This is a genomic window from Candidatus Izemoplasma sp. (assembly GCA_036172455.1).
Classification (GTDB): domain Bacteria; phylum Bacillota_I; class Bacilli_A; order Izemoplasmatales; family Izemoplasmataceae; genus JAIPGF01.
The window spans coordinates 115343-173013 of record JAXKVY010000001.1; the positions used below are offsets into that span (position 1 = coordinate 115343).

58 protein-coding genes and 1 other annotated feature (2 of these 59 running past the window's edge) are annotated in these 57671 nt (G+C 35.2%); of the genes, 9 read left to right on the forward strand and 49 right to left on the reverse strand.

Features of this window, described 5'->3' with window-relative positions; translation table 11 throughout:
• The 18 genes from UMR38_00550 to parE all read right to left on the reverse strand — a co-directional run.
• Positions 1–279 carry the 5' portion of a dCMP deaminase family protein gene (locus UMR38_00550; GenBank protein ID MEC9484346.1) on the reverse strand. The gene continues 210 nt to the left of window position 1, outside the view, so 279 of the gene's 489 nt are visible here — the first part of the coding sequence; it begins with the start codon at positions 277–279; its stop codon lies beyond the left edge, outside the window.
• A 22-nt stretch (positions 280–301) separates the two neighbouring features.
• The gene (gene msrA / locus UMR38_00555) at positions 302–787 is read right to left on the reverse strand and encodes a peptide-methionine (S)-S-oxide reductase MsrA (GenBank protein MEC9484347.1); all 486 of its coding nucleotides are present in this window, start codon (positions 785–787) and stop codon (positions 302–304) included.
• A gap of 11 nt (positions 788–798) precedes the next feature.
• The gene (locus tag UMR38_00560) at positions 799–1494 is read right to left on the reverse strand and encodes a ThiF family adenylyltransferase (GenBank protein MEC9484348.1); all 696 of its coding nucleotides are present in this window, start codon (positions 1492–1494) and stop codon (positions 799–801) included.
• Positions 1495–1539: 45 nt separating this feature from the next.
• The gene (locus UMR38_00565; GenBank protein ID MEC9484349.1) at positions 1540–1962 is read right to left on the reverse strand and encodes a hypothetical protein; all 423 of its coding nucleotides are present in this window, start codon (positions 1960–1962) and stop codon (positions 1540–1542) included.
• Positions 1962–3089 carry an AI-2E family transporter gene (locus tag UMR38_00570; protein ID MEC9484350.1) on the reverse strand — a complete coding sequence of 376 codons (1128 nt, stop codon included), beginning with the start codon at positions 3087–3089 and terminating at the stop codon, positions 1962–1964. Before UMR38_00570 ends, UMR38_00565 begins: the two co-directional genes overlap by 1 nt.
• A gap of 55 nt (positions 3090–3144) precedes the next feature.
• Complete coding sequence (aspS, locus tag UMR38_00575; protein ID MEC9484351.1) at positions 3145–4896, reverse strand: aspartate--tRNA ligase; 1752 nt, start codon at positions 4894–4896, stop codon at positions 3145–3147.
• Between the two features lie 8 nt (positions 4897–4904).
• Complete coding sequence (hisS, locus tag UMR38_00580) at positions 4905–6212, reverse strand: histidine--tRNA ligase (GenBank protein ID MEC9484352.1); 1308 nt, start codon at positions 6210–6212, stop codon at positions 4905–4907.
• Between the two features lie 43 nt (positions 6213–6255).
• Positions 6256–6463 (reverse strand) — a binding site (T-box leader).
• A 19-nt stretch (positions 6464–6482) separates the two neighbouring features.
• Complete coding sequence (locus tag UMR38_00585) at positions 6483–7088, reverse strand: GNAT family protein (GenBank protein MEC9484353.1); 606 nt, start codon at positions 7086–7088, stop codon at positions 6483–6485.
• Positions 7085–7879, reverse strand: a complete 795-nt coding sequence (locus UMR38_00590) for a GNAT family N-acetyltransferase (GenBank protein ID MEC9484354.1) — start codon at positions 7877–7879, stop codon at positions 7085–7087. The genes UMR38_00585 and UMR38_00590 overlap by 4 nt, the downstream gene beginning before the upstream one ends.
• Positions 7876–8322, reverse strand: a complete 447-nt coding sequence (dtd, locus tag UMR38_00595) for a D-aminoacyl-tRNA deacylase (protein MEC9484355.1) — start codon at positions 8320–8322, stop codon at positions 7876–7878. Before dtd ends, UMR38_00590 begins: the two co-directional genes overlap by 4 nt.
• Complete coding sequence (locus UMR38_00600) at positions 8322–10493, reverse strand: bifunctional (p)ppGpp synthetase/guanosine-3',5'-bis(diphosphate) 3'-pyrophosphohydrolase (GenBank protein ID MEC9484356.1); 2172 nt, start codon at positions 10491–10493, stop codon at positions 8322–8324. Before UMR38_00600 ends, dtd begins: the two co-directional genes overlap by 1 nt.
• An 11-nt stretch (positions 10494–10504) precedes the next feature.
• Positions 10505–11017 (reverse strand): adenine phosphoribosyltransferase, encoded by a 513-nt coding sequence (locus UMR38_00605; GenBank protein ID MEC9484357.1) that lies wholly within the window; start codon positions 11015–11017, stop codon positions 10505–10507.
• A gap of 61 nt (positions 11018–11078) precedes the next feature.
• Positions 11079–12650: a single-stranded-DNA-specific exonuclease RecJ gene (gene recJ / locus UMR38_00610; GenBank protein MEC9484358.1), complete on the reverse strand. Its 1572-nt coding sequence runs from the start codon at positions 12648–12650 to the stop codon at positions 11079–11081.
• A 34-nt stretch (positions 12651–12684) separates the two neighbouring features.
• A complete protein-coding gene (gene argS / locus UMR38_00615) occupies positions 12685–14337 on the reverse strand; it encodes an arginine--tRNA ligase (GenBank protein MEC9484359.1) in 1653 nt (550 codons plus the stop codon).
• Between the two features lie 16 nt (positions 14338–14353).
• Positions 14354–15175: a hypothetical protein gene (locus UMR38_00620; GenBank protein MEC9484360.1), complete on the reverse strand. Its 822-nt coding sequence runs from the start codon at positions 15173–15175 to the stop codon at positions 14354–14356.
• 9 nt (positions 15176–15184) lie between these two features.
• Positions 15185–16255: a hypothetical protein gene (locus UMR38_00625; protein ID MEC9484361.1), complete on the reverse strand. Its 1071-nt coding sequence runs from the start codon at positions 16253–16255 to the stop codon at positions 15185–15187.
• 131 nt (positions 16256–16386) lie between these two features.
• A complete protein-coding gene (parC, locus tag UMR38_00630; GenBank protein ID MEC9484362.1) occupies positions 16387–18912 on the reverse strand; it encodes a DNA topoisomerase IV subunit A in 2526 nt (841 codons plus the stop codon).
• Between the two features lie 13 nt (positions 18913–18925).
• Positions 18926–20851, reverse strand: a complete 1926-nt coding sequence (parE, locus tag UMR38_00635) for a DNA topoisomerase IV subunit B (protein MEC9484363.1) — start codon at positions 20849–20851, stop codon at positions 18926–18928.
• A gap of 146 nt (positions 20852–20997) precedes the next feature.
• Between parE and plsY the strand changes: the two genes are divergently transcribed.
• A complete protein-coding gene (gene plsY, locus UMR38_00640; protein ID MEC9484364.1) occupies positions 20998–21603 on the forward strand; it encodes a glycerol-3-phosphate 1-O-acyltransferase PlsY in 606 nt (201 codons plus the stop codon).
• A gap of 52 nt (positions 21604–21655) precedes the next feature.
• On the opposite strand, the gene UMR38_00645 is transcribed toward plsY, so the two are convergent.
• Positions 21656–21877, reverse strand: a complete 222-nt coding sequence (locus tag UMR38_00645) for a YneF family protein (protein MEC9484365.1) — start codon at positions 21875–21877, stop codon at positions 21656–21658.
• A 186-nt stretch (positions 21878–22063) separates the two neighbouring features.
• On the opposite strand from UMR38_00645, the gene UMR38_00650 reads away from it, so the two are divergent.
• On the forward strand, positions 22064–22231 hold the full coding sequence (locus UMR38_00650; GenBank protein MEC9484366.1) for a 4Fe-4S binding protein: 168 nt from the start codon (positions 22064–22066) through the stop codon (positions 22229–22231).
• A gap of 31 nt (positions 22232–22262) precedes the next feature.
• Here the strand turns inward: UMR38_00650 and UMR38_00655 are convergent, their stop codons facing one another.
• The 11 genes from UMR38_00655 to rpsU all read right to left on the reverse strand — a co-directional run bounded on the left by UMR38_00655 (position 22263) and on the right by rpsU (position 31809).
• Positions 22263–23036, reverse strand: coding sequence for a Nif3-like dinuclear metal center hexameric protein (locus UMR38_00655; GenBank protein MEC9484367.1), 774 nt, complete (start codon positions 23034–23036; stop codon positions 22263–22265).
• Positions 23018–23686, reverse strand: a complete 669-nt coding sequence (locus UMR38_00660) for a class I SAM-dependent methyltransferase (GenBank protein MEC9484368.1) — start codon at positions 23684–23686, stop codon at positions 23018–23020. The genes UMR38_00655 and UMR38_00660 overlap by 19 nt, the downstream gene beginning before the upstream one ends.
• A 1-nt stretch (position 23687) precedes the next feature.
• The gene (rpoD, locus tag UMR38_00665; GenBank protein ID MEC9484369.1) at positions 23688–24926 is read right to left on the reverse strand and encodes an RNA polymerase sigma factor RpoD; all 1239 of its coding nucleotides are present in this window, start codon (positions 24924–24926) and stop codon (positions 23688–23690) included.
• Positions 24919–26682: a DNA primase gene (gene dnaG / locus UMR38_00670; protein ID MEC9484370.1), complete on the reverse strand. Its 1764-nt coding sequence runs from the start codon at positions 26680–26682 to the stop codon at positions 24919–24921. Before dnaG ends, rpoD begins: the two co-directional genes overlap by 8 nt.
• A 9-nt stretch (positions 26683–26691) precedes the next feature.
• Positions 26692–28071, reverse strand: a complete 1380-nt coding sequence (locus UMR38_00675) for a glycine--tRNA ligase (GenBank protein MEC9484371.1) — start codon at positions 28069–28071, stop codon at positions 26692–26694.
• An 80-nt stretch (positions 28072–28151) separates the two neighbouring features.
• Entirely contained in the window at positions 28152–28874 is a 723-nt protein-coding gene (gene recO, locus UMR38_00680) for a DNA repair protein RecO (GenBank protein MEC9484372.1), read from the reverse strand.
• A gap of 8 nt (positions 28875–28882) precedes the next feature.
• Positions 28883–29782: a GTPase Era gene (gene era, locus UMR38_00685; GenBank protein ID MEC9484373.1), complete on the reverse strand. Its 900-nt coding sequence runs from the start codon at positions 29780–29782 to the stop codon at positions 28883–28885.
• Complete coding sequence (cdd, locus tag UMR38_00690) at positions 29782–30174, reverse strand: cytidine deaminase (GenBank protein MEC9484374.1); 393 nt, start codon at positions 30172–30174, stop codon at positions 29782–29784. The genes era and cdd overlap by 1 nt, the downstream gene beginning before the upstream one ends.
• A 7-nt stretch (positions 30175–30181) precedes the next feature.
• Positions 30182–30598 carry an rRNA maturation RNase YbeY gene (gene ybeY, locus UMR38_00695; GenBank protein ID MEC9484375.1) on the reverse strand — a complete coding sequence of 139 codons (417 nt, stop codon included), beginning with the start codon at positions 30596–30598 and terminating at the stop codon, positions 30182–30184.
• On the reverse strand, positions 30570–31556 hold the full coding sequence (locus UMR38_00700) for a PhoH family protein (GenBank protein ID MEC9484376.1): 987 nt from the start codon (positions 31554–31556) through the stop codon (positions 30570–30572). Before UMR38_00700 ends, ybeY begins: the two co-directional genes overlap by 29 nt.
• A gap of 82 nt (positions 31557–31638) precedes the next feature.
• Positions 31639–31809 carry a 30S ribosomal protein S21 gene (gene rpsU, locus UMR38_00705; GenBank protein MEC9484377.1) on the reverse strand — a complete coding sequence of 57 codons (171 nt, stop codon included), beginning with the start codon at positions 31807–31809 and terminating at the stop codon, positions 31639–31641.
• 155 nt (positions 31810–31964) lie between these two features.
• On the opposite strand from rpsU, the gene UMR38_00710 reads away from it, so the two are divergent.
• Positions 31965–32735, forward strand: a complete 771-nt coding sequence (locus UMR38_00710; protein MEC9484378.1) for a hypothetical protein — start codon at positions 31965–31967, stop codon at positions 32733–32735.
• Between the two features lie 5 nt (positions 32736–32740).
• Positions 32741–33292 (forward strand): hypothetical protein, encoded by a 552-nt coding sequence (locus tag UMR38_00715; GenBank protein ID MEC9484379.1) that lies wholly within the window; start codon positions 32741–32743, stop codon positions 33290–33292.
• A 14-nt stretch (positions 33293–33306) separates the two neighbouring features.
• Here the strand turns inward: UMR38_00715 and mtaB are convergent, their stop codons facing one another.
• From mtaB to rpmG, 9 genes are all read right to left on the reverse strand, one after another.
• On the reverse strand, positions 33307–34599 hold the full coding sequence (gene mtaB / locus UMR38_00720) for a tRNA (N(6)-L-threonylcarbamoyladenosine(37)-C(2))-methylthiotransferase MtaB (protein ID MEC9484380.1): 1293 nt from the start codon (positions 34597–34599) through the stop codon (positions 33307–33309).
• A complete protein-coding gene (locus tag UMR38_00725; GenBank protein MEC9484381.1) occupies positions 34596–35327 on the reverse strand; it encodes a 16S rRNA (uracil(1498)-N(3))-methyltransferase in 732 nt (243 codons plus the stop codon). Before UMR38_00725 ends, mtaB begins: the two co-directional genes overlap by 4 nt.
• 54 nt (positions 35328–35381) lie before the next feature.
• Positions 35382–36500, reverse strand: a complete 1119-nt coding sequence (gene dnaJ / locus UMR38_00730; protein ID MEC9484382.1) for a molecular chaperone DnaJ — start codon at positions 36498–36500, stop codon at positions 35382–35384.
• Positions 36501–36558: 58 nt separating this feature from the next.
• The gene (gene dnaK / locus UMR38_00735) at positions 36559–38394 is read right to left on the reverse strand and encodes a molecular chaperone DnaK (protein ID MEC9484383.1); all 1836 of its coding nucleotides are present in this window, start codon (positions 38392–38394) and stop codon (positions 36559–36561) included.
• A 12-nt stretch (positions 38395–38406) separates the two neighbouring features.
• A complete protein-coding gene (gene grpE / locus UMR38_00740; GenBank protein MEC9484384.1) occupies positions 38407–39015 on the reverse strand; it encodes a nucleotide exchange factor GrpE in 609 nt (202 codons plus the stop codon).
• Between the two features lie 7 nt (positions 39016–39022).
• Positions 39023–40036 (reverse strand): heat-inducible transcriptional repressor HrcA, encoded by a 1014-nt coding sequence (hrcA, locus tag UMR38_00745; GenBank protein MEC9484385.1) that lies wholly within the window; start codon positions 40034–40036, stop codon positions 39023–39025.
• Between the two features lie 117 nt (positions 40037–40153).
• Positions 40154–40774, reverse strand: a complete 621-nt coding sequence (locus tag UMR38_00750; protein ID MEC9484386.1) for an MBL fold metallo-hydrolase — start codon at positions 40772–40774, stop codon at positions 40154–40156.
• Entirely contained in the window at positions 40774–41700 is a 927-nt protein-coding gene (locus UMR38_00755) for an ROK family glucokinase (protein ID MEC9484387.1), read from the reverse strand. Before UMR38_00755 ends, UMR38_00750 begins: the two co-directional genes overlap by 1 nt.
• 46 nt (positions 41701–41746) lie before the next feature.
• Entirely contained in the window at positions 41747–41896 is a 150-nt protein-coding gene (gene rpmG / locus UMR38_00760) for a 50S ribosomal protein L33 (GenBank protein MEC9484388.1), read from the reverse strand.
• A 108-nt stretch (positions 41897–42004) separates the two neighbouring features.
• On the opposite strand from rpmG, the gene ispG reads away from it, so the two are divergent.
• Entirely contained in the window at positions 42005–43066 is a 1062-nt protein-coding gene (gene ispG / locus UMR38_00765) for a flavodoxin-dependent (E)-4-hydroxy-3-methylbut-2-enyl-diphosphate synthase (GenBank protein ID MEC9484389.1), read from the forward strand.
• 14 nt (positions 43067–43080) lie between these two features.
• On the opposite strand, the gene UMR38_00770 is transcribed toward ispG, so the two are convergent.
• The 8 genes from UMR38_00770 to UMR38_00805 form a co-directional block, all read right to left on the reverse strand.
• Positions 43081–43653, reverse strand: a complete 573-nt coding sequence (locus UMR38_00770; protein ID MEC9484390.1) for a hypothetical protein — start codon at positions 43651–43653, stop codon at positions 43081–43083.
• Positions 43643–44227: a hypothetical protein gene (locus UMR38_00775; GenBank protein MEC9484391.1), complete on the reverse strand. Its 585-nt coding sequence runs from the start codon at positions 44225–44227 to the stop codon at positions 43643–43645. The genes UMR38_00770 and UMR38_00775 overlap by 11 nt, the downstream gene beginning before the upstream one ends.
• A gap of 1 nt (position 44228) precedes the next feature.
• A complete protein-coding gene (gene pilM, locus UMR38_00780) occupies positions 44229–45170 on the reverse strand; it encodes a pilus assembly protein PilM (protein MEC9484392.1) in 942 nt (313 codons plus the stop codon).
• A 15-nt stretch (positions 45171–45185) separates the two neighbouring features.
• Positions 45186–45950: a prepilin peptidase gene (locus UMR38_00785; protein MEC9484393.1), complete on the reverse strand. Its 765-nt coding sequence runs from the start codon at positions 45948–45950 to the stop codon at positions 45186–45188.
• An 85-nt stretch (positions 45951–46035) separates the two neighbouring features.
• Positions 46036–46533, reverse strand: coding sequence for a prepilin-type N-terminal cleavage/methylation domain-containing protein (locus UMR38_00790; protein MEC9484394.1), 498 nt, complete (start codon positions 46531–46533; stop codon positions 46036–46038).
• Positions 46534–46650: 117 nt separating this feature from the next.
• Positions 46651–47874 carry a type II secretion system F family protein gene (locus UMR38_00795; GenBank protein ID MEC9484395.1) on the reverse strand — a complete coding sequence of 408 codons (1224 nt, stop codon included), beginning with the start codon at positions 47872–47874 and terminating at the stop codon, positions 46651–46653.
• A 9-nt stretch (positions 47875–47883) separates the two neighbouring features.
• Entirely contained in the window at positions 47884–49572 is a 1689-nt protein-coding gene (locus UMR38_00800) for an ATPase, T2SS/T4P/T4SS family (protein ID MEC9484396.1), read from the reverse strand.
• A 22-nt stretch (positions 49573–49594) separates the two neighbouring features.
• The gene (locus tag UMR38_00805) at positions 49595–50758 is read right to left on the reverse strand and encodes a hypothetical protein (protein ID MEC9484397.1); all 1164 of its coding nucleotides are present in this window, start codon (positions 50756–50758) and stop codon (positions 49595–49597) included.
• A 199-nt stretch (positions 50759–50957) separates the two neighbouring features.
• Here UMR38_00805 and UMR38_00810 point away from each other — a divergent pair, with 199 nt between their 5' ends.
• From UMR38_00810 to UMR38_00825, 4 genes are all read left to right on the forward strand, one after another.
• Positions 50958–52130 (forward strand): IS256 family transposase, encoded by a 1173-nt coding sequence (locus tag UMR38_00810; protein MEC9484398.1) that lies wholly within the window; start codon positions 50958–50960, stop codon positions 52128–52130.
• A 139-nt stretch (positions 52131–52269) separates the two neighbouring features.
• The gene (locus UMR38_00815) at positions 52270–52842 is read left to right on the forward strand and encodes a hypothetical protein (GenBank protein MEC9484399.1); all 573 of its coding nucleotides are present in this window, start codon (positions 52270–52272) and stop codon (positions 52840–52842) included.
• Complete coding sequence (locus UMR38_00820; protein ID MEC9484400.1) at positions 52835–53410, forward strand: prepilin-type N-terminal cleavage/methylation domain-containing protein; 576 nt, start codon at positions 52835–52837, stop codon at positions 53408–53410. The genes UMR38_00815 and UMR38_00820 overlap by 8 nt, the downstream gene beginning before the upstream one ends.
• A gap of 22 nt (positions 53411–53432) precedes the next feature.
• Positions 53433–55343: a hypothetical protein gene (locus UMR38_00825; GenBank protein ID MEC9484401.1), complete on the forward strand. Its 1911-nt coding sequence runs from the start codon at positions 53433–53435 to the stop codon at positions 55341–55343.
• A 62-nt stretch (positions 55344–55405) separates the two neighbouring features.
• Here the strand turns inward: UMR38_00825 and lpdA are convergent, their stop codons facing one another.
• Complete coding sequence (lpdA, locus tag UMR38_00830) at positions 55406–56749, reverse strand: dihydrolipoyl dehydrogenase (GenBank protein MEC9484402.1); 1344 nt, start codon at positions 56747–56749, stop codon at positions 55406–55408.
• A protein-coding gene (gene gcvPB / locus UMR38_00835) for an aminomethyl-transferring glycine dehydrogenase subunit GcvPB (GenBank protein ID MEC9484403.1) crosses the window boundary here: on the reverse strand, positions 56746–57671 show its 3' portion. It continues 517 nt past the right edge of the window; the window shows 926 of its 1443 coding nt (coding positions 518–1443); its start codon lies beyond the right edge, outside the window; the stop codon is at positions 56746–56748. Before gcvPB ends, lpdA begins: the two co-directional genes overlap by 4 nt.

Below are 57671 nucleotides of genomic sequence, written 5' to 3' on the forward strand. Positions count from 1 at the left end.
CGCTCCTTCGAGGGGGACTGTCGCATTTAATATTGCATTGGGTTCGGCATGAACGACATATGGATATTTAGATTCAAGCCAAACTTCATTTTTATCCCACGGAAAATCATCATCATCAACGCCATAGGGAAAGCCATTATAGCCAATACCCACAATGCGCTTTTGTTCATTCACAATACACGCACCAACTTGCGTTCTTGGATCTTTACTTCGCATAGCACTTAAACTTGCCACACCCATAAAATAGGTATCCCAAGAAATATAATCTGTTCGTTTCATTATATGCTCCTTCTTTAGCGGGTTATTTTACGTTTTTATAAGAGTCTAAATCAATATGGCAATACCCATGTTTATTTTTCTCTAAATAATCTTGATGATACTCTTCTGCAGGGAAAAAGGTTAGATTTGTTTTAAGTTCTAACGCAAGTGGTTTTTGATACTCCTTGGCACGAATATTAAGATAGTTTTTAATAAATGGGATTTCGTCACTCGCATAGTTATAAATCCCAGTCCGATACTGAACACCAACATCATTTCCTTGTTTATTCACACTTGTAGGATCAATAATGTTAAATAAATGATCTAATAATTTCTTCAGTGAAATAATCGATTCATCATAGCGGATTAACACAGCTTCTGCATGCCCACTTCCAGAGCATACTTCTTCATAAGTCGCTTCTCCTGTTCCGTCAATATAGCCCACTTCTGTGTGGTCGACACCGTCTAATTGTTTAAAATAGGCTTCTACACCCCAAAAGCAACCTCCGGCAAAAACAATTGATTTCATGTTATTCTCTCCTATCGTTTTATTTTTTCAAGTAAGTATCTTGTGACATAACTACTGGCCATAAGTCCAGCACTCGCAGGGACAAATGCATTAGACGTTGGTGTACGGCCTTCCTTATTAATCGCACTTGGTTGTTCAAATGAACACACTGTCTGAAGCGTTTTATATCCAGGATGTGTTTTAAGCTTGCGGCGCATCACACGCGCAATGGGGTCTGTTTGTGTTTTATAAAGAGGCATAATATTTAGGTTTTCTGGGCCTAATTTATCCCCTGTACCCATGACAGCTATATGACCAATATCCCGGTTTAAACATTCCTTTGCAAGATCTATTTTATAGGTGATTGTATCGATTGCGTCAACAATGAAATCAATCTTGTGTTCAAATAGTTTCGTTTTTGTATCCGCATTATAAAAAACAGGATACACAGTAATCTCTATTTCTGGATTGATATCAGTTATACGTTTCTTTAAAACATCCACCTTAAGATTACCTATCGTTGAGTGTAAAGCAACTATCTGCCGATTTATGTTACTTGCTTCAACAGTGTCGTGATCCACTAAAATTAAATGTTTGATCCCAAATCGTGCAAGCGATTCAGCAACATAGCCACCAACCCCACCAAGTCCGACAATCATGATCGTGTGGTTGATTAGTTTTTGATAGGTTTCTTCACCAAATTGTCTTTGTGTTCTTGCGTGTATCATGACATCACCTTTTGAAAAAGGCTACAGGGTAGCCTTCATATAAATTTAACGAAAATTGTCAACGTTAAAGTATCGTCTACCAATAAAGAATAATGCTGCATAAACACCTAAAAACAATGGAATAACGACATGCGGAATGTATTTGGCAGGACCACCTAGATAGGTAAAGATAATACCCAGTCCAAAAACACCTAACGCTGAAATAAATAATAAGTAACTAAATTCTTTGTGATAGGATGCTTTAACAGCGCGATAATTACGTTGTCGTTGGAAGACTAACAACAACATGCCCATACCTATAAAGATGCCCAGTCCAGCTGCCCCAATAAGCAAAATCGTTAATGGATCAATCATTGTTTGTAAATCAAAGATAAAAGCAAATACAACAATAATTGGGACAAACATCACAGATGTAATAATAAACAAAATGATATTTATCTGGTGAACGGTATAAATATTAGGCTTCATCACGCATCACTGGCGACAACTTCCTCGCCACTTTTTTCATGTTGTTTTTCTTTATAAAATTGATAAAGGACACGTATCGACGCGGCAATTGGTGATGCAAAGACAACACCAATGGTGCCAAATAAGCTACCAAAGAATAAGATGGATACGATAATAACAATCGGATGCATTTCTAACTGTTTTCCCATAATGATTGGTTGGAAGATATTTCCTTCAATCATTTGCAATCCGATATTCACCGCAACAACTAACAGTGGTGCTGGTCCAGTATCACGTGTAATAACAGCATAAATAACTACCGGTACCATCGCAATAATGGCCCCGAAATAAGGTATAATGTTTGTTAATCCAACAATAATACCAAAGATAAAGAAATATTGTAATCCAATCAATTTATACAGGATTGTCGCAACAATGCCAATCGCAAGCATTAAGACAAGCTGTCCCCGAAGGTATGCACCAACGGTATGGTTGAAACGACTTCCGAGTTCTGATGTCGACTTTTCAAAGCGCGCAGGAATCAGCGAACGCATTGAGTCATTAATTAATTCATAATCTAATAGATAGTATAATAATAAGATTGGCAATACGATAATAACCGTAAACACATTAATCAAGGTGCTCGATAGTGAGGCAGTAACATTATCGACGAAACTTGATATCGTATCTTCAATAATGGTTGAATTATTAATCGTTTCAATAATCCAGTCGTAAATCTCTGTCCCAAAAATAAACTCATTACGAAAATCATTCTCAAAATATAATTGAATCATGACCCAATCATTTTCAAAGAAACTTCTAACTTGGCTAATCAAAAATGGCCATAAGTAATAAATAACAAGCAAGAATACACTGATACTACCAATGTAAACAACACTGACACTAAGCCCTCTAGAGCCAACACCACGTTGTTCTAAAAGTCGAATAAGTGGGTACATTATCAGTGATATTAGCCACGCTAATGCCACAGGTACCAATACTGAACGTAATGCATCCATAAATTTAAACCATAAGGCATTAAATTGTGATGCCAATAGCAAAATCGCAAGCGATAATAAAATAACAACAAGCACACGAATTGCCTTGTTCAAAAATTGGTCACTTAAGAATTTATTTTGTTTATCCACCTTAATCACATCCTTCAATCCACTTTATTATACCATAAAGTTGTCTTTTTGAAAATTATTTCAGCGTTTTGATGTGTAAATCTTTTAACAATGACGGGTCAATCACACTTGGCGCTTTGGTAAGTAAGCATTGTGCACTATTTGTTTTTGGAAATGCGACAACATCACGGATATTATCTGTGCCTGCTAAAATCATCACTAAACGATCAAATCCAAAAGCAATACCACCATGTGGCGGTGTGCCGTATTTTAAGGCATCTAATAAGAAACCAAATTTCTTTCTCGCCTCTGCTTGGCTAATACCGAGTACATCAAAGACGGTTTCTTGTACAGATTCTTTATGGATACGAATACTTCCACCACCAAGTTCTTGTCCCTGAACAACTAAATCATAAGCGTATGCTAAGGCGTTTTCAGGGTCATCTTTTAAAGAATCTAAATAGTCTTCTTGAACCATTGTAAAGGGATGGTGTAATGAGAAAAATTTGTCAACATCAGCACGATATTCAAACATTGGCCAATCAACAACCCATAAGAAATCATAGGTATCATTATCATATAATACAAGATCTTTTGCGATATGACGACGTAATTGGTCTAGTGATTGATGGACAACAGCTCGTGAATCAGAGACCATTAATATTAAATCTCCATTCTCAGCATCCATCCTATCGATTAAAGTAACTTGCTGTTCTTCTGTAAAGAACTTTTTAATACCACCAGATAAGCCATCTTCTTTCACTTTTAGAGTGGCTAAACCTTTGGCTCCAAACTTTTTCACAAAGTCAGTTAACTGATCGACATCTTTATTTGAGTAATGAGATTGTCCATTTTTAACAGTAATCCCTTTAACAATTCCACCTTTATCGATGTTATTGGTAAAGACACCAAAAGTTGTATTTTTTGCCCAGTTTGTTAAATTAACAAGTTCCATACCAAAGCGTGTATCAGGCTTATCCGTTCCATAACGTTCAACCGCTTCTTTGTAAGTCATAATTGGAAACGCATCATTAAACACAGCACCTTTCACTTTTTTCATGATATGTTTGATTAACCGTTCACTAATATCCATAATATCAGATTGATCTAAGAAACTTGTTTCAATATCAATTTGGGTGAACTCAGGTTGACGATCACGACGTAGATCTTCATCACGAAAACATTTAGCTATCTGATAATACTTTTCAAACCCACCAACCATCAACAATTGTTTAAAGATTTGTGGTGATTGTGGCAAGGCGAAAAACTCCCCTTCGTTTATGCGGGAAGGTACTAAGTAATCTCTTGCCCCTTCTGGGGTAGATTTGGTTAATATCGGCGTTTCTATTTCTAAAAAGCCTTCTTGGTTTAAGAATTCACGAGTCGCTTGCGCTGCTTCATGTCGAATTTTAAAGGTTTTTTGTAAGACGGGTCTGCGTAAGTCTAAATAACGGTATTTTAAGCGAATTTCTTCTAGTGCATCGGTCTCATCTTTAATTAACATAGGTGATTGTTCAGCAGTGTTTAAGATGTTTAATGTTGTGACATCTACTTCAATATCACCGGTTGGAATCTCTTTATTTTTACTGCTTCGTTCAATGACTGTTCCTTCAATTTCTAAGACATACTCACTTTTAATGGCTTGGATAATATGTTTAAAATCAGAGTCTTGGTTAAAAGCAAGTTGGGTAATACCAGTACGGTCTCTTAAGTCAATAAACGTCAGTTTACCCAAATCACGTTTTTTAGCAACCCAGCCTTTTAATACAACTGTGTCACCTACATTTTCTATTCGTAATTCACCATTTGTATGTGTTCGTTTCATCATTCGCTCCTCTATTCGCAATTGCAGTCGTCACAACCGCAATCTTTACTTGGTTTCATGAGTTCTGTCATGACATGTTGATATAGATCATTGGTTGGTATTTCAACCTGTTCACCAGAAATCTGATCTTTCACAGCAATCACATTCTTTTCACGTTCTTGATCACCGTAAATTGCGACAAAACGTGCATTATATCGGTCAGCTTCTTTCCATTTCGCTCGCATACTGCGATCTAAATAATCAATGTCAGCCGTTAAGCCTCCTTGGCGACAGCGATGTAATAATTTAATCCCATCTGCCTTTTGTTTATCACCAAGAATCATAATGTATAAATGAATCATGTCTTTTTTTGGTGTGTAGTTACTGTGTTCTAATGCGAACAGTAGACGTTCAAGTCCAAAGGCAAATCCAACCCCTGGCTTATCCGGACCATCTAGTGAACTGACTAAATGGTTATAGCGTCCCCCTGCACAAATTGTATTTTGTGCACCCAAGGTAGGCACGTTCGCATCCAGTTCAAACACAGTATGGGTATAATAATCGAGCCCACGCACTAAATTAGGATCTACTTCATAATTTAAATCCATACTGTCAAGAAAAGCAATGACTTGATCAAAGTGTGCTTTACTTGTTTCATTCAAGTAATCAATGGGTTTTGGGGCAGATTGTAATAAGGGATGATCTTTATCGACTTTACAGTCTAATATCCTTAAGGGGTTTGTGTCATAGCGTACTTGACAGTCATGACACAACTCAGTAATGTCATCCTTTAAGTGATCTAGTAACGCGTCACGGTAATTGTCGCGGCTTTCTTCATCCCCGATCGAATTGATTCTTACAGTAACATTTTTGAGTTTTAAAGCTTTAAGAATTGTTACAGCATAATCTATTAATTCGGCATCCATTTCTGGTAATGGACTGCCAAAACTTTCTGCGCCAAATTGAACAAACTGGCGATAGCGTCCTTTTTGGGGACGTTCATAACGAAACATTGGTCCTAAGTAATACAGCTTTTGAACTTGATTCGCATCCGCATATAGTTTATTTTCAATATAGCTTCTTACGACACCAGCGGTTCCTTCAGGGCGCAATGTATTATCACGCTTTCCACGATCACTAAAGTCATAAGTCTCTTTTGACACAATATCAGAACTTTCACCTACACTACGGTGAAAGAGATCAGATGATTCTACAATAGGGGTTCTAATTTCTTTGAAATGATAGAGTTTGCTTACACTGTGAAGTACTTTTTCAATGTGTTGCCATGTACTTACTTCATCTGGTAAAACGTCATACATACCTTTCATTTTTCGTATCATATTGATATTTCCTCCTTTATATAAAAACGTCCCTAAACACATGTTTAAGGACGAATCAGTTTCTCCGCGGTACCACCTTAGTTCCTAGCAAGCTAGGCCCTTTCCTCTTAACGCGAGGGAACGTCTTTTTTTACTTTGTTCAAAAAAGCCCTTGAAAGTGTCTTTCAATAGTGATCATAAAGATGCTTACACCAACCATCCTCGCTTATGTTATGATCTATTTATCTACTCATCTTTCGCATTGGTTTTCTATATGTGATTATACAATGTTTATGACATACAGTCAATACAAACAGTCTCTTTTATTTTAGATAACCAAGGGATATTGTCATTCTCGTAATCATCATCAATTAATGAATAGACTACATCGTCTAATAATCTACCATCATACATTTGAAACTTTTTGCGTAACACGCCTTCAAAGACAAAGCCTAGTTTGTCACATACACGTTTTGAAGCAAAATTATGATGAAAGTGACAATACGCTAGACGTTTGAGCTTTAACACCTCAAATGCATAGATTATAATGGCTTGTGCGGCTTCTGTAATAATGCCTTGGTTCCAATAATCTGGATGTAATACAAAACCAATTTCACCTCGTGTGTTATGCACTGAATGAACTTCAATTGTACCAATTAAGGTGTCATTCTCTTTGAAGGTAATCGCATAAACACCTGGTTGGCCTAAGTCACGCTTCTTTATTGAATATTGAATAAAAGCCAGTGAATCTTTCATATGTGCATGCGGCGCCCATCCTGCATTGGGTCCTACATCATCCCGTTTCGCATAATCGTATACCGCCCGTTGATCTGTTTCTTTAATCGGTCGTAAACGTAGCCTTTTAGTTGTAATAATCGGCTGTCTAAATGCCATCATGATGCCTGCTTCCGAAGCATCATCCACTGTCCAATTGTCTGGTATCCTAAGCGATGATAGATGGATCCTGCTTGTGGATTATCATAAAATAGACACAGGGATTTATGTTTCTGAGCGATGAAAATTGTATTCAGTGCTTGAATCAACTCACTCGCATATCCTTTATTTCGATAATCTTTGTGTGTTGCAACACCAACTAACATCCCGTTTTCACTTGTTTCACTGGTGACTGTCGCTGTTGCAATGGCTTGATTATCTTTTTCAATATATAGTTTAGTATGACCTTTTGTCCATTTTAAATGCTTTTTGACATAGTCTTCTTCTGATTGATTTTTGATATCAAATTCATCAATCGTTTTAAGTAATTGATATACTTTTTTAAAGTCCTCTTCATCTGTGGCATATGTAATATAAGACGGTACAGTCGTTGCTTGTAACTGATCTTTGTTCTCGCAAAAATATAGTAACTGTTCACTAAAATTTGGATGACTGGATTTAAATTGTTGAATTATGCGCGCTTCACCAGATATATGGCGATAGGTATGGGTATTTAAAATGGGTAAGAATTCATCATTAAGCTGTGACTTTTGACTATAATAACAGACATTATCATGATAAATTAACATCATACTAACTAAAGTATCTGCTTCAAATTCACCATAAATTGTTTGAAAAGGCTTATCGAAGCCAAACATTTCAATATCACCAATCATGAAAATATTGTAGGTACTGTTACGTTTTAGAAATGTTTGTGTCTTTTTTCGATCAGATTCATTTAATTGGCGTATCATGTCTCTTCACGCTCCATTATAATCGTTACTGGGCCATCGTTTATGAGGGCAATGTCCATATGCTCACCAAATACACCTTCTTTGACGGTAATCCCTTGTTTACGTAATAGGGTATTAAAGCGTGTGTAGAGTATTTTGGCTTGATCCGGTTTCATCGCGTTCACAAATGACGGGCGATTTCCTTTTTTGGTATCGGCGTATACTGTAAATTGAGAAATGGATAATACGGGCAGTGATTTATCCTTTAATGCAATATTTAATTTCTCATGATCATCTTCAAAAATCCGTAGTTTTGCAATTTTTTTCGCTAGATAGGCACATGTATTTTCTGTATCGGAATGGGTAAAACCTACCAATAGTAAAAACCCTTGATTGATTGAGGATACAATCTCATCATTGACTGTGCAAGACGCTTTTTTTACGCGTTGAACAATGACTCGCATTATTTCATCAACCGTTCGATAGAAATAATATTTTTAATGTTTTGAACACTAATAATAATGCTTTCTAACTCTTTTTTATTTGCGATACTCACTTTTACTTTTATGACACCTTCTAATCGTTTATTGGTTGAGGCAGCAACTTGTGTCACTTTACCTTTTTTCGCTGTGATAGTATTTATGATTTCAGCTAAAATGTTATCTCTATTTGATGCGATGATCTTTAAGTTGACAGTATAGGATTTAGTTGTATCTGTTCCCCAATAAACATCAATTAAACGGTTTTGATCGAGTGATTTTAAATTATTACAGCGTACTCTATGAACGGCAATTCCAGATCCTTTAGAGATATACCCTTTAATCCGGTCACCTGGAATTGGGGTACAACAATTAGACAGTTTGACACTTGGATTGTCAATCCCTTCAACGATGATGTTTGAGTCACTTTCCTTATCGACATACACACTATCATTAATCCGTTGGATGAGTTCTTCTTCGGTATATTCGGACTCGCCAACTAATAAGTTTACTGCTGACTTAGGACTGATTGTGTTTTTGCCAATTTCATAATATAAACCTTCAACAGTTTTAGCACCTTTATTAGTGAAAAAATCAGCTATCATATCGTCTGTTAATTTAATTTCAACATTTCTGCGTGAAAGTTCTTTTTGGAATTCTTCGCGTCCAACATCAATCAAGTAGTTCTTTTGACGTTTATTTAAAAAGTTCTTTATTTTCGATTTTGCATTTGATGTTTTAACAATCTTTAACCAGTTATCGTTTGGTCCAAAAGAATTTGTGCTGGTTTTGATATTACAGACATCGCCTGTTTCTAATTGATAATCAAGTGGAACAATTTTACCATTGACGATTGATCCAACTGTCCTTATACCTACTTCTGTATGAATTCGAAACGCAAAATCGATGGGTGTTGATCCTTTGGGTAAGTCAATGATATCCCCGTCTGGGGTAAAAACATAGACGTTTGATTGAAAGATATCATCACGTAATAAATTAACAACATCACTTTCATTATCAGCTTCTTTAGTGAACTCAACTAAGTCACCAAACCACCGTAATTTTTTAGAGATTTCATCGGTCATTTTAATGCCAGGGGCCCCTTCTTTATATGCCCAGTGAGCCGCAACCCCGTACTCTGCGATTTCATCCATTTGTGGGGTTCTGATCTGAATCTCATAAATTTTACCATTCGCAATCACACTGGTATGGAGTGACTGATACAAGTTAGGTTTTGGCATTGCGATATAGTCTTTAAAACGATTAGGGATTGGTGTCCACTTGGAGTGAATAATCCCAATGGTACTATAACAATCTTCGACACTATTCACAATAACGCGTAGCGCTAATAAATCAAAGATATCTTCAAATTCTTTATTGCGACTAACCATTTTTTTATGTACAGAATAGATATTTTTAATGCGCCCTTTTACACTACATTCAACATTATTCTCACCAAGTAAATATTCTAAGTTGGTTTTCATAATGTTTAAATCACTTTCGCGATTTTGTTTGGTATCAGAAATCATTCGTGCAATACGACGATACCGATCACGATTAATATATTTAAATGAGGTATCTTCAAGCTCTGCCTTCATTACATACATCCCTAAGCGATGTGCAAGAGGAGCATAGATTTCCATTGTCTCTTTGGCAATTCTCTTCTGTTTTTGTTCACTTAATGAACTCAAAGTACGAATATTATTTAAGCGATCTGCAAGTTTAACGATGACAACACGTATATCTTGGGCCATCGCAAGCAACATTTTTTGATAGTTTTGTGCTTGGGCCATTTTCTTTTCGGTTTCTGTGTTCATCCCTTTAAACTTATATTGACCTAATTTGGTAACCCCTTCAACAAGTAACGCTACTTCGCTACCAAAGCGTTCTTCAACATTAGTATGAGTCGCAGTCGTATCTTCTATAACATCATGTAACAACCCAGCAACAATTGTTGTCGGATCAGTTTTATATTCACTTAAAATAATCCCTACATCAAGGGGGTGAACGATGTATTCTTGGCCACTTTTACGCATTTGTCCATCGTGCATTCTTTTGGCATACAAATACGCATCTTTAATGGATTTAAGATGTGTTTTATCGGTTATGTAAGTTTCAACATTGTTCATTAAGACATCAATTCTTGATGTAGACATATAATCACCTTCTAATAACTCATTAATGTTTTAACATTGTAGCCTTTCAGTTTTTCACGTCCGTTTAAAGCAGTAAGTTCAATTAAAAATGCAATCCCAACGACTTCTGCGCCAGATTCTTGAACTAAGTTAATGGTGGCTTCAATCGTCCCACCTGTCGCCAATAAATCATCAATGATTAATACGCGTTCTCCGGGTTTGATATCGCCTTTATGTAGACATAAAGTATTTGACCCATACTCTAAGTTGTAGCTGTATTTGATGGTCTCACGTGGTAGTTTGTTAGGTTTTCTTACCGGGATAAATCCAAGTCCAAGTTGAGTGGCAACTGGACATCCAAAGATAAATCCACGAGCATCAGGTCCAACAATAATATCGGCGTTGATTTCTTGTGTAAAATCAACAAATTGTTGCGTGGCATATTGAAATGCTTTCCCATCTCCAATTAAAGGAGTAATGTCTTTGAATTGAATGCCTTTCTTGGGAAAATCTGGTACATTTGCAATATAGTCTTTTAAATTCATGATACGCCTCCGTTTATTTTTCGTAGTTTTATTATATCAAAGTTTACTTAAAAAGTAATTGTTAAATCAGTTCAAAATCTTCTATTATGATTTGTTTTTTTGTGCGCCCTCTAAAGGTATTGTAGTCAAGACGCCCTAATAAAGCAACATAACGATGATCTTTAATAGCGTGATATAAAGCTTTATTATTAAAGAATATCGCTTCGCAATCATTATTGATGATGAGTTTTGTATGCTCGCCTTTAATTAAATAGGCTTGATGGGCATACAAGTTATCAAACACAAATAAGGCATCTTTTAAGTCATATTGTTCAAGTGAGTAAATAGTATCTAGTGTTACTTCATCAATCTGTAGTTTTCCTTCAGCTTCAATGATGTGATGTGTTTTTGCTTTTGGAATATAGGAATTAAAATCTTCGATAAAAGTATTTAAATGTTCTTTCTTAAATTCGAGTCCGGCAGCACTTTGATGTCCGCCATAACGTAGTAATAATCCACTTAATTCGGTAAGGATATAATAGACATCAACGCCTGTATACGAACGAATACTCCCTTTATAGGTAAATTCTTCTTCCTTAAGTACGACTGCTACTTTACCGTATTCATTAGCCAATCGACTAGCCACAATACCGACAACACCTTCGTGCATTTGTGGTGAGTGTACAATAATGGCTGGCTTATTTGTATCAACTGTACGTTTTGCTAAATCATATAAGCGTTTTGTTAGGGCTTTTCGGTTAGTGTTGATGTCTTCAATACGTTGAATCGTATTCAATGCTTCTTTTTTTGTTTTACTTTGTAACAATTCAACGGCAATTTTAGCTGATTTCATTCGCCCACAGGCATTGAGTCTTGGAGCGATTAGAAACTGAACATCAGCAACACTTGGTTGCTGAATGTGTAAAAATTCCATTAAGGTTCGTAGGCCAATATTACTTGAATGTCCTAAATGTCTAAGGCCGACATTAACAATTGCTCTGTTTTCATCAATTAATGGCATCATGTCCGAAATTGTTCCGAGAGCAGCTAAATCGGTATACTCAAGTGCATCTTCACCGAGTAGGGCCATACTCAATTTAAAGGCAACACCCACACCCGCAAGTGGTTTAAATGGGTAATCGGATAAATCTGTATGTAATACAGCTGTGGCATGGGGTAATGTCGTTTCTACTTCATGGTGATCTGTCACAATCACATCAACATTATTTTGTTCAAAAATGTCAATTTCATCATGTGATTTAATGCCATTATCAACGGTGATGATTAAATCAACATCCTCATTAATAATATCATATGTTTTGGTTTGTGTTAACCCATACCCATTGACAAAGCGATTAGGGATATCATAACTGACATTTCCGCCTAATGTACGGATAGTCTCATACATCAAATAAGTACTCGTAATACCATCGACATCATAGTCGCCATAAACTAGAATTGTTTCTTTTTGTTCAATCCCTTGCATGATTCGATCTACCGCCACTTGCATATCATTAATGGCGTAAGGATCATTAAAGTCTTGTTCGTTTAAGGCGAACAATTGTCGGTAATCACTGACCCCTCGAGCGCTATAAATTGTTTTGACCAGTTCGCTAACATTTAGATCTGGATTTTTAATTTTCCATTTACTCATAGTATTCTCCTAACTTAGGAAAGATGTTGACTCCTTACATTTGTTCGGGGGCTGAAACACCAATTAAGTGTAAGGCATCCTCAAGGACAATTTGTAAGGCTTTAATTAAGGTTAAATGTTCGATTGTTTTAGTTGTGTCATCTGTGATGAATTTTTCACTATTATATAGACTGTGGAATGCGGTTGCTAATTTGTGAATGTAGGTCGTAACTTTATGAGGGCTTTTAGTTTTTGCGCTAGATTCAATCACTTCAGGATAAGCAGCTAATAGAGATAATAACTCATTGATTTTATCATTATCAAGTGTTGTGAATGTTGTGAGCGTGTCATCATAACTGAGATTTTGTTTCTCAGCTTGTCTGAAGATGCTATGAATCCGTGCACTTGCATACTGTACGTAATATACAGGGTTTTCCGTTGTCTTACGGATGGCTAAATCTAAATCTAGGTCCATTTGTGTGTTTAAACTTCTTGCCGCAAAGAAATACCGAATCGGGTCTTTACCGACTTCATCAAGCAAGTCTCTGAGGGTAATTGCCTTACCACTACGTTTGCTCATTTTAACTTCTTCACCATCTTGGATCACTTTAACCATTTGTAAGATTTCAACATCTAAGATATCTTTCTTACCACTGACAATTTCTATGGCTGCTTGTAGACGATCGATGTAACCATGGTGATCGCCACCTAAAATATCGATTAATTTGTCATATCCACGTTTTATTTTATTATGATGATAGGCAATATCTGGTGTTAAATAGGTGAAAGAGCCATCACTTTTAATAATAACGCGATCTTTTTCATCGTTAAATGCCGTGGTTTTTAGCCAAACAGCACCATCTTTTTCATATGTATAACCGTTATCTTTTAACAGTTTAACAGTTAATTCAACATCATGATTTTTATATAGTTCTTTTTCGTGAAACCAGACATCAAAAGAGACATCAAAATGGTTTAAATCAACTTTTAGTCTCTCTAGTAAGGTCTCAACACCAAATGTTTTGATGATCTCATACCCGTCTTCTTTGATGTATTTATCACCGTACATGTTTTTAAAGGCTTTTGCGGTTGTGATGATATCTTCTCCATGATAGCCATCTTCAGGTATTTTGGCATCGATATCAAACAATTGTTTGTACCGTGCTTCTATACTTTTTGCTAATGTATGAATTTGATTTCCGCCATCATTAACATAATATTCTTTTGTGACATCATACCCTGCTTTTTTCATGATACGTGCTAAGCTATCACCTGCTGCGGCACCTCTGGCATGACCGATATGTAATGCCCCTGTTGGGTTAACACTTACAAACTCAATATTGACCTTGGTGTTCTTTCCAAGGGTTAAGTTTCCGTAGGTGGTACCTTGTTTAAGAATGGTTGGAATCACGTTATGTAAAGCCGTATCTTTTAAGTAAAAATTAATGAATCCAGGCCCGGCAATATCGGTTTTATCAATCGGGAGGTTAGTCATATCCATCGTTTCAATGATGTCTTCTGCGATGTTGCGTGGTGCTTTTCGGGCGACACGCGCATATTGCATTGCGACATTGGTTGATAAATCACCATTGCTTTTATCTTTTGGCGTTTCAATAGTAATCATGATTGTATCATCATAATACTTTAGGTCTTTTAAGGCTTTAATAATGCTATTTTCTAATGTGTTTTGAAGTTTTAATAAATTCATTTAATGTGCACCTCTTTTATTGAATTTGGACAGTAATGTTAAATAGTGTATAGTCTTCAGTGATTTCTGGGATCATAATAAACTTAATCCCGCTATGACCAATATCGTTTATGAGAGTATCTGTATTTTCATGCGTTGCGATTAATAGCTTATCGTGGGCATAATCAAGACATTTCTCAACCATCTGAGCCGACATATTATGGATTCTGATAATATCACATGCCGTCTTTGAGGCAGCTATATAATCCTCTATTGTTTCAACAACTACTTCAACTTTCACATCTGTGGACAAGTGTTTTAAGACATGTGAGACGGCAGCTTCGATGGTTGAATATTCTTTTAAGTGATCTTTTGTAATCACACAGTAATCACTTAATGTAAAACGGTGATTAATCCCACCACCATCAATTACAGCAGCTTTTTCAAATACTCTAAAGTTAGGCGTCGTTAGACGATTATCTAATAAAAGAGTATCCGTATGCTTCAGTAAGTTTACATAATGATGTGTTAAGGTCGCAATACCACTTAGACGCTTAAGGAAGTTTTTCGCAATGCCTAATCCTTTTAGTACATCACATGCCGGTCCATGAATAATCATGATAATCGTACCTGAATCAACCCATACGCCGTGGTCATTGATCACTTTTAAGACAATCTCAGGGTTAATGATCTCATACAATCGTTTGATAAATTGTGTTCCACTTACAATTCCGTTACTATTCGCATGAATGGTTATTTCAGCTGTAGAATGAAAGAGTAATAGTTCTGATGTAATATCACCATTAGGGACCTCTTCTTTTAAGGCGTTTTCTAATAGTCGATCAACTGTTTTATCCATCATCTTACCCTATATTTTTAAATCAAGTTGCTCAAACTTAAATTGTTGTTTTTTTGGTTTTGTAAGTCGCATCCATTTCGCACTTCGGCCTTTACCAATTGGCCTAATTGCACCTTCATCACGCAATCGTCTTAATGTTCTATTAATAGTTGAGTCTGAGACGAATGGATGTTTTTGTCTGAGGTCATCTTTACTGAATATCTCTTCGAACTTGAGGATTGTATTTTCAATATTATTGGTTTTATTTAAGTGTTTATCGAATTCGTAATCTCTAACTAAGTACCGTAAGGTTTGATAAGATTCAATCGCTTGCTTGAGTAAAAAGCGGTGTAATGGCAATACTTGAGCTAACCCTTCAGAGTAATTAAAAGATGACTGTAAAACAACTTGTTTAAGTTGTTCTTGATGTTGATGTATATGTTTCATAAAGCTCACATATTCATACACTTCATAGCCATTTGCAAGTAATAAAATATAAATGAGAAGCATACCAATTTCTTCATTTTTATCATAAAATGGCTTAATATGAATAAAATCGATATAGAAATTTACAATCAGATAATTGACTTCATAGCTTTCTTCTTTGAGTGCTTCATTGAACAAATCGACAGCCTGATCGAGTACGTCACGTGTATTTCGATAGGTTTTGTCTAATAAGGTTGGAGCTTTAATGTCATCATTTAGTTTCCGGAATTGACAATGTTTTTTAGGGATGATATCAGTATATAAAAACTGCATTAAGTCTTGAATTTCATTGGTTAAAAGTTCAAATGTCGAGATATCATCATGAATTTTGTGAAATGCTAATTTCAAGTTTTTAATGAGTTGTTCATCTTTGTTTTTGGGTTTAACGTCTTTAAATACCAGTGATTTAAAACGTCGATTAGAGACATCAATATCAAACATTTTGGCAAAGAAATAAACATCATTTTTAATTGTTTGGATGACAATTGTTTCATAATCATCACTTAAAATTTGGTGTGTTTCTTGGTTTGTACCAATTGATTGGTACACCTTAATATACTGCATAATAATATCATTCGGAATTTGTGTACGATCAATGTTTCTAAGGCATTTCATTAGATGTCCTCCAATCTTTTCATTGATATTAATAGTTTACTATATTTAGGCTGTTTTTGGAAGAAATTCAACCTTATTTGTAGTCATTACTATAAATTTGAGTATAATCAGTACAAAAAGTAGCGGAATCGCTACTTTTCGTTTTCTTCATCAAATAATTTTTGTTGAATTGTTTCGTGGTCATCTTCTTTTTCGTAATCACTTAATGGTGGGATCGTGTCATCTTCTTCTACATCCTCAATTTGCATGTAGAGCGGTTCACCATCTTCAGGGTTTAAGAAGTGGCGACCATTCTCTGTCCGATCAACTTTAATGTCAAATGCACTGATATCAATAAAGCCTGTATTTGTATTAATACGGATCATTGCACGGTTTTTGTACTGTGTTGCATTCATTAAGCACGCATCAACCACAAGATATGGATTTGATTTAACCACTTTGTAAAGTTGAACACCTTTATTGGTGCGTTTTTTCTTCTCAATTGTCGTGAGATCAACCCGTTTAATGGTGCCTCTGTTAGTAAGGATTAACAAATCATGATGGGCTTTTAGAATAATACCGGTACTGAGTTTATGTTTTGGTGCAATATTCATTGCTTTTACCCCTTTTGCGGAGGTTGATGTAACGGGTATTTCATCTAAGTTCATGCGCAATCCAAGGCCACGTTCACTTAAGATTAAGACTTCACGATCTTGTGTTTCAGTGGTATCAATAGACACAACTTCATCACCTTCATTTAGTGATAAGGCACGGATTGTTCTTGAATATCGAGAGACATCGAAATCACTTAGCTCAGTTTGTTTGATTAAATTGTCACGTGTAACAAATAACAGTTGCATTGAGACTTCAAAGTCCGGGACAGCTAAGACTTTAATGATATGTTCATCATTTAATTGAACAATATTATTAATATGCGTTCCTAACTCACGCCATTTATAGGTTGGAACTTTGAAGACAGGAAGATAAATATAATTCCCTTTATTAGTAAACAGTAATAATGTATCGATAGTTGATACTTCTTCTTCAAAGAGTAAAGAATCTGTTTCTTTTAGATTTTGATTTTCTGTCGCACGGTATGAACGAATTGATGTTGATTTAATATATCCATCTTTACTAACACCAACAACCACTTGTTCATCAGCAACAAGTTCTTCTTCTTGGATGGTAATTTTTTCAATCTCATCCTCAATTTCTGTTAATCGATCGGTTTGTAATAGCTTGCGTGTTGCACGTAGTTCTTTGATGATAACATCTTCAAGTTCAGATTCGTTCTTTAATATTTTATTTAATTGATCAATTGTTTCATTTAAATCTGCTTTTTCGCCTTCTAAAGCTGTAATATCCGTTGTTGATAAACGATATAATTGCAATGTAACAATTGCTTCTGCTTGTTCTTCTGTAAACTCAAAACGCTTAATCAATTGTTTCTTAGAATCCTTTTTATTTTTCGAAGCACGGATGATTTTGATAACCTGATCAACGATATCAACCATGCGGATAATACCATCAACAATATGAAGTCGTTTTTTCGCTTTATGAAGCTCATAATTACTACGGTTTGTAATAACTTCTTTTTGATGTAAAATATACGCATCGATAATTTCGAATAATCCCATTAATTTTGGTCGTTTATTACTAATCGCAACCATGTTATAGTTATAGGATTTTGTTAAATTCGTTTTTTTATGTAAAAAGTTTTCGATGACTTCCGGATCAAATGTCTTTTTAACAGTGATGACAATCCGTAAACCATGACGATCCGATTCATCGCGAACTTCTTCGATCCCATCGATATGTTTTTTTATCCGGATATGATCAATTCTCCGTACAAGATTAGCTTTATTCACTTCATAAGGTAATTCAGTTACGATAATTTTTTGATCTTCAATATGTGTTTTTGATTTAATAATGATTCGTCCTCGACCCGTTTCAAAAGCTTTTTTGATTTGGTCTTTTCCTTGTACTATTGCACCCGTTGGAAAATCTGGACCTTTCACGATTTTTAACGCTTGTTCCATCGTAAGTTCGTGGTCTTTAAGTCGTTTAATAACAAGGTTGATAATTTCTTTTAGATTATGGGGGGGGATTTCAGTTGCGTATCCTGAACTAATCCCTTGTGCTCCATTACACAATAAGTTAGGGTACCGTGATGGGAGAACTGTTGGTTCATATTCTTCATCATCAAAGTTTGGGATAAAGTCAACTGTACGTTTGTCGATGTCGCGAATTAACTCTTCACTGGCTTTGCTCATACGGGCTTCAGTATACCGCATTGCAGCAGCACTATCACCATCGATAGAGCCTTTATTACCATGCATATCAACAAGTAATGTACGCGTCTTCCATGGTTGTGATAGTCTTACCATCGCATCATACACAGAGCTATCACCATGTGGGTGATACTTCCCGATAACGTCACCAACGATACGCGCAGATTTCTTATAAGGTTTGTTATGAAACATTCCAAGTTTATACATCGCATATAATATACGGCGTTGTACAGGTTTCAATCCATCTCTGACATCTGGTAATGCACGGTCTTGAATTATGTACTTTGAATAACGTGCGAAGCGTTCACCAACAATATCTTCTAAGTTTTCTTTGAGTATGTTTTGATCAATAAAATCGTCTAATGCTTTTAATTTTGATTTTGCCAATGTTGTTCACCGCCTAAATTTGAAAGTCATCTTCAGAAGAGAAAGTTACATTATTTTCAATCCACTCACGACGTGGTTCAACTTTATCTCCCATTAAGATTTTTATTCGTTGGTCTGCATCAGCTAAGTCATCGATGGTCACTTGAATTAAGGTACGCGTGTTAGGATTCATGGTTGTTTCCCATAATTGATCGGCGTTCATTTCCCCTAATCCTTTAAATCGTTGAATGCTGAAGGAATTATGTTCTTTTAGTAAGGCATCCATTTCTTCATCAGTCCATGCATACTCAATGATATTCTTATTACGATACTTCCGCGTTAATTTATATAACGGTGGCAAGGCAATAAAGACCTTATTTGCTTCAACCAATTCACGCATATAGCGGAAGAAAAAGGTTAATAATAAGACTTGAATATGAGCACCATCCGTATCAGCATCGGTCATAATAATAACTTTATCATAATTACATTTGTCAAGATCAAAATCCGGTCCTAATCCAGCTCCTATGCTATGAATAATGGTGTTAACTTCTAAGTTCTTCAAGACATCTTCTATTTTAGCTTTTTCAGTATTAATTACTTTCCCACGTAGTGGTAATATCGCTTGAAATCGTCTGTCACGACCTTGTTTTGCGCTGCCGCCGGCACTATCGCCCTCAACTAAATACAGTTCATTGCGTTCAGGATTTTTACCTTGAGCAGGTGCGAGTTTACCTGATAAATTGGTCTCGCGACGTTTGGTCTTTTTCTCTAGACGGGCTTCTTCACGCGCTTTACGAGCCGCATCACGTGCTTGTTTAGCTTTTAAGGCTTTTTCAATTAACGTATAGGTTAAATTGTTGTTTTCCTCAAAAAAGTAAGTCATTTTCTCAGATACGACCTGTTCGACTGCGGAACGTCCTTCAGGGGTACCTAATTTATTTTTGGTTTGTCCTTCGAATTGTAGCAACTGTTCAGGAATACGGATGGAAAGGATGGTTGTAAGTCCTTCTCTTATATCTGCACCTTCTAACCGCATACCGTTTTTAATGAGGCCAACGCGTTGGCCGTAATCATTGAATAGTTTTGTTAAAGCGGATTTATACCCTGTCACATGAGTTCCACCATCACGTGTACGGACGTTATTTACAAAGGATATGATTTGGTCTGAATATGATTTTGTAAATTGAAAGGCTACTTCAACTTCTATATCTAAGGCAGTACCTTCTAAAAAGGCAGGATCATGAATGGCTTTTTTGTTTTCATTAATGACATCAACATACGAAATAATCCCATCATTATAATGGAATGATTCTGTTGTGTCTGAGCGTTCATCAATAAGTTCTACTTGAAGACCTTTTAAAAGAAATGCATTCTCACGAAGACGTTCTTTAATAATCTCAAAATTGAACACTGAGGTTGAAAAGAGTTCACTATTTGGCTTGAACCAAACAATGGTTCCTGATTTACGGGTATTGCCCAGTTCTTCTAGAGGTGTCACTTTGGTGCCACCCTCACTAAAGCGAATATGATGAATTGTTTGGTTACGATAAATCGTAACATCGACAAATTCACTCAAGGCATTCACAACACTTGCCCCGACACCATGTAGACCGCCAGAGACTTTATAGCCACCAGATTGTCCAAACTTACCACCAGCATGTAACCGTGTGTATATAATTTCTACAGCACTTTTCCCACTGGAATGGGCACCGACTGGCACACCGCGACCATTATCTTCAACGACGACACTATTGTCCTCTTTGATGATGACTGAGATCTTATCTCCGTAGCCAGCTAATACTTCATCAATGGCATTATCAACAATTTCCCAAACTAGATGGTGTAAGCCACGGGCATCTGTACTACCGATATACATCCCTGGTCGTTTACGCACTGCCTCTAGTTCTTCAAGAATTTGAATTGACTCTGCATTGTACTCATTTGTTGTGTTATTCATCTTCTGCACATCCTATTCAATATTAACTCTTACTAATTATATCAAATCTTAGTCATTATATCAAAATGAAATATATTTTAGTACTGTATTTTTTATTTTCATATGATATAATGATGTATAAATGACTTCTGGAGTTGATTTTGGTTATGGAAATAGTATTAAAATATGGCTTATTATTTATTGCTTACTTAATTGGAGCAATCCCTTTTTCAGTAATTTTAGGGACGAAAATTAAAGGGATTGATATTCGCCAACATGGGAGTGGTAATCCTGGCGGAACAAATGCTTTACGCTTTTTAGGAAAACATGTAGGTATTTTAATTATTCTTTTAGATGGTTTAAAGGGTGGGCTTCTTGTACTGCTATTAATGCATACAAACTTTTTGGGTGGCTATGATTTATTACACCCATTAGCTTATGGGGTTGCGGCTGCGATTGGGCATGCATTCCCTGTTTACTTGAAATTTAAAGGAGGTAAAGCTGTAGCTTGTACAGTTGGTATTGCCATTGGATATAATGTATTATTTGCATTCATTATGTTTTTAGGTTTTATGTTGGTCTTAAAACTATGGAAGTATGTTAGTTTAGCATCTACAGCTGCGGCAGTTACAGCGGTTCTTATCGCACTCGTTGTACAGGATTATCAGATGTTACTGTACTTTGGTCTCTTGATGCTACTGATTATGTTCCGTCATAAAAAGAACTACCATAATATATCTCAAGGGATTGAACCAAAAGTTAGTTGGATATAAGGTAAAAACAAAAACGATACAATGCATAAGGTGCAATGTATCGTTTATTTTATTATTTTGCTTGGTTCATTGATTGCATTACTTGACGAACTTGTTTTTCAGATGGTTTACGTCCCATTTGTGTCATCATAGCGCGAATCATTTTTTCATTGACAGGTGGGTTATCTTTTAAATATTTTTTAAAGTAACGTTGTGATAAAAAGAATCCTAAAGCAGCACCTAAAAGCAATGCGCCAACTAAAGATAATACAAATCCTAATACACTAATAGTCATATCTTTCACTCCTTTGATTTTCTCTATTTTATTTTACAGTATATACTAGATAAAAACAAGTCTAATCATATAATCTTTCAACAAATATAAACATTGTAAATAAGGTAAAAAAATACAAATATAGGTTTACAAACAGCGGATAATTTCGTAAAATAATAAATGAGATAGGAAAAGGAGGAATATATTATGGCTAGAAGAATTACAGAAGATTGTATCGCTTGTGCTGCATGTGTCGCTGAATGTCCAGTAGATTGTATCAGCGAAGGAGACATTTTCGTTATTGATGAAGATGCGTGTATCGATTGTGGTGCTTGTGAGGTAGTTTGTCCAGTGGAGGCTATCATCGAAGTTTAATCATATAAAAAAGAGGCGTTTGCCTCTTTTTTTATAGGTTTTTATACGGATTGGTATCTATTTGACTAAGTATTATGGTGTGTTCAGGTAATGCATCAATCAACATTCTTTCCATTTGGACGACACCATATTGTTCAATATTATGATTTACATTAAGTAACGCGAGTCCAAGCGCTTTAGCTTCTAATGCATGGTGATATGTCACATCACCTGTAATGAACAAATCAGCGCTTTTTTGATGGGCTAAATCAATAAAACTTGACCCACTCCCTCCAACAATCGCTACTGTTTTGATTGCTTTATCGGTGTCACCGACATACATTACACTTGGTAAATTAAAGGCATCTTTTACCTCTTCAATTACATCTAAGACGGGTAATGCTTTGTCAATAGTACCAATAACGCCAATCCCATGTGTCTCTTCAATAGGATCTAAGACAGTTTGATTGTTTAGATGCAACAAATTAGCTAATGTCGTATTCATACCATTTGGTAATAGATCAAAATTAGTATGGGCAATGTATAACGCAATATCATTTTTAATAAGCGCATGAACAATTGCTCCTAAAGGGGTATTGTTTAATACCTTTTTTTGTGGTTTAAATAGTAAGGGATGATGCGCCACAATAAGATTACAGTTATTTGTAATAGCCTCATTGACAACATCTAAAGTGACATCGAGTGTCACTAATATATTTGTGATATTATTGAGTCCTCCAACTTGCAAACCAACATTGTCCCATTCATAGGCAATCTCGGGTTTAAAGAGTTGATCGAGGATTGTTTTTAATGTGGTTCTTTCCATGCGAGAGCCTCCTTTAATGACTGATGTCGTTGGAGTAAGTCTGGATGTTCGTCAGGATTATCTAAATGATTGATAACAGTTGTCAGATATGACAGTTCTTTGTTGATTTTTTGTTCAAAGAAATGTGGTTTTTGGCGTAAATTGATAGGACCAAATTGATATTCTAAATCGGTATATTCTGCTTGGCCTGGTTCAATCACAATCAGGTCGTACAACTTATCCTTGTCCGCAAACACAAGTTCATCGACAATTGTATAATCGATTGATTGTAATGAACGGCGCAAGGCTTCTGTGTTATCATTAGGCTGTAAAATAAAGCGTTTAATGTTATATCTTGGACCATTTAAGATGATATCACGAATGGTGATACCGCCCATCCCACTGATAATAACCACATCAGTATCCTGTTCAATATCGGCTAAGCCATCTGATAATTTGACCGTGATTCGGTCTAATAAGCCTGCCTTTTTAACATTGCTATAAGCAATGACATAAGGGCCGTGTTTATTGTCAATGGCTTGCGCTTTAACGACATATCCTTTATTTACTGCTGCAATCGGAACTTTGGCATGATCTGTGCCAATATCAGCTAGGTGATAAAATCCATCCGTATATTTAAGACAGATATTAAGCCGTTTACTTAAACGCATATTATCCCATGAAGTCTTTAAGTTTTTTACTACGAGATGGATGACGTAATTTACGTAATGCTTTGGCTTCAATTTGACGGATACGTTCGCGTGTAACACCAAATTCACGGCCAACTTCTTCTAATGTTCGACTATGTCCATCTAGTAGACCAAAACGCATTCTTAAGACTTTTTCTTCACGGTCTGTCAATGTTTCTAACACTTCTGCAAGTTCACGTTTTAACATTTCTTTTGACGTGAATTCCATTGGTGTTGGGGTATCTGGATCAGCAATAAAATCACCTAATGAGGAGTCTTCTTCTTCACCAACAGGTGCTTCTAAAGAAATCGGCTCTTGGGCTACTTTTTGAATGATTTGAACTTTTTCTACACTAATACCCATTCGTTCTGCGACTTCTTCTGGATGTGGTTCACGTTTTAATTCTTGAATTAATTGTCGTTGTGTACGAACAAGCTTATTGATTGTTTCAACCATGTGAACAGGGATACGAATCGTTCTTGCTTGATCGGCAATTGCCCGTGTAATAGCTTGTCTAATCCACCATGTTGCGTAGGTTGAGAATTTGAATCCTTTGGTATGATCAAACTTCCCGACAGCTTTCATGAGTCCCATATTTCCCTCTTGGATTAAGTCAAGAAACTGCATACCACGACCAACATATCGTTTTGCTATTGAGACAACTAACCGTAAGTTGGCTTCGACTAATTTATTTCTCGCGAGTTCACCTTGAAAGATTGTTTGTTCAACTTCAAGTTTGTATTCAGGGCTTATATCTTCCCCTTCTTCAACCATTTTGTCATATTTTTCTTTAGCTTCCTCAGCGTTGACAATGGCTGTGGCAAGTTCAACTTCTTGTGAACTATCAAGTAAGTCAACCCGTCCTATTTCTTTTAAATACATTCTTACTGGATCATCAACTTTGACAGAAACTTGCGATTCAAATGATTTATCATTCATTAACTCTTCTTCAATATCTTTAGTGAAATCTAAATCAAGTACGATGCTTGGATCTAATCCATCATCTTCATCATCGTCATCATCACCATCGATCGTTGGTAATGTATAGGTCACCATTTCTTCTTCACTTACAACATCGATATCTTTTGCTTCTAATGCATCAATAATTTCATCAAACTCATCGGTATCGTCACTGACAAATTTTTCAACCTCTTTGACTGTCACATACCCTTTGAGTTTACTAACACCTACTAATTCTTGAATAATCTTGTTTTTATCCATTTAAATCCTCCTTTAATTTCTGTCTTTCTTTGGCTAACTTAATTTTTTCTTCAATTGTTAGCGCTTCTTTAATTCGAGTATTATAATCTTCAATTCGCATTTTGATTTCATATTCCTTCAGGGTTGCGATGAAATCAAAAAATTCATCTTCTGATTGGATTTCTTTATCGTATGCGATTTTGTTTTCATAATATGCGATTTGGTGTGGCTCTAGTGCGTGATATAATTCTTCTAGTGTAATCGATGTATAGTTAGGATCCTCACTAAAATAGTATAAATCTTCAATCGCATGACGTATATCACGTGTAATTTGATTGATATAAAGCATATCATCTAAATCATGTTGGAATCGGTTTAAATACTTTTCATCAGTAATGAAATAATTAATAAGTTTTCGTTCTGCAATTTCATATTTGCTATCAATTGGTATATCATTGCGACGTTGTCTTTGAATGTTACTGACTTGTCGTTTAGTATACTGAGTAAAGTCTTGTTTGATGGATTCTAGTTTTAAGTCCGCATCTTGACTCAGTTTTTCTAAATACGTATCAATTGTTGTATGTGGCAAGGTTTTAATTAAGTTAAAGACATCTTTTTTAAAGCGTTCAATTTCTAACATTTTTGTAAAATCAGTTTGTGCTTGGAAACGATTATAGCGAAATTCAATCGGATCTATCCAATCATCATTAATCGCTTTAATAAGAGCTTCTTTAGAATGTACTTTAATGTAATCATCAGGATCTAAGCTATCAGCTAACACAACCACCTTGACAGACACATCTGCCTCATGTAACAGTCTAATAGCCCGTTCTGTGGCATCTAAACCAGCACTGTCACCATCATAACAAATCGTAACGTTGTTTGTATAGCGTTTTAATAAGTTAACTTGTTCTTTAGTAAGACTTGTCCCCATACTAGCAACACTTTCTTTTATGCCAATACGATAAAGAGCAATCACATCCATGTATCCTTCTAGTAGGATAACTCGATTATGTCGTTTTATCGCAGAAAGTGCGTTATTTAAGTTATATAAGACTTGACTTTTTGTAAAGATTTTTGTTTGTGGTGAGTTGATATATTTTGGTTGGTTTTCTTCTCCATGATAAAGTCTTCCGGAAAACGCTAAAACCTGTTGTTTATCATCAATAATAGGAAAGATGATCCGTTTTCTAAAGAGATCGTAAAACTGATCGTTTTTGCTTTCTTTAGTTAAGCCTAAATCCATAAGGTCTGCTTCTAAGAAGTTTTTACCCACCAATGTTTTGGTTAATAAGTCATATTCATTTGGGGCAAGACCTAATTGGAATGTTGTCATAATGTCTTCAGTGATACCACGGTTAGCCAAATACTGTTTAGCTTCATTACCTGATTTTGTGCTAGATAAATAAAATTGATAAAATTGCTTTGCTTCTTGATTGATGTTGTATAACGTTTGATGTGGGTTAACAAAAGCTTTGGTATCAATATCTAATGTAATATTTGCCCGATCTGCCAAATCTTTTACCGCATCTACATAATGCATATTTTTGGTTTTTTGTAAAAACGTAATGGCATTCCCTTTTTCACCGCATGAAAAACAATTATAGATTTTACGTGTCGGTTCTACGGAGAAAGATGGGGTATTTTCTTCGTGAAATGGACACAAGCCAAAATAACTCTTTCCCTTTTTAGAAAGAGCTACGTGTTCACCAATCACATCCAAGATGTCTGTCTTATCTAAAATCTCTTGGATTTTCGTTTGGTCAATTCTGGCCATATTGCCTCCTTAGTAGTGTAACTTTGTGTGTAGATATGTAATCAATTGATCTTTACTTAATGAAATTTGTTCCATCGTGTCGCGGTCTCTAATGGTAAAAACATCATTCTTAACACCATCATCATCAACAGTTAGTACAAATGGTGTTCCAATGGCGTCTTGACGGCGATACCGTTTTCCGATTTTGCCACGTTCATCATAGGTAACTGAGAAATAACCACTTAAAAAGTCAAACATTTCTTTGGCTTTCTCACCATGATATTTTTTAATTAATGGTAATACCGCAACGCTATATGGCGCTAAAAATGGTGCTATACGTAAATTGATGCGCGTTTCATTGTTGTCTAAGGTTTCTTCTGTATAGGCGTCATTTAATAGAGCTAAGAATAGGCGTTCTACCCCTAATGATGGTTCAATGACATACGGCAGATATTTTGTATTATCGTCTGGGTCATGATAGGTTAAATTCTGCGATGAATACTCTTGGTGTTGTCGTAAATCATAGTCGGTTCGTGATGCGACACCCCATAATTCATCAAATCCCCAGTCAAATCGATATTCGATATCCGTTGTAGCATTTGAATAATGAGATAACTGTTCTTTATCATGGTCACGCATCCGAATGTGATCCGAATGGATGCCTAATGTTTTCAAAAAATTGAACGAATAGTTTTTCCAATAATCAAACCAATCTAATTCGGTACCTGGTTTACAGAAAAATTCAAGCTCTAATTGTTCAAATTCGCGTGTTCTAAAAATAAAGTTTCCAGGTGTAATTTCATTCCGGAATGATTTTCCAACTTGTCCGATACCAAACGGTACTTTCTTACGTGAACTACGTTGAATGTTTTTAAAGTTTAAAAAGATTCCTTGCGCTGTTTCAGGACGTAAGTATATGTCACTATTAGAATCTTCAATAACGCCTTGTGAGGTTTTAAACATTAAGTTAAACTCTCTGATATCAGTAAAATTATCACTGCCACAATTTGGACATGTGATTTCATGTTCTTCCATATATGACATCATTTGTTCATTACTCCATCCATCGGCAACAATATCGCCATCTGAGGCATCTTCAATTAATTTGTCAGCGCGATGACGGGTATTACATTCTTTGCAATCTATTAATGGATCTGAGAAACCACCAACATGGCCACTTGCTTCCCATGTTTTTGGATTCAATAAAATCGAACTATCTACCCCAACATTTAGGCGATGTTCCTGAATAAATTTTTTCCACCATGCATTTTTAATATTCTGTTTTAACAATACACCAAGTGGACCATAGTCCCATGTATTCGCAAGGCCGCCATAAATCTCACTACCTTGATAAACGAATCCATAATTCTTGGCATAATTGACTAGTTCTTCCATAGTAATACGACTCATATTAACCTCCTGATTGTTAAGTAGACATAATACTGCAGTTTATATTATAGCACACCTTTTAAAAAAAAGAGACAAGCTCTTTAGATTTTTTGCATTTGTTCTAAGATTTTACTCGATTTTGTGTGAAAACCAACAAATTCATCATAGAGTAACGTAATAATCTCTTTTATTTGGATGCGTTGTTTGTGTGTTAAGTTTCGTGGACTAGCGTGATCAACATCAATATAATAAAGATGCGCTAATAACTCATAAATATCATACGGGTAACTCACTGAAAAATCTTTCACATGTTGTTTGCAAATAACGCCGCCACTACTTGGATGAAAAACTAAGTTTGTTTTTTTACCACATATACTACAGGCTTTAAAATTCAATCCATAGCCGATAAAATGGAGTAGTTTCAACTCAAATATATATTGGTAAAGCTCACTATCTAGTTGTCGGTTCATATGATTAAAGATTTTTTTAATGAAATGAAACATCTTTTCGTGATTGGAATGATCATCAATGACGTGACGGACCAATTCTAAAATATGTAACATCCGTGTATAGGCAATGGGGTCTTCTTTAATGGTATCGTAGGCATTTATTAACTCACCGTCTTTCAAGGGTGCCATTGGCTTCTCAGGTATTTTATACTGAATTAAAGATCCACGCTGACTTAAAAAGCGTTGGATATTATTCATTTTTTTGACATTATACGCCAACAAAGTATGATGCCCTAAAGCACTATACAAATAGAGTATTTTATGGTTATCTTTGTAATCAATTGATTGTAAGACAAACCCTTCAATCTCTTTCATGTAATCACCTATGTTTCGTTTGTATATCCGTAGTTCTTTAAGTGAAATTGTTTGTTGCGCCAATCTTTAACGACTTTAACATGCAAATCTAAAAAGACTTTATTCCCGAGTAGATGTAAAATATCCTTACGTGCTAGTGATCCAATGCGTTTGATCATCCGACCATTCTTACCGATAATGATCCCTTTCTGACTTTCACGCTCGACGATGATAGAGGCATGAATATTCAAAAGTTTTGGATTTTTCTCATCATACTCTAAATAATCCACCTGACACATGACACTATGCGGAACTTCTTCATGGGTAAGCTGTAAGACTTTTTCACGAATTAACTCACCGACAATAAAACGCTCGGGATGATCCGTTATTTGGTCATCGGGGTAATATTTAGGTCCCTCTTCTAGTTCATTCTCAATATCTTTAATTAACTTATCAACATTGTCTCCTTTTAACGCACTGATTGAAAAGATGCCTTTGAAAGGATAGGCTTTTTTATACTTTTGTACATCATCATGGAGTCTAGGGATATCTTTAATTAAATCAACCTTATTTAATAACAAGAAAACCGGAACATCCACTTGTTTTAATTCATTGATAATATATTCATTTGCCGATTGATAGCCTCTTGAAGCATCAACCATAAACAAAATTAAATCAACGCTTCTCAATGTGTTTAATGCTTCTTTAGTCATGTACTCACCGAGTTTATGATGGGGTTTATGAATGCCGGGTGTATCTATAAATATAATTTGTGATGAGTCAGACGTGTAAATACCCGAAATGTTATTTCGGGTTGTTTGAGGTTTATCACTTGTAATGACAATCTTTTTACCAAGAACCGTATTAACAAATGTTGATTTTCCGACATTTGGTCGTCCAATGATGGTGGCAAAGCCAGATTTGAACACTATAAATCTTCCTTTTGGAAGGCAAATGGTAGCAAATCTTTGTTTTCCAAAGATTGTTTTTTACCATCGGCACTAATGAGATGAACTTTAGCATGAGGTTCCATAAGTTCGCCCATCACTTGACGACAGGCACCACACGGTGAAATAATATCATCTTTATTTGTCGTAATAACTATCTCTTCAATATCTTCCTTGCGAAAACCTTTTGTATAAGCGGTGAATAGCGCTGTTCTTTCAGCACAATTTGTTAGACCGAAAGACGCATTTTCAACATTTACGCCAGTAATAATATCGCCATTCTTTAGTTTTAATGCAGCGGCAACATGTAATTTTGAATATCCTGCATACGCATTCGGTAATACTTTTTTTGCTGCTTCATAGAGTTTATCCATAAGATACCTACCTTCTTATATTTGATTGATTTAAAATGGATTGTGCTAATGTATCCATTTCAGATTCTTCTTCGTTTGTTTGGTGATCATAACCCAAACAGTGTAATAAGCCATGAACGGCTAGGAAACAAAGTTCTCTTTCAAAACTGTGTTCATATTCTAACGCTTGCGCATGGCACTTGTCAATCGATATGATGACATCACCAAGATGATGATTCTCACCATCGGGAAAGCTTAAAACATCGGTCGCATAATCTTTATGACGATAGGTTTTATTCATATCATGAATCGTTTTGTTATCGACTAAAACAATAGATAAAATATCACTCTCTAAATGTAACATGTTAGATGCTTTTTGAAAGACAGGATCTAGAACAGTTAAATAATTTTTCTCATCATAAGAATTTATAATATTTATTCTCATATTTCTCATATTCCTTTAAGACCTTTTGAACGAGTGGATGTCTGATGACATCAATGCGATCGAATTTTACGATTGATATACCAGGAATGTTCTTTAAAAGATTTGTCGCTTGAATCAGTCCCGATTGATCTTTTCTTGGCAAGTCAATTTGAGTAATATCTCCCGTAACAATCATTTTAGACCGAAACCCTAGTCGCGTTAGAAAGAGTTTCATTTGATTAGTTGTTGTGTTTTGTGCTTCATCTAAAATGACATACGCATTTTCTAATGTACGGCCGCGCATATACGCAAGAGGGGCTATTTCAATGACGCCTTTTTCGATTAATTCCTCAGTTTGGGTGGTGCCTAAAACTTCATAAAGTGCATCATATAACGGTCGTAAATATGGGTCGATTTTTTCTTTTAAGTCACCAGGTAAAAACCCTAACTTTTCACCAGCTTCTACCGCTGGTCGTGTTAAAATGATTTTTTTGGTGTCTCCACTGCGTAACTTACTTATAGCTTGAATCACAGCGACATAGGTTTTCCCCGTTCCTGCAGGTCCGATCCCAAAAATTAAATCATCTGTTTCAATTGCTTTTAGGTAAAGTTTTTGATTTATGGTTTTTGCATATATTGGTCGTCCATTCATTGTTTTTGTGATGAGGTGACGATTAATATAGATGTCAATAATCTCTTCTTCATGATGCTCGCCAACCAATTTAGCGATGTAAATTATATCCCGTTCAGCTATTTGGATGTGTTTTTCTGCAATCTTTATTAAGATTTTAAATAATCGTTCAAGTTCATTGATTACAGTTTGGTCTTCTGTATCAACAAAAATAGATTCTCCCTTACTGTAGATATCCGTATCATATAAGGTGTTTAATAATTTCAAATGCACATCATTATGTCCTACTATCATTCGGAATACATCGAGAGAATGAAACTGAACAGCTAATTTATGTAAATTCTTCAAACTATCCATCTCCTATCATGACAATATTATAACACATTTTAGGCGTTAAGCGAAAAAAATAACGGTAAAAAATTACCGTTATTTAACCACGTTTTTGGAGTTTTGAACGTTTTTCTTTACGAATATCGCTTTTTGATTTATAGTACTTTCTTTTACGAACTTCAGCGAGAGTGCCTGAGCGTGACAAATCACGCTTGAAACGCCGCAATGCAGATTCAATTGATTCATTTTCTTTAACTTTTGTCTTAGGCATCTTAGACCCTCCTCTCGTTCGACAATACTATTTTATAATATCAAACTCTGATTTAAAAGTAAAGATTATTTGATTCTAAGGGATGTTCACGATAGTTCCTATTGTATTTCACGACAATATTTAATATAATAGTCATGATACTGGAGGTTGTACTTATGACATTTATGATGTGGAGTCCTTTACATATATTTATGATAATTAGTCCCGTTTTATTGATTATTATCCTTTATCAATTAACGAAAGATAATGGCAAAGAAGAGAATAGACGCGTAGGGATCATTTTATCAACTATTTTAGTTGGTCTACTGGTGTTAAGAAATATAGAGATTTGGATGAATAAGGGATTTAGTTTTCATTATGAACTTGTACCTTTACAAGTGTGTCACTTTGCGAATATTGTACTCCTTTATGCATTTTACAAACGTAATAATACTGCCTTTGCGCTTGCCTTCACTCTTAATTTAATTCCAGCTTATCTATCAGTTGTTTTTGCCAATGGATTAGAAAACTACACAACGATTATAAATTTTAGAGGGTTAGCTTACATTCTAGGTCATATCGGAATCTCTGTGGTTACCATTTGGGCTTACATGGTAGGCTTTATTCAGATGACTTTCAAAACGTATTTAAAAACATTGAGAACAATGTTAGTTCTATTTTTCAGTGGCCTTATAATAAATAATCTATTTAACAGTTTACTCAATCAACCAAGTAATTATTTTTATACACAACATCCCGAGAAAGGAACACCATTAGAGTGGTTTTATGAATTTGGGAGGATGATCTCAATCGGTGCATTTGACATTCATCCAATATATCTTATTTTACTGAGTATTTTTGGTTCATTCTTAACGTTTGTTTTATATTTTACTGCGTTCGCATTACCAACAATACTTGAGCGTAGCGAACAGATTAAAAGGAGTTGACATACATGCTTGACATCTTATTATCCCCAGATTATATCATTTTCACCATTATTGGTGTGATTATTTCATATTTTATTGTTAAGAAACTCTTTAAAAATATGTTATATTATGCGATTGTTAAGCGGTTTGTCAATAAATCAAAGCGATTACGCAAGAAAAAGTATAATGGGTTGATGCTTGTTGAATACACAAAACAGAAACGCAAAAAAAACACTAATAGCTATAAGAAGTTAAAACGCCGAGCAAAACGTAAAGTTAAGAAATATTTTATTTATAAAATTGATGAGTTACCACGGATTGTTAAGTACACGCAAAGTAAATTGTTAAAAAAATCCCGTAAACGACTTACGATTATTATCAAAAATGAGCGTAAAACAGTTAAAAAATTTTATTTAACCATAGGGGTTAAACCAATCTTACAATTAACGGATACTTATCAGTGTCTAGATGAAATGATTCAGTTCTTCCATCATTTACCTGACGCCATTTTAGCAGATAAGGATTACGATATTTTCTTAGATCATGAAGGCATTTTAATTACTTATAAAATAAGTTAGTCTCCACGAGGAGACTAACTTATTATTTTGCCATAAATACCATTGAGCGTATTTTTTATAATAACAACTTCTTTTAATTGATTATGTAAGTTTAGATTTTTGTTGACTTTAATGTATAAATAGTTACTTGCATGACCATAGGTAAAATGTTCATCAGATGATTCAAATAAGACGCTATGTACGTCATCATTTACGTCTTTAATATACGCGTGATGCATCTCATCACTGAGCCGCATTAGTTCATTGACACGAGCAGATTTAATGATGCCATTAATCTGTTCTTTTATTTTAGCAGCTGGTGTTCCATTGCGTTTAGAATAGGAAAAGACATGCATTTCTGAGAAGCCAACTTCCTTAACAAACCTCATCATTTCTTCAAAATCAGCATCAGTTTCTCCTGGATATCCGGCGATAATATCTGTGGTAATCGCGATATCAGGCAACATCGTTCTGATTTCATTTATCCGTTTTAAGTATGCTTCTTTAGTATACTTGCGACGCATAGATTTTAAGATATTATGTGCGCCACTTTGTAAAGGGATATGTAGGTGTCTAGCAAAGGTATCATTGTCAGCCATCAGTTTAATAATATCATCAGTCAATTCATTAATTTCAATCGATGAAATACGGATCCGTTTTAACCCATATATCCTGCTTAACCGGACAAGTAAATCGTAAAAAGATGAGGTATCTAAATCTTGTCCATAGCCACCAGTATGAATCCCAGTTAACACAATTTCTTTATATCCATTATCGACTAAACGTTTGGCTTCATCTATGACATCTTCAGGTGAACGGCTTCGTACGCGACCTCTAGCGTATGGAATAATACAATAACTACAAAAGTTATTACAACCATCTTGTATTTTAATAAAGGCACGTGTTTGATCTAAAAAGTGCGTAACATTTAAATCATCAAAAACGCGATATTTAGAGACATCAGTAATAGTTTTAAACTGTTCTCGTTGTTTTAAGAATCGTTCTACATGACTGAGTAATTGATCACGATGAGTCGTTCCAATAATGATATCAACCCCATCAATCGTTTCAATCGTTTCAGGGTCAATTTGTGCGTAACACCCCATTACTGCGACGACAGCTTCAGGGTTTTTACGGATCATTCTTCGGATCATTTTACGGCTTTTCGCATCCGCATTATTTGTGACTGTACAGGTGTTAATTACATAAACATCTGCTTTCTCTGAGTGTTCGACAATGGTGTAACCTTGTTGCTCAAATTGTTCTTTGACACTCATTGTTTCATAACTGTTCACTTTACACCCCAATGTATAAAACGCAACAGTCATGATTGATCACCTAACGCATCAAAATATCCAATCACGCTTAAGACGAATAAAGGCGCTGTTTCACTGCGCAATATCCGCTTTCCAAGGGAGATGACTTCAGTATTATCAAATTGATTTAAATAAGTGATCTCTTCTTGAGTAAAACCACCCTCAGGCCCGACCATAACTAAAATATTACCCGTTACTTTTAACGGATCATAGGTAAACATGGTATTATCTTCTTTCGCATATAACACAAAGACGTAATTATAGTTATGTAAGTCTATATCTTCTATTGTTGTTGGTGGTGTGACTTCTGTGATATGACTACGCTTTGATTGTTCACATGCTTCTTTTGTAATTTTATTCCATCTTGATAACTTATTTGGAAGCTTTTTATCAGATAATTTGACTATAGAATGTGCAGTGTTCAAGGGAATAATGGAGTTTGCTCCTAGTTCAGAAGTTTTTTGTAACATTAATTCAAAGTTATCTTTTTTAATCAAAGCTTGTGCAATATCAACAGTTACGCCAAGTTCAGTATTGAGACGTTTTTTGCCTATTGAAACATGAACAGTATCATCGTTCATATCTGTAATGGTGCTGTCATAACAAACCCCTTCATGACAAACGATAATTTTGTCTTTCACATCCAGGCGCATAACATGTTTTATATGATGGACATCACTTCCTGTGATTGTTCCTGTATTCATTTTACGATTCATTGAGTCTATAAAATATTGTTGCATAATTATCACCACACGTATTATAACATAAAAAAAAAGAGTTTCAGTTGCCTGAAACTACTTTTTTATGAAATTTTTAATTTTATCGAAGAAACTTTCATTTTCTGTTAAGTCTGTTTTATCTAATTCTTCAAACAATTTGGTTTGTTGGCGGCTTAGTTTGGTCGGAATCACAACTTCAATAATGACATGTTCATCACCTTTTTGTTTTGTTCTAACGTTCGGCACACCTTTACCTCTTAACCGGAACCGGGTATTATTTTGTGTTCCTGCAGGGACTTTGAGTTTAACATTACCATGAGGTGTTGGCACTTTGATACTATCACCTAAAGTTGCTTGTGTAATAGTTATTGGCATGTGCACAACAACATCATCGCCATGACGTTCAAAGATTTCGTGATTTTTTACCTCAAACAAGATATATAAGTCGCCTGCTGGGCCACCGTTATGACCTTTATGACCATATCCTTCTAAGCGAATTTGTTGGCCACTATCAATTCCGGCAGGTATTGATACTTCAATCTCTTTATTTTTCGATACAACACCTTCACCATTACAGGTATTACATTTCTTTGTAATTTCTTTTCCAGTCCCACCACATACTGGGCAGGCTGTTTGGGTTCGAGTGCGTCCAAATAACGATTGTTGTTCAACGACAACCGTTCCTTGTCCATGACATTTTGAACAGGTTTTAATATCTTTTTTCGAATGTGCACCTGATCCATGACAGGTTGGACATTCTTTATGCGCTGTCACACGAATTTTCTTTTTAGCTCCAAATACGGCTTCTTCAAATGATACACGCATACGTCGTTGAATATCTTGTCCTTTTCGACGACGTGGTCCACTACCTTGACGACCACCACCAGCGCCTCCACCAAAGAAACTTGAAAAGATATCATTGATATCAAAGTCGAATCCGCCAAACCCAGAGGTGTTAAACCCTTGGCCGTTATTAGCCTGATGACCAAATTGGTCATATTGAGCGCGTTTTTGTGAATCACTTAATACTTCATAAGCTTCTTGGACTTCTTTAAACTTTTGTTCTGCGTCTTGCTCGGTGGATACATCAGGATGGTATTTTTTAGCTAGTTGGCGATACGCCTTTTTAATTGCTGCATCATCTGCATCTTTACTAATCCCGAGCACATCATAGTAATCTCGTTTTTCGCTCATCTTCTCACCTCTTTATCAGAAGATATGAAGCAGAAAATCTGCTTCATATCGTGATTGTTTATTCATCGACTTCTTCGAAGTCTGCGTCTACAACATCATCATCTTGACTATCAGCATTACCTGCGGCTTCACCAGCTGCTTGTTCTTGCGCTTGTTGTGCCTCTTGTGCTTGTTGATATGCTTTTGTCGCTAATTCTTGTGCTGTTTCTTGTAATGCCTCTTTCGCTGTTTTAATCGCATCTAAGTCATCATCTTTTAAAGCTTCTTCGACAGCTTCGATTTTCGCTTCTGCATCAGCTTTTTCATCATCTGTTACTGTTTCACCTAAGTCATCAATTGCCTTACGTGTTTGGAAAACCAGTTGATCTGCTTCATTGCGTAATTCTGCTTCTTCTTTTAGTTTTTTATCTGCTTCTTCGTTTTCTTCCGCTTCTTTAACCATGCGTTCGATATCTTCTTCAGATAATCCTGTATCATTTTTTATTGTAATGGATTGTTCTTTACCAGTACCTAAATCTTTAGCTTTTACATTAACGATACCATTCGCATCAATATCAAATGATACTTCAATTTGTGGTACACCACGCGGTGCTGGTGGAATATCTGTTAATTGGAAGCGTCCTAATGTTTTGTTTTGCTTAGCCATTGGACGTTCTCCTTGTAAGACATGCAAGTCTACAGCTGGTTGGTTATCTTGTGCAGTACTAAATACTTGTGACTTAGAGCTTGGAATGGTTGTATTACGTTCAATAAGTTTTGTAAATACACCACCAAGTGTTTCAATTCCTAGTGATAACGGTGTAACGTCTAATAATAAGACATCTTTAACATCACCAGCTAAGACACCTGCTTGGATAGCCGCACCCATAGCCACAACTTCATCAGGGTTGACACCTTTATTTGGTGATTTACCTAATTCATTTTTAATAGCTTCTTGAACTGCTGGAATACGTGTTGATCCACCAACTAATAATACTTGGTGAATATCATTTTTCGTCATTGACGCATCTTTTAATGCGCGACGAACAGGTCCCATTGTTTTTTCTACTAAGTCAGCGGTTAATTCATTGAATTTTGCACGGCTAAGTGTTTGTTCTAAGTGAAGTGGTCCATCTGGTCCCACACTGATAAATGGTAATGAGATTTGTGCTGATGACACACCACTTAAGTCTTTTTTCGCTTTTTCACTAGCGTCTTTTAAACGTTGTAATGCCATTTTATCTTTTGATAAATCGACACCATTTTCTTTTTTGAATTCTTTTACTAAGTAATCGATAATTTTTTGATCAAAATCATCGCCACCTAAACGATTATCTCCGGCTGTTGATACAACTTCAAATGTTCCATCAGCTAAATCTAAGATAGATACATCAAAAGTTCCTCCACCAAGGTCATAAACTAAAATCGTTTGATGTTGATCTGTCTTATCAATTCCATATGCAAGCGCTGCTGCTGTTGGCTCATTGATAATACGTTTTACTTCTAATCCGGCAATTTTACCGGCATCTTTTGTTGCTTGACGTTCTGCATCATTAAAGTATGCAGGTACCGTGATAACAGCTTCTTTGACATCATGTCCTAAATATTCTTCTGCTGTTTTCTTTAAGTTTTGTAGAATCATTGCACTGATTTCTTGTGGGGTATATTCTTTATCATTAACCTCAACTTTTTCTTGAGTCCCCATTTTACGTTTTATCGAAGAAACCGTATTAGGGTTTGTAATAACTTGTCGCTTTGCAACTTCTCCGACTTGAATTTCTCCATCTTTGAATGCCACAACCGATGGTGTTGTGCGTGCGCCTTCTGCATTAGCAATAACTTTTGGATCTTTCCCTTCCATTACTGCTACACACGAGTTTGTGGTACCTAAATCAATTCCGATCATTTTTCCCATGTTTATTCACTCCTATTCACTAATTTTTACCATTGCTGGTCTAATGACTCGATCTTTGTACATATATCCTTTTTGTAAAACCTCGATGACTATATCAGAATCTGTATCATCTGATGGTTCCTTCATTACCGCTTGGTGATATTTCGGATCAAATTCTTCACCGAGCGCATCAATTTCTTTTACGCCTTCAGATTCTAAGGCTTGATGAAGCTGTTTGTTAATCATTTTAAAGCCCTGAATAAATGACTTTGTTTTATCGTCATCTTTCATATGACTCAGTGCCATATCAAAGTTATCAAGGGGTTCAATTAATGCTTTTGCAATACCAAAGGCTGCGTATTTTCTGTCTGTTACATGTTGCTTTTCCAAACGTTTCTTGGTATTTTCAACATCAGCATGTTGCTTTAAAACTTCTTTTTGTAATTCTGAAATTTCACTCTTCAACTCATCAATTTCTTGTTGTAATTGTTCTTCTTGAGTGAGTGTTTCTTCTTCTGTCGATTCCGTTTCAATGTCTGTTTTTTCTTCATCTAAATCAGAAGACTCAACATCCTTTTTTACGGCATCAACATCCTTGATGGTTTCCTTATCATTAAGGACATCTTTTTTCTTTTTACTCATTGTGTCTTTACTCCTTATATAATTTTGACATGTGTGCGGCCAAATATTTTACTAATGGAATAACTTTTTGGTATTCCATTCGCGTTGGGCCGACAATTGCAATTGTTCCGCCGTCTTTATCATCTAATTGATAAGGAACGCTAATAACGGTACAATCACGCATTGCACTAACTTTGTTTTCTTTACCAATACGAACACTTAATCCATGCTCACTGGTATTCTCAACAAGTTTAAAAATATCATTTTGTTCAAAGAAGGTTAAAAGTTCACGCATGCGATTAATGTCACTAAACTCCGGTTGATATAACATATTATTTTTACCAGATAAGTAGTGTTTGCTTTTGGTGAACTTGGTAAATGCTTCTAAGAACACATCAATAATTGATTGATTATAAATCATCAGGTCTTTAATTCGCTCTTTATTAATCTCATAATGTAGTTTTTCACTAACTTGTCCAATAGGACAATCATAAAGAATCTCATTAAAGATTTCAATAACACGTTTTATGTTATCTTGTGTTGTGTTCGATGGAACTTGAATGTTTTTACTTTCTACATGTCCATTATTGGTGATGACTAATAACAATGCCGTTGAATCACTTAAGGGAACAAACTCTATTTTTTTCACTTTTGAACCATACGCTGTTGGTCCTAAAGCAATCGTTGTATAGTTTGTTAACTGTGACAACAAGTTAATGGCTTGTGTTATGGCTTCATCACGTTTGATGTCTTTGTTTTGAAACAATTCATCAAGCACTTCAAAACTTTTTGCATACGCTTCATCATCGCTGACAATTTCTTCTATATAATAATGATATCCCGATTCTGATGGGATACGTCCACTTGATGTATGGGTCTTTTCAATTAGACCAGCATCCTCTAAGTCAGCCATTTCATTTCGAATGGTTGCTGGGGACACATCGAGCATTTTTGAGAGCGTACGAGAACCAATTGGTTCTGCTGTTTTTATGTACTCTTCAATAATCAATTTTAAGACATCTTTCTGTCGTTCGGTAATCATTGTTCCACCTCCATTAGCACTCTACTTTGATGATTGCTAACAGTATTATATAATATATAATTAGCACTGTCAAGTCATGAGTGCTAAAAAACTAAAAAAAAGCCAAAAATGGCTTTTCTATAACATTTTTAGGAATTGATTATCAGTTTTTTCTTCAATTAACGTTGTAAATGGCCCATGACCTGGATAAAGTAAGGTATTATCTTCAAAGGTAGATTTAATGTGTTTTAATGATGACATTAATGCTTTTTTATCAGATGTCGGCAAATCACTGCGTCCGATCGTTCCTTTGAATAATGTATCTCCCGTAAAAAGCATATCTTTATAATGATAAATCACGCCCCCGCGTGTATGACCAGGCGTGTGATAGGCAGTAATTGATACATCCTTTAATTTAAGTGTAAATGGTGTGCTGAATGTATGAATTAACTGTTTATGTTTAAAGACAATATTTTTACTGATTGTTGAAGATAGGTTCAGGGATGGATCAAATAAAAAGTTTCGTTCGTCTTCATGTATGAATACAGGACATTGATATGTATTTACCACGTCATTGATATATAAAATATGATCAAAATGGCCATGTGTTAATAATATCCCTTCAACATCAAAGTCTTTGGTATTAATATATGAAACAATTTCTTCTAAGTCAGCACCTGGATCAATAATGTAACAGCGATTATCTTCATTAATAATATAGGTGTTTTCAGTGAAGAAATTCATAATTGCATGAACCATTATGGTCTCACCATCTCAGCTGCTCCATAAATCCCTGCATCATTCCCCAAGGTTGCTAAGACGATTTCAGTATCTTTTACTGGATCAAATACATACTCTGTGAATGCCTTTTGTACACGTGTTAATAAGAAATCACCTGCTTTAGCTAAACCGCCACCAAGCACAATGCGTTTTGGATTGACTAACATCGCATATACATGACATCCATATCCAATTGCATCTGCCACTTCATCAGTAACTTGTGTTGCTAATCTATCACCTTGTTTGGCCGCATCAAAGATTTGTTTGGCACTAGGATTGGCCATATCATCTAATATTGAATTTTCATTATACCGTTCATTGATTGCATGATAGAGATTTCGTACGCCCGAGGCACTGGCAAATGTCTCTAAGCAGTTAACTTTACCGCAGTTACATGGAAAGTGATAGTCAGAATGAATCGCCATATGACCAATTTCACCAGCATTACCATTTACCCCATCAATAATCATATTATTAATGACAAGACCACTACCTACACCAGTTCCTAATGTAATTAATGCAACATTAGATAGTCCTTTCGCAGCCCCAAAAGCTGCTTCACCAAGTGTTGCAACATTGGCATCATTTGCAACAACGATATTATCATTATTCACCAGTTTGCCAAATGTTTTCGGTAAATCAACATCTTTCCATCCTAAATTAACCGCAACTTCAATAAAGTTATCATGCACTGGACCAGGGACACCAAAGCCATAGCCATGAATGTCATCTAAGTTAGGAATTTCTCGTTTAATTGCATCATAAATGTCTTTTAATATGTGGCTTCCATGATTACTTGTATTGGTTGGAATCTCCCACTTTTTAATTAAGTCACCAATGCGCGAGAATTTTCCAATTTTAACAGTTGTTCCACCAACATCGATTCCAATAATCCATTGTTTCATCTCTTTCACCTCTTATGAAAAAAACTTCTTTGGAAGAAGTTTTTTATTATTTTTTCTCTCTATGAAGTGTTTTTTTATTGCACTTAGGACAATACTTCTGCATTTCCATACGGCTCGAATGTGTCCGTTTATTTTTATCATAACGATAATTTTCACTACCGCATTCTGTACATTTTAATGTGTATTGCGTTCTCATAGTATTCCTCCTTACCAAAAGTCTTTATTAATATATCATTTATTTTCAAAAAAAGCAATAGGTTATGACTTTTTTGTCAAACTATTGTATAATGGAACTGGTGATAAAATGAGACGTAATGAAACACAAGCAATCCATGTTAAAGATATACAAATTGGTGGTAATGACCATGTCGTTATTCAAACAATGACGACAACAAAAACAAAAGATATTGATGCCACAATAAGACAGATAAATACATTAGCGACCGCCGGCGCCGAAATTGTTAGGCTAGCCGTTTTAGATCACGATGATGCTTTAGCATTAAAAACGATTATCAACGCCACTTCTGTTCCCCTTGTCGCAGACATCCATTTTGATTATAGATTAGCGCTAAAAGCTATTGACAGTGGGATTCATAAAGTACGGATTAATCCTGGCAATATTGGTGATAAAGACCGTATTAAACAAGTCGTGGACGCATGTAAAACTAAACAGATTCCAATTCGGATTGGAGTAAATGCTGGCTCATTAGAAAAATCGATCATGAAGAAATATGGTAAAACAGCTAAGGCGATGGTCGAAAGTGCCAAGTATCATGTCGCCATCCTTGAAGAACTGGGATTTAATGATATAGCAATATCATTAAAAGCCTCTGAGGTTAAGATGACCGTTGAAGCATATCGTATAGCCTCTGACATTTTCTCGTATCCGCTACACTTAGGGATTACTGAAGCAGGTACGAAGTTTGGGGGAACGATTAAAAGTGCTGTTGGCCTCGGAATTTTACTACATGAAGGCATTGGAAACACCATTCGAGTCAGTCTGTCAACTGACCCTGTAGAAGAAATTCGTGTCGCAAAAGAGTTACTTGCTAGTTTGGATTTGTATCAAAAACCCCATATTGTTAGTTGTCCAACATGTGGCCGATTACAATATGATATGTTTCCTTTAGTTGAACAAGTGGAAAGTTATTTAGAGTCATTGGATACTGATATCACTGTAGCGGTTATGGGGTGTGCAGTCAATGGTCCTGGCGAGTCTAAAAGTGCTGATATTGGCATTGCAGGGGGGAAAGAAGAAGGGTTATTATTTGTTAAAGGAAAAATTAAGCGTAAAGTTAAACAAAGCGAGATGTTTGATGCGTTAAAAGAAGAAATTGATAGCTATATAAAAAATAAGGAAAGCTAGAAATTAGCTTTCCTTTATTCGTCTAAAGCATAAATAGCAAGAAAATCAACCGTCACAGCCACATAATTACTTCCTTGTGGTGTTTCATATTCTAAGTTACGAATAATAAAGAGTTGATCAGAATTATATAATGCGTCAATGAACCCATTAACAATACTTTCATCTTGTGTTGTGAAAAAGACTTCGACTTGGACAACATGGTAATTTTCGTTAATCTCTGCTAAGGATGTTTCACTCGGAAATGAGACATCTTGATTAACATAGACTGTTCGTTGCATATCGTTACTTTCATCAACACCGAGTTCTTCTAACATGGCAACAGTTTTATAGGTAAGGCCTTCAGATGTGAAGACATTCGGTACAATGTTATATAGATTATATAAGTCAGCTGTTTGAACATCTCTATATTCAGAGATTAGTAGTTCTAATTCTTCTATTTCATTTTGTAAGCGAATATTTTCGTTATGTATATTTGAGTTTATTTCATTAATGTTACCTAAAACAATACTTCTTACGAGAAAGACTAAACCAACAATTAAGACAAGTATCCCATAAAAGATATAGTTCGTTGCTTTTCTATTCAACATCAGTAGTCACCTCAATGGTAAAGGTTGATTTATATTCAACATCGCCATCAAAACGTTGTGGTGTTGAATAGGTTGATGATGTGACCCAATTTAAATTGAGTATTTGATTATTTAAAATGTTATAAGAAAACGGTGTAACAATTGCTACATCAATTTCTATTTGGCTAATATCCTGGTTATAGGATACATTGGTAATACGACCACTATTCACTTGTGTAATTAATTCTAAGTCATCAACATAGTTGTTAAAATTTATACGTTGTTCTTCAATTTGGGCAATATCTTCTTGAAAGTCAATCACTGATAAATCTATTTCATACCCTGTGATTTCTTCTTGAGTCAGTGTTTTTTCATGTTTTAAATCATTGTTTAAGCCATTTAATTCTTCCATCTCAATCGTCGCATCACGGTAAGGCATATAGATAAAGATAAATGACAGCACAACGCCTAAGAGTAAGGCGATAACAACATTAACATTAAACTGTCTAGCGCGCTTAACTTCTGGCAGTAAATCCACATATACAAAATCACTGATACCTGATTCATTCTTTTGATAGACATACCGTTTTGCCATATTACCACATTCCTTTCGGATTCATTAAACTTGCAGCAAGTGGAATATAACATTCACGATCGATTAATGTATCAACAATTTTACTGACAGTCTTCATATCAAAGACTTGCATTTCAGTAGGATTACCTTCTTCATAAAAATACGTATGAATTTGTTCATTTGAGAACTTGGTCGACATATTAAATAAGACAATTTTCTCGACCATCCGATCGCCATCATTTAAATTAAAGCGATAGTAATTACTGATTTTGGCTATTTCTTGATCAAGTTTTTCAAGGTAAGATTCTCCTTGTAATTCAGATATTCCCATATTTTGTACTAATGAGAAGATGGGAATTTCTTGGTCAAATATATATAACGAATACGTATCATCAAAAATTGCTAAAAACATGATATCACGTTCAAATTGAATTTCACTGTCTTCATATTTCCTGTAGTAATATAAACGATGAAGACTTAGTGGTGGGATATCGCTTCTCACAACTTGCATATTCATTTCATAAAATAGGTTTATATAACTCTTTAACTCATCGCTGGGGGCATAAAACATGATAACCTCATACGAATCTGAGTTCTTTTCATGAATGATATAATCCATCTGCATATTTTCAAACGGAATCATAATTGTTTTACCGATTTGTGAGCGTAAGTATTCACCAATTTCTTGAGGTTTATAAATAATCGGTACTTCTATTTTCCGAAATGTAAATAGTTCTTCATGAATGATTAAATTCACACGACGGGCTTTAATTTTAAATAGTTTAAACGTCTCTTTTAATGTTTTTGAGAGTTTTTCTTCTTTGTAAATTATCCCATTTTCAATTGTACCAGGTGGCAATTTCACACTAGAATATTTTAACTTCTTCATGTTGTAACCATCTGGTTTTTCAATAAAGTTAAACTCTTTATCTGTAAAAAAACAATTCAAGGTAAGTCTAGCCATATGTACACCTTCTTCCTAAATTAATAGTCCCATATACCAATCTAAAACTTGATTGCCATAAAAGTAAGCAATGAGTGAACCGAAAAAGATAAACGGTACAAACGGAATATATCCTTCTTTTTTACCGACAATTAGATTAACAATTAAACCTGATAATGCAGCAAAAAAGAGTGATAAGAAGACCGTCTCATATCCTAAAACCAATCCAATAATGGCATATAATTTGATATCGCCACCACCCAAAGCTTCTTTTTTAAAGCGCTTTTTACCATACCAAGCAACTAAATACAAAAAGCCAAATCCTAATAATCCACCAATAATGCCATCATACCAGTGTTCAAGTGGTGAGACAATACGCAAGATAAAAATGACCGGTAAGAAAATCAGTAAGATTTTATCAGGGACTGTTCGGTAATATAAATCACTTACTGTGACAATAACCATTAGTGATATAAATAGTACTATTACTATATATTCTACCACATTATCATATAAAAGTACAAATGAAAACGCAAATAGTACTCCCGTTATAAATTCCATAATAGGATATTTGACCGAAATAGGTGTATGGCAACTTTTACATTTTCCCCCAACAAAAATATATCCTAATATAGGAATTAGCTCTAAAACACCTAGTATTTTATTACAATTAGGGCAATGACTACGCCCTAGAATAGATTCTCCTCGAGGCACTCTAATCCCAACAACATTAAAAAATGATCCAAATAAGGTTCCTAAAATAAACATATAACCTGTCAAAGCTATTATTAAATAATTCATGTAATCACCATCTAATATTTTACACTATTTTTATAAAAAATACTATAAGCAAAGAAAAAAGAGCCATAAAGGCTCTTAGAAATGATTATTCTTGATCTTCAGTTACGGAATCTTTAGATAAATCACTTGGTGATAAATCATCTGGTCCTTGGCCATCATTTGCCGTAGTTCCACCATCAGTCCACTCTAATGCACCTGTAGCACCAGCTGCTTCTAACTGAATTACCCATCCATTTGCACTATTAGTGTCATATGTTATAGTAATAGAACTATAATCAGAACTATCAAAACTATCTACATAAGAGTTAAGCGGCTCATTTTGATCAATTGTTCCCGCTCCATCAATCTCTGATTGTGTCCAGTAAATTTGGCGTCCATCTGTCCCGTCACATTCAGTGTTAGTAGCATTTGTTTGACAATACAACTTAGCCGCATTTTCAATTTGTAATGCATCGTTATATACAGCACCTTTTTCAGTATTTTCAATAATGTTTCCTACTGCTGGGATTGCAAATGCACTGATAATTCCTAATACAACAATTACGATTAAAAGTTCAATTAAAGTTACACCTTTATTATTCATTTTATTTTCCTCCTTAGTTTTGCTTGAAATACAAGTTATTTTAAATATACCATTAAATATTGTAAAAGTCAATTTCTTATATGACTTTTTTTTGTTAAGTAGTCAATTAGAATATTTCTAAATTTGAGATGTAAATGAAAGACTAGGTAACATAATGGCTAAAAGCATTATGACAACTATTGTAAAGATTAAAATAAGCAACACAGGTTCGAGTGCTTTTCTAACTCGGTCGATTTTTACTTCGCTATCACTTTCATAAAAATCACTCAAGTTTGATAACATTTTACCAAGTTCTCCCGTTTGTTCACCAACACTAATCATCCTTGTGAAGATAACCTCTGTGGCGTAATGGCCTTCAAAGGCTTTAGACATATACTCTCCACCATTGACATTCTTTTGCGCCTCAACAACAAGATCTTTGTAGATTTGATTGTTCAAGGTGTCGTATGTTACGACTAAACATTCTTGTAAGGGAACGTGGGCATTTAACATTTGCGAAAGTGTTGCTGAAATGCGCGATAAATTATTCAATTTAACAATCGATCCAATAATGGGTGCTTTGATACCAACATACGATAAAAACCGTTGAAAGTTTTTCGAGTATCTCTTGGCTAATATAAAGATTGTGACGAAGGCAATCAATCCGACTATTAAGAATAAGGCATAGTCAGTTAAGAAGTTACCAACATCAATAAATAACCGGGTAACAGGTGGCATTTCGACACCTTCGGTACTGCTAAACATATCTTCAAAGTTTGGCATAACATAAACAAAGATGAAGATTGCAACCATAAAGGCTACAGTTAAATAGATAATAGGCATCATTAATGTTTGTTTGATGGAGGCCTTAATTTTGTGTTGTGACTCAAAATAATCAACGATTTCATCTAATGCGTCTTTTAAGTTACCGGTTGTTTCACCAATGCGAATCATCGATACTAAAATTTCTGGAAAATCATTGGGGTATTCTTGATAAGCATCAGCTAAGCTGGTTCCACTATTAACTTCATAAAATATTCCATACAAAATACGTCTGACTTGTTTATTACTTTGTTGTGTCGCAAGCATCTCACTGGCTTCGTTGAGTTTGACTCCAGAACGCAGGAGTGAGTTTAACTGCCGTAAGTAAAAGATTAAGTCTTGTTCTTTAATAACGCGACCGAAGCTGATTCGATTTAGTTCTTGAATAATCGATTTTTGTTGGTAAATTTCAATTGGCTTTAATCCACGTTCTTGTAAGAACTTATCAACCATTACTTTAGACGGCGCTTCTGTGATACCTTTAATGACCTTACCATCTTTTAAACGTTTTGCGCGATATCTGTAATCATATATTTTCATTGTATCCCTCTAATCCAGACTAATCCGCATGATTTCCTCAATTGTTGTTATGCCTTGTTTCACTTTTTCAAGACCAGCTTCAATCAACAAATTCATACCGTCTTCACGCGCTTGTTTTAGTATCTCATATTCAGGTGCTTCATTTGATACTAAACGAATAATTTCATCATTGACATCAAGCATTTCAAAGATTGCTGTACGGCCTTTATAGCCTTTATTATTACAATGTTCACATCCGTGAGCATGCTTGATTGTTTTGATTTCTATATTGTGTTTATCTAAAATTTCTTGTTCTGACTTACTTGGTTGATCATCAGTGGCACATTCAGTACAGACTAATCGTACTAAGCGCTGAGCGATAACCCCACTTAAACTAGAGGCAACTAAAAATGCATCAATTCCCATGTCGACAAGACGTGTAATGGTTTTTACAGCACTATTGGTATGGATTGTACTAAGGACTAAGTGCCCTGTTAAAGAGGCTTTAACAGCGATTTCAGCTGTTTCAGTATCACGGATCTCCCCAACCATAATGATGTTGGGATCTTGACGTAAAATACTTCTTAAGGCATTGGCAAAGGTAAAATCAATATCACGGTTAACATTGACCTGATTAACCCCTTCTAATTCAATCTCTACAGGGTCCTCTACAGTGATAATATTGACATCATCCGCATTTAATTGATCTAATGCTGCGTATAAACTGGTGGTTTTACCACTACCGGTAGGTCCACTGACTAAGACTATTCCATTTGGCCTTGAAATGAGGCGTTCAAAGATTTTACGCTCATTTGCGGTTAATCCAAGACGGTCAAGTCCTTTTGTATCTCGACTTAAGTCCAGAACACGCATTACGGCTTTTTCACCCCGTACAGTCGGCAAAGTTGATATCCGTAAATCAATTGGTCTACCTTCAATAATCGTTTTAATCCGACCATCCTGAGGTTTTCTAGTATCAGTAATATCCATATGTGACATAACTTTTATCCGCGAAATTAATTTAGGTAAGATCACTTTCGGTAGTGTTCTTTCAGTACCTAACACACCATCAATACGGTATCGTATTTTAAACTCGATATCTGTAGGATCAATATGGATATCTGATGCTTCTGATTTAACGGCCGTGAGTAAAATTTGATTCACAAGTTGTATAATTGGACTCGTATTTGAATCATCTTCTGGATCACGAATTAATTCTTCATAAAATTTTTCTTCTTCTTTTTTTTCTTCCTTAACTTCAATTCCTAAGGATTTTAAGGTTTTTGAAAAACCATAATATCTCGCAATGGCGGTATCAATATCATCTTGTGTTGCCAGAACAGTTTCAACATTCATCCCTGTTCTTAAGCGGACATTTTCAATTGTTGGGAAATCTAAAGGATCGTTAGTCGCAATAACAATACGGCGACCACGAATATTTATCGGCATAATCCTTGCTTTTGTAACAAACTCTTCATCTAAAAGTTTTAAAACACTCTCATCGATATACAACAATTGCAAATTGACACGTTTAATTCCTAAAGAGGCACTTAACGCATCTACAATTTGTGAGTCAGTACAATAGCCAAAGCGAATTAAGGCTTCTCCTATTTTTTCCCCTTTATCACGTTTACGTAAAGCTTCGTTGATTTGCTTTTCGGTTATGACACCTTGTTCATAAAGCACATCACCTAAGCGTTTTTGTACATTCCTTGCCATCAAATCACTTCCTTATAAGCACTTATTCTAAAATGATTTCCTTAATTGGTGGATAAAATTCAAATACAATCATTTGTTCACTTTCTACATTATCATATATATCCGTAATTGTTCTGTGCACTTCTACAATGACACCGTTGTATCCGTTTTGTAATAGATCACTATTAGTGGTTGTTTGTGTGATGAAAGGCACTTCTGTTTCCTCAACAGTAACCTCAATTGTTGACACAAACGGTAAGCCATGAAGTGAAATTGTTCCTTCATTTTCATTTACCTTTTCTAATGTAAAGTAATAATCAGATTCATTCGGGTTATAAAATGTAAAGTTTTCATCAACAATTTGATTGATTTTGGCGTTTCTTCCAAAATATGGATAGGTATCTATTGTATAATTGTTGTTAGTGAAAATTGGATTGTAATGGACTTCATTAATATAAAAGTTCGATTGTTGTATTAACGCAAGCATCCCAGATGATAATAAAGACATTTCTGCATCGTCTAAGGTGCCACCAAAAATCTCTATCATATCAAACAAAACTTGTTCCTGACTAATGATTCTACCATCAGTATAAACACTATTAATATGATCTAAAAACATATCAATATCGACTGTGTCAGGAACATAAAATGTAGCTGTTGAAATAACTTCTTCAGAGGCACTTGGGTCAATGATATAATCTTCAACATGCTTCGTTGAATATGATTTCATCAACGCCGCATCATCTAAAATATCTCCAATCAATGCTTCTAAATCAACATTATCAATGACCCCTTGCAAGAACGGTAAACTTTGAATTTCAGATAGCACAAGCTCACGATCATTTTGTTGATAATTGACATAAACTGGATTCGTTAGACCATCATTAATATTATACGTCGAGAGTTCTAAGTCAAAATAAAACAAGTCACGATCAAATTCATAATCGTATCCTTGATATTCTAACTGGAAGATAATTGAGTCATCATTATACCAAATAGCTGTTTTATCATTCATTTTGGGTATAACATCTTCTTCTCGCAATCCTCCAATATATACACTACCAAGACGTGTTTCTTCTGGATATGTCCCTAGACGATATCCTGTTGTCATATACCAAAAAACAAACACTGAGGCAACGACAATTATCACGATGATAAATGCATATAAGTAAAATCCCAAACTACTATTTTTAAACTGTGTATTCATTAAATCACCCAACCTAAAATCTATATACTAAAATTATTATACTATAAATATGAATATTTTACAAAATAATATCAATAAAAAATCACTTTCGGTCAGTAACAGATAGTGTAAAATATTTTGTGTAAATAAATTAAAAGAGGAACTCTCAATCGTGTATAATAGAGTTTGGACAAAACTACCACAAGAAAGAGGGTTCCTCATGGATAATTTTACCAAAGAAATGACAAAAACGCTAATAAATGGTGGAAATATTAAAGAAATTTTTAGATTTCACCTTGAAAAAGTGATTAATGAGCTATTAAAAATAGAATTAAGTGCCTTTTTACACTATGATAAGTATGATCGTGCTGGATTCAACACCGGAAACAGTCGTAATGGATCATACAACCGAACAATCAAGAGTGAATTTGGTGAATTAAGTCTCAACATACCAAGAGACCGTAATGGAGAATTTATTAACCAAACATTAGAACCCTATCGAAGACATGATGATACGCTTGAATCGACGGGTATTCATCTTTACCGTAAAGGGATGACCACAAGTGATATCGCTTGTGGTCATCATTATTCGAAACAAACCGTATCAAATCTAACACAAGTCATGGAATCACATGTTAAAGCGTTTCATGAACGGCCTTTACATAAACGGTATACCGTCATCTATCTTGATGCGACACACTTACCATTGAAACGAGATACTGTGGAACGAGAGGCAATTTATCTCGCTGTAGGAATCACCCCTGAAGGATACAAAGAATTACTCACCTATGAGATTCATCCAACAGAATCAGCGTATAACTGGAAAGGTCTATTGGAGAATCTTAAAACACGTGGTGTTCATCAAACGCTGCTTTTTGTCACCGATGGACTCAAAGAAATCAAATCTACAATCGAATCTTTTTACCCTAAAGCACGTCATCAAACGTGTTGGGTCCATATCGCTCGTAATGTCAGTCATAAAGTACGGACAAAGGATCGTTCAACGGTGTTAGATACCTTGAAGAATGTTTACCGTGCATCCTCAAAAGATAAAGCGAAACTAGCTCTTGAAGACTTCGTAACGATGTGGAAGAAACAGTATCCTACTATGGTGAGACATCTATTAGCCAATGAAAGTCTCTTTTCGTTTTATGATTTCCCCAAAGTTATCCGACCAAGTTTGTATACTACGAATCTGATTGAAGGCTTTAATAAACAATTAAAACGATTCACAAAACGCAAAGAACAGTTTCCTAACATTACTTCACTAGAACGCTCCTTGGTCTCATACGCCATGGACTACAATTCTAAATTTAAACATCGTATACACAAAGGATTTGGAAAAGCACAATATGAAATAAACCTACTATTCAATAAAACATACTCGAACTAAAAAGATGAACTATTCTCTAGACACTTATTGAAGTTACTCTATTTACACAAAATTCTTGACACTACCGTAACATTCTAATTTACATATCTATTAAATAGTGGTATAATATTTATGTATTATAATGAAAGGAGATGATGACATGGTCAAAAATGATAAAGGATTCTCATTAGTTGAGTTATTAGCAATCATTGTGATTACCACAACAATCATCGTTCCATTGTTATCATCTTTAGTCGATAATATTGAAATAAATTACCGGATGCACAATCGCCGTAGCGCCACAAGTGTTGCCCAAGGAACACTTTATGGAATAGGGAAATTAACTTTTAGTGATCTTGAATCATTAGTAAATGATGCGAACACTAATGCAGATTACTTTATTGAACTTAATGAGACAAATTGTACACTACTACCGACTCAAACAGATGAAGATTTTTGTAATCAAATCTTTGCTCAAATATGGAATAATTTATCGTTTGATGATACGACATATCGAGCATTTATCTATGATTATAACTTGCCCCAGGCATATATAGACGACTTAACATCCCCTTCAAATACAGACATCCCTCCAGAAGTCAAAACTGAAATTGAGGAAATAACAGCGTCGACTGACCCTAACCCATCTTTACTTCGGGTTACTGTTTGGATTCAATATGAAGACGATCCTCGTGGTGTTATTATTTTAAGCGGGTTGATTACAAATGATTAAAAACCTCAAGAATAATAATGGATTAACATTATTAGAACTGCTCATTTCAATTGTAGTTGGAAGTATTGTTATTACAACCTTACTAAGTATATTAACTTTAAGTGTACAAGCTCGTTCAGATTTAGAAGTTCGTGATAGAATGAAGACAGAGAGTTATATTTTCGTTGAACAAATACGACTTAACCTTTTTGAACTTCAAGTTCAATCTGTCGAATTAATAGAAAACTCTAAAACACAAACAGTAATTGATTTCACACATGAATATGATATTACACTTGATGAAAATGGTGTCATTCAACGTGATTATAGTAATCCAGTAACAGAACGGTTGGTATATGATAAGATTAACCAAATCATTACCTATGAAGGAGTTAGAATTCACTCGAACAATGTATTTTTTACAACGGGAACAACATTAGAACTCATTAGTATAGATCCAGGAACATGTGACTTAAGTGTTGAAAAATGTGATGAAGGTGTCTTACAACTCACACTTGCCATTACCTTTGAGTTTAACGATGGATCACGTGTTGATTCACAAACTTACGTTACAACGTTACTTATTTAATCATTTTTAAAGGAGGTATCATATGTTAAAACAATTAAAGAATTCATTAATTAAAACGCCACTTCTTAATAATCGCGGAAGTGTTCTTAGTGTTGCGTTAATTATTATCACTGTATTGACTTTTAGCGTATCTACTATTACGCAATTATCAATTAATCTAGCGGGTCAGACAAATATACAACTTGATAATGTCAATTCTGAAAATACCGCTAAAGCCTTAATTGATCAATCAATTGCTGAATGGGAAGCTTACTTATCCGATGACGCAACAGAAGGCGATTATGATGGGTTTAATTCAACAGAAATACCGCGTATTTTAAATGCTTACAATGTTGTAGTAACCGATGAAACAAATAACTTGGATGGTTATGGCGTAAGTGGTGAAGCGGAGAGTCGTGCATATAAATTTAGTTATACATTAAGTAATGGTAACGTCATTTACAAATATGGTTATGTCTCTAATTATGGTACTACTACTGAAAACTTAAATCCGTTTAATTATCAAATAGGAACTAACGGATCCTTGGTAATGAATGGAGGATATTATGTTGATCCCCAAGCTACTGAATTACGATTATTTGGTAATAACGTATGGGTATCACAAATGGCACCTTATGAAATTAATGGAGGTCCTAATCAGGCTGTAACAGGGGATAATATTGAGGAAAACTACCCCTATTTAAATAATCAAACAATTGTTTATGAAAATAATGGATATGACTACTGTTCGGCTAATTGCTATGCGACTAGTAACAATAATCCATTTGTGTTCAATACAAACTTGTTTAATGATCCATTTGTGATCAATACAAACTTGTTTAATCCTGTTGATGAAAATGCACCATTTAATAGTGGACAAAATGATTCGACAAACATTGTAAATTTCTTTGGGGACTTTAGTTATCAAGATTACTTTGTTACTTTCATTAATGAAGAGGCACCAACGGGTGTTGATACGATTAGTGCTACATGGAATAACTTAGAACAAACTATTTTAGATAATAGTTGCTTGTTAGGTAGCTCTGCGCAAGGTGGATGTAGTGAATCCAATAATAATGGTAACTATGGTGGTAGCTGGCTAGAAGGCTTTTTAGGTGCCGGTAACGGCAGAGGTAACGGCAGAGGTAACGGCAGAGGTAATGGTGGAGGAAATAGCAATCAATATAATTGGGATGCTGACTTCCCGTTTATTAATATTACTGATGTTGCCAATAATATTGATTATAATTTTAAAGGTAAAAAAACTGTATCCAGGGTATATGATGGTAATTTAACGTTATCCTCTTTGAATATGAGTATTAGCGATACAGAATCTCTCGTTGTACTAGGTGATTTGACACTTGATTCAATTGGACGTTATACGGGTACTACTGTTGTATTTGGTGATTTATATTTAACTGGAAGTTCCATCGACTTTGAAGGGTCGCTACTTGTTTTAGGTGAAACATTTATCGATTTTGATGATTTTGAAGGTATTGAAATCAATGGTAAAAATGCGGGATTTACTTTAATGGCCTATGATAACATCCATTTCATAAGCCACTATGAATCACATAATTCTTCTAGTATTGCACCTGAAACTGCCATGTTTATTTATACTGAAGAATCCATCTTCATTGATGCAGTTAATTCTAGATTAAATATGAAAGGCTCTTTGTTTGCACGAGCAGCTGGAAATTCAGGTAATCCCATTTTTATGGAAGATGAAAGTGGCAATCCAATAGAAGGTATAGTGATTAATAGCTTTTATGGGTATGTGAATAATTCTGGAAATACGATTCCAGGTAGTAGTTTGGATGCTCACCGATTCCGTATTGGCGTCATCGCAAACGGTAATTATCAAGATCGTTTTATTAATATCCCAACATTTGATAGTGTTATTCAAACGTTTGGTGTGTATACATTTGAAGAAAGCGAGTTTGCTTATGAATAATAAATGAGTCCTGATTAATCAGGACTTTTTTTATGCCAAAAAAAAGACATCCAAATGGATGTCTAAACAAGTTCTTTAACACTATCTGCAAGTACTTCACTAATGGTTGGATGGGCATGGATGATATTAGCGTAGGCATCAATTGTAATCTTTTGATTCATTAAGGCTGTACATTCATGAATTAAATCAGATGCATGTGGGCCAATAATATGTGTCCCAATGACATAGCGGTCATGATCAATGATAAGTTTTGCATAGCCTTCTGTTTCACCTAGACACTGCGCTTTAGCGTTTGCTTTAAATAAGGCCTTGTGAACTTCATAAGTTCCTTTTTCTAGATCGTCTTCTTTGACTCCCACTGACGCTATTTCAGGAAAACTAAAAACCACCCCTGGAACTAAGTCAAAACGAATATCTGATGTTTTATTGAGGATATGGTTGATTGCTTGATAGCCATCATATGTCGCCTTATGAGCAAGCATATTTTCACCATTCACATCACCAATCGCATAGATATTGGCAATATTGGTTTGCTTAAACGCATTAACAATTATGCCCGCTTTAGAGTGATTAATGCCGACTTCTTCAAGTCTTAAGTTGCCGAAGTTTGGGGCTCTTCCTGTTGCGACTAAGATCGTGTCAGTTATGAGCGATTTCGTTTTGTTCTTTTCTGTATAATGCGCTAGAAAGTGACTATCTTCTTGTGTGACTTTATCAAAGGTTGCTTTTGTGTGAAATTTTATCCCACTCCGTTTAAGTAAACTTTTTGCCCGACGACTAATGTCGCTATCAAGACTAGGCAAAATACTTGGCATGTATTCAATTACATCCACTTCTGAGCCTAAACCATGGAATATCGCAGCCATCTCTATTCCGATAACGCCTCCACCAATGACAGTTAGATGAGTGGGTATAGTGTCTAGGTCTAAGAGTTCTTTTGATGTCTTAACAATATCTAAATGATCGCCTTCAAAGGTGATTTTACTTACGGTACTTCCGGTGGCAATGATGATGTATTTCGTCTCATATACGGTATTGTTGACATGGACATGATGGGAGTCTTTTATTTGCGCAGTGCCTTCAATATAATTAATATCCAATTTTTGTAATGTTGTTTGAATATTTTTAATTTGGTCACTGACAATTTGTTCTTTACGCTCTTTGATGGTATCTAAATTAATTGAAAAATCAGTCACATCAATTCCAAAAGTATGGCTATTTTGAATTGTTTTTAATGTTTTTGCGTTTTGATAAATCGCCTTTGTTGGAATACATCCCCAGTTTAAGCAGGTACCCCCAAGTGATGCTTTTTCAATAAGTAAGACGTTAAGTCCTTGCTTCTTGGCATATATTGCGGTATCAAATCCTCCTGGCCCTGCGCCAATGATAACAACATCAAATGTCATATCAAATCACGGTATTTCACACGTGGATTTCTAGCTGCTTCAGCTTCATCTAAGCGTCTTACCACAGTTGTATGTGGTGCTGTTTTAACAGTTTCTGGGTCGGTAATTGCTTCTTTTGCGACAGTTTTCATGACGTCAATGAAGTGATCAACCGTATCTTTACTTTCTGTTTCGGGTGGTTCTATCATAATCGCTTCCTTAACGACTAGTGGGAAATAAATCGTTGGTGGATGAATATCAAAGTCAAGTAACCGTTTCGCAATATCAAGCGTATGAACATCTGTAGATTTATCTTTTATGCCACTAAAGACAAACTCATGTTTACAAGTTCTTTCAAATGGTAATTGATATAGGTCTTTTAATGATTCTTTAATATAGTTGGCATTTAACACACTGTTTTGGCCAATTTTTTTGAAATTTTCTTTACCAATCGAGAGTAAGTAGGTATAGGCTTTGATAATAACACCCATATTCCCATAAAATTGTGAAATTTGGCCAATTGTTGTATCGTTGTGATGTTCAATTGTATATCTTTCATCAGTTTTCTTTACAACTGGTTGTGGTAATAAATGCTTAAGTGATGCTTTAACACCAACTGGTCCAGCACCTGGACCACCACCACCATGTGGTGTAGAGAAGGTTTTATGTAAGTTGATATGCATGATATCAAATCCCATATCACCAGGCCGTGCTATCCCTAATATGGGATTCAGATTGGCACCATCATAATAGAGTAACCCGCCTGCGCCATGGACACGCTCTGCGATTTCTAAAATATCTTTTTCAAAAATACCTAAAGTATTTGGATTTGTCAACATAATACCAGCGATATCATCACCTAAAACACTGTTTAAGTCTTCTAAATTAACTGTACCATCTTCATTGCTTTTGACTTCAACCACATCAAAACCAGCCACACTTG

Excerpts from the sequence above, each read along its gene's own strand:
- UMR38_00590 (MEC9484354.1), bottom strand. The coding sequence starts at position 7,879 with ATGATACGCCAATTAAATGAATCTGATCGAAAAAAGACACAAACATTT.
- UMR38_00645 (MEC9484365.1), bottom strand. The coding sequence starts at position 21,877 with ATGACTATTAGTGTATTAGGATTTGTATTATCTTTAGTTGGCGCATTG.
- dnaK (MEC9484383.1), bottom strand. The coding sequence starts at position 38,394 with ATGGGAAAAATGATCGGAATTGATTTAGGTACCACAAACTCGTGTGTA.
- hisS (MEC9484352.1), bottom strand. The coding sequence starts at position 6,212 with ATGATACGAAAAATGAAAGGTATGTATGACGTTTTACCAGATGAAGTA.
- hrcA (MEC9484385.1), bottom strand. The coding sequence starts at position 40,036 with ATGATTACCGAACGACAGAAAGATGTCTTAAAATTGATTATTGAAGAG.
- UMR38_00725 (MEC9484381.1), bottom strand. The coding sequence starts at position 35,327 with ATGCAACAATATTTTATAGACTCAATGAATCGTAAAATGAATACAGGA.
- ybeY (MEC9484375.1), bottom strand. The coding sequence starts at position 30,598 with ATGAGAATAAATATTATAAATTCTTATGATGAGAAAAATTATTTAACT.
- rpoD (MEC9484369.1), bottom strand. The coding sequence starts at position 24,926 with ATGGATAAAAACAAGATTATTCAAGAATTAGTAGGTGTTAGTAAACTC.
- mtaB (MEC9484380.1), bottom strand. The coding sequence starts at position 34,599 with ATGACTGTTGCGTTTTATACATTGGGGTGTAAAGTGAACAGTTATGAA.
- UMR38_00600 (MEC9484356.1), bottom strand. The coding sequence starts at position 10,493 with ATGTCTACATCAAGAATTGATGTCTTAATGAACAATGTTGAAACTTAC.
- UMR38_00710 (MEC9484378.1), top strand. The coding sequence starts at position 31,965 with ATGACATTTATGATGTGGAGTCCTTTACATATATTTATGATAATTAGT.
- UMR38_00770 (MEC9484390.1), bottom strand. The coding sequence starts at position 43,653 with ATGTTGAATAGAAAAGCAACGAACTATATCTTTTATGGGATACTTGTC.
- recJ (MEC9484358.1), bottom strand. The coding sequence starts at position 12,650 with ATGAGTAAATGGAAAATTAAAAATCCAGATCTAAATGTTAGCGAACTG.
- UMR38_00625 (MEC9484361.1), bottom strand. The coding sequence starts at position 16,255 with ATGAAATGCCTTAGAAACATTGATCGTACACAAATTCCGAATGATATT.
- pilM (MEC9484392.1), bottom strand. The coding sequence starts at position 45,170 with ATGGCTAGACTTACCTTGAATTGTTTTTTTACAGATAAAGAGTTTAAC.
- UMR38_00660 (MEC9484368.1), bottom strand. The coding sequence starts at position 23,686 with ATGCGTTTAAGTAAACGGCTTAATATCTGTCTTAAATATACGGATGGA.
- UMR38_00785 (MEC9484393.1), bottom strand. The coding sequence starts at position 45,950 with ATGAATTATTTAATAATAGCTTTGACAGGTTATATGTTTATTTTAGGA.
- UMR38_00795 (MEC9484395.1), bottom strand. The coding sequence starts at position 47,874 with ATGAAAATATATGATTACAGATATCGCGCAAAACGTTTAAAAGATGGT.
- UMR38_00810 (MEC9484398.1), top strand. The coding sequence starts at position 50,958 with ATGGATAATTTTACCAAAGAAATGACAAAAACGCTAATAAATGGTGGA.
- UMR38_00815 (MEC9484399.1), top strand. The coding sequence starts at position 52,270 with ATGGTCAAAAATGATAAAGGATTCTCATTAGTTGAGTTATTAGCAATC.
- ispG (MEC9484389.1), top strand. The coding sequence starts at position 42,005 with ATGAGACGTAATGAAACACAAGCAATCCATGTTAAAGATATACAAATT.
- UMR38_00755 (MEC9484387.1), bottom strand. The coding sequence starts at position 41,700 with ATGAAACAATGGATTATTGGAATCGATGTTGGTGGAACAACTGTTAAA.
- argS (MEC9484359.1), bottom strand. The coding sequence starts at position 14,337 with ATGAATTTATTAAAACTTCAAAACACATTAGAAAATAGCATTATTAAA.
- grpE (MEC9484384.1), bottom strand. The coding sequence starts at position 39,015 with ATGAGTAAAAAGAAAAAAGATGTCCTTAATGATAAGGAAACCATCAAG.
- UMR38_00650 (MEC9484366.1), top strand. The coding sequence starts at position 22,064 with ATGGCTAGAAGAATTACAGAAGATTGTATCGCTTGTGCTGCATGTGTC.
- recO (MEC9484372.1), bottom strand. The coding sequence starts at position 28,874 with ATGAAAGAGATTGAAGGGTTTGTCTTACAATCAATTGATTACAAAGAT.
- UMR38_00800 (MEC9484396.1), bottom strand. The coding sequence starts at position 49,572 with ATGGCAAGGAATGTACAAAAACGCTTAGGTGATGTGCTTTATGAACAA.
- UMR38_00560 (MEC9484348.1), bottom strand. The coding sequence starts at position 1,494 with ATGATACACGCAAGAACACAAAGACAATTTGGTGAAGAAACCTATCAA.
- UMR38_00585 (MEC9484353.1), bottom strand. The coding sequence starts at position 7,088 with ATGATGGCATTTAGACAGCCGATTATTACAACTAAAAGGCTACGTTTA.
- UMR38_00775 (MEC9484391.1), bottom strand. The coding sequence starts at position 44,227 with ATGGCAAAACGGTATGTCTATCAAAAGAATGAATCAGGTATCAGTGAT.
- rpsU (MEC9484377.1), bottom strand. The coding sequence starts at position 31,809 with ATGCCTAAGACAAAAGTTAAAGAAAATGAATCAATTGAATCTGCATTG.
- UMR38_00805 (MEC9484397.1), bottom strand. The coding sequence starts at position 50,758 with ATGAATACACAGTTTAAAAATAGTAGTTTGGGATTTTACTTATATGCA.
- UMR38_00605 (MEC9484357.1), bottom strand. The coding sequence starts at position 11,017 with ATGAATTTAAAAGACTATATTGCAAATGTACCAGATTTTCCCAAGAAA.
- UMR38_00655 (MEC9484367.1), bottom strand. The coding sequence starts at position 23,036 with ATGGAAAGAACCACATTAAAAACAATCCTCGATCAACTCTTTAAACCC.
- dtd (MEC9484355.1), bottom strand. The coding sequence starts at position 8,322 with ATGCGAGTCATTGTTCAACGCGTAAAAAAAGCGTCTTGCACAGTCAAT.
- lpdA (MEC9484402.1), bottom strand. The coding sequence starts at position 56,749 with ATGACATTTGATGTTGTTATCATTGGCGCAGGGCCAGGAGGATTTGAT.
- dnaG (MEC9484370.1), bottom strand. The coding sequence starts at position 26,682 with ATGGCCAGAATTGACCAAACGAAAATCCAAGAGATTTTAGATAAGACA.
- dnaJ (MEC9484382.1), bottom strand. The coding sequence starts at position 36,500 with ATGAGCGAAAAACGAGATTACTATGATGTGCTCGGGATTAGTAAAGAT.
- plsY (MEC9484364.1), top strand. The coding sequence starts at position 20,998 with ATGGAAATAGTATTAAAATATGGCTTATTATTTATTGCTTACTTAATT.
- UMR38_00790 (MEC9484394.1), bottom strand. The coding sequence starts at position 46,533 with ATGAATAATAAAGGTGTAACTTTAATTGAACTTTTAATCGTAATTGTT.
- parE (MEC9484363.1), bottom strand. The coding sequence starts at position 20,851 with ATGAATAACACAACAAATGAGTACAATGCAGAGTCAATTCAAATTCTT.
- UMR38_00715 (MEC9484379.1), top strand. The coding sequence starts at position 32,741 with ATGCTTGACATCTTATTATCCCCAGATTATATCATTTTCACCATTATT.
- UMR38_00750 (MEC9484386.1), bottom strand. The coding sequence starts at position 40,774 with ATGGTTCATGCAATTATGAATTTCTTCACTGAAAACACCTATATTATT.
- cdd (MEC9484374.1), bottom strand. The coding sequence starts at position 30,174 with ATGGATAAACTCTATGAAGCAGCAAAAAAAGTATTACCGAATGCGTAT.
- UMR38_00820 (MEC9484400.1), top strand. The coding sequence starts at position 52,835 with ATGATTAAAAACCTCAAGAATAATAATGGATTAACATTATTAGAACTG.
- UMR38_00620 (MEC9484360.1), bottom strand. The coding sequence starts at position 15,175 with ATGGATAAAACAGTTGATCGACTATTAGAAAACGCCTTAAAAGAAGAG.
- UMR38_00825 (MEC9484401.1), top strand. The coding sequence starts at position 53,433 with ATGTTAAAACAATTAAAGAATTCATTAATTAAAACGCCACTTCTTAAT.
- rpmG (MEC9484388.1), bottom strand. The coding sequence starts at position 41,896 with ATGAGAACGCAATACACATTAAAATGTACAGAATGCGGTAGTGAAAAT.
- msrA (MEC9484347.1), bottom strand. The coding sequence starts at position 787 with ATGAAATCAATTGTTTTTGCCGGAGGTTGCTTTTGGGGTGTAGAAGCC.
- aspS (MEC9484351.1), bottom strand. The coding sequence starts at position 4,896 with ATGATGAAACGAACACATACAAATGGTGAATTACGAATAGAAAATGTA.
- UMR38_00675 (MEC9484371.1), bottom strand. The coding sequence starts at position 28,071 with ATGAGTCGTATTACTATGGAAGAACTAGTCAATTATGCCAAGAATTAT.
- UMR38_00565 (MEC9484349.1), bottom strand. The coding sequence starts at position 1,962 with ATGAAGCCTAATATTTATACCGTTCACCAGATAAATATCATTTTGTTT.